The following is a 48,128-nucleotide window of genomic DNA, read 5'->3' as shown; positions in this document are numbered from 1 at the left end:
GCCGGCCGGGCGCGGGTGCACGCCGGAGATGCGTGCCTGGGTCGCTGATGAGGACGGGGTCTTCATGGCTTCTCGTCTCTGTTGTCGCGCTCATGCGAAGCGCTCGTCCGGTGATTCGGGGATGGGCGATCGGGATGGGCGATCGGGATGGGTATGGGCCATCGATCAGGTCGCGTACCAGGAGGCCCAGGTGCGTTTGCGGGCCTTGAGTCAAGCGGCGTCGAGGGCGACGATGATGGTGCTGCGGAAGTGGTCGGCCTCTGCCGGATCCTCCCGCTTGAGCAGGCTCATCGAGGCCGTCAAGGCCGGCAGCACTCTGGTCGGCGAAGTCGGCCACGGTCTTGCCCCACTTCACGCCCTTGGGCGCCTTGGCCAGCACGTGCCCGCCCAGGCCGGTGGCGGAGGTCAGGGCGATGGAGCCGTCGGTGCCGACCCGGTGGGCCGAGCCGGCGGCATGCGGTCCCTGCCGATGCCCGGAGGGCTGGACGGCTCAGGTCGGATCGCCCGAGCGGATCTCCCCGGGCCTCAGTCGCTGAACCGTTCATGACGTCCACCTTCGCCGACCGCACTGACACCGGGCCGTCGTCGTGCTGACATGGGCGCTGACACGAGCTGTGCGTCGCCGGGACTCGCCTGTGTTGTGCTGGATGCACGCCCTTGGAGGCCGCGCACCTGTCGTGCCGGAGTACACGGGAACGCGACTTGACCTTGACCCTAAGGTCAAGGGTGACGCTGGTGGCATGACGAACTCGAACGCTGCCCACCTGGGCTGGAAGGGCCTGTTGCCGGTGGAGGACACCGCACTGGCCGTGACCGCGGCGGAGTTCGGCGTTCTCTCGGCGCAGCCGCTTCAGTTCGGCCGCCTCATCGGTGGTGCGGCCGGGTCGGCCGCCCTCGTCGATCTGCGCCTGGCGGACCCAGGTACACAGTGTCTCCACTCGGTCGGGTAATCCGGTCGCACCTCGGCGACCATCCGCACCGCTCGGCGGGGTGGGGGGACTTACCTGGCATGGACTCCATCAAGCTCAGGGCACACCAAAGTCTTCACAGAATTCAGGGGATTCAAGCCGGTGGGTGACGAGGCCGCAGACTCCGCCATCACAGGAAGGAAGAAGGCCTGTCCGCGCAGGCACATGGCGGAGCATCCGGATGTTGGAACACGTGCTGAGCACAGCGACAGGCATCTGTTCCTAGTACCGGCGTGTTTCTGGGCACGGTATTCGCGGTGTGGTGCCCCGCCTGGCGTGCTCAATAGGGCGTCCGCTGTGCTCGGCGCGTGCTCATACGCCCCGTCACACGCTGTCAGCACCCGGCACTGCCTGACACGCGAAGTACGCTGAGGTGGGACGAAGCGTCATCTAACGTCAGTGTCCGACACTAAAAGATCTCGCTTCTAATCCGACGGTCGCAGGTTCGAATCCTGCAGGGCGCGCTTTGATCATGGCCTGACCTGCGATAACGCGGCGTCGGATGCGTTCTAGAATTTTCGTCTAGCGGTTGCGTGCTCCGTGCGTGCTCGGTCGCACCAACCCTGCACACCATGATCATCCGCCATCCCGGGCCGGCTCAGCAAGAACAGCGGCCCCGCCTCGCCGCGAGCAGGCGGCGCATGCGGGGCCGGATGCTTAATCCGACTGTCAGCTCCTCAGCGAGACGACTCTCCCGGTTTCGGCCTGGTCTTCCTTGCCGAACAGCAGGGCGGCGGTCTTCTCGGCCGCCGCGGTGGCCACCTGCGGGTAGACGGAAGTGTAGGTGTCAGCGGTGAACGCGCTGGATGTGTGGCCCAACGTTTCCTGCACCACTTTCATGTCCACTCCGGCGGCCAGCATGAGCGAGGCGGCGCCATGCCGGAGGTCGTGCAGCCGGATGGGTGGCAGGCCGGCCAGGTAGGCCAGCCACAGGAACTGATCGGAGACGTGCTGGGGGTGCAGGCGGTTGCCGTCAGGCTGGGTGAACACGAACCCGGTGTCGACCCATGCCTCGCCCATGACCAGGCGTTCCTGCAGTTGCTGCTGCCGGTGGGCACGCAGCACGTGGCACGTATCGGTGTCCAGAGCGATGGTGCGGACCGAGGCGTCGGTCTTCGGTGTGCCCTCATGGACCTGCCAGGCCAGCTGCACCAGCTGCCAGTTCACCGTCAGACTGTGGCCGTCGAGGTCGACTTCTTTCCACCGTAGTCCGCATGCCTCGCCTCGGCGTAGCCCGCGCAGCGCGATCAGTTGATACAGGGCGAACAGGCGGTGGCGGCGGGCATGGTCGAGGAACACGCGGGTCTGAGCGGGCGTCCAGACCATGACAGGGGAGGGGCGGGGAGCGCTGGTGTAGGCGTCGATCGGGTTGACTCGCTGCCCGCTCCGGCGCTGCTTTTCCGCCTCCCGGTGCTGGGCGAAGTCGGCTTGCCAGGCGTGGACCCGGTCCTCGGTCCACACCAGTGGCTTGGGCCGGACGTGGGCGGGCATCTCCAGGACGGCGGCGGGGTTGAAGTCGATCAGCCGGTCCTGGCGCATGGCCATGTTGAGCGCGTGGCGGAGGGTGGCGCGGATGCGGTGCATGGTGGCGATGCTGATCGGCCGCCGGAACTTGACGCTCTCGCGTACCTGCGGGTCGGGGTCGGTGCGGCGTTCGGCGATGGTGTCGTTGAACTCCTCGATCTGCTCGAACATCAACGCGATGTCGCTGACCTTGAGCTGATCCAACCGCAGCCGCCCCAGATACGGGGTGAGGTAGAGGCGGATGTGGCTCTCATAGGAGCGGCGGGTCGTCTCCTCGATCCTCCGCTTACGGTGGAGGAACTCGGTCAGCCACTGCTCGACGATGATCTCCTGGTTCAGATGCTGCCCAGTCTTGATCTTGCGGCGGACCGTCTCCAGAGTCGGAAGCGTGCCGGTCTCGGCCAGCGCCAGCAGGTCACGCACCTGACCAAGCTCGGCTTCGGCGGCGTCTTGGGAGGCGAAGCCGCCGCGGCGCAGCGGCCCGCGCCGCTTACCGTCCGCGGTGGGCGGGAGTTCGATCCGGTAGTTCCAGATGCCGTGCCGGTAGCTCCACCCACCGCCGGGGCCGCGCAGCTTGGGGCATTTCTGCCCGAACGCCTTGCCGTCATCGTCGCGGCACGAGCAGCGTTTGAACGTACGTCCCTCAGCCATCGTGTGTCCTGTCTCCTTCTCTTCGGGCGCTGTTCGATCGAGCCGACGCTGCGGCGAGCTGGGTGCGGTCGGGCGGCGTTCGGCACGGTGCCGCTACCTGACCGCACTGATCGCAGGGCGGATCCAGGTAGGTGTCCCGTATCGAGCGCTGACCCCGGGGCGGCCCTGTTGGTCACGGTCGGCGCTAGCCGGATGGGGTAGCGGCACACCCTCGGTCGCGGCCGTGTCGGGTAGCGCGGGGCGTGTCGCGGCCATCCGGTCCGGCACGATGCGGTGGGCATGATCACGCGAGCACGCCCGTGAGGATCGCCCCACCGCGTTCAGGACCGTGTCGGACAGGGCGAATCGACGCCCACCTGGGTGGCAAGGGTCAAGCCGAATCCGACGGCTACCGCCCGCCCGGGACGCTGCCGGTCTCCGCCTTGCCGCGCGGCCATCTGGCCGCATATCGCCTCTGGCGGGCGTCTGGGAGCAGACTGCTCTGATGTGCAGGCACGCCGTCATCCGCACGGGAGAGGGGCAGCCGTCTACCCGGAACCAGCTTCGAAAGGCCGTGCGGCCGACGGGCAGCACGCCTCAGTTCCCCCGAACTTCTCCCACATGTCGATCGAGACCACCGACGGAGTTCCTCGCATCCGTGTGCGCTTGACAGCCACGCTGGCTCAGGACGGCTTCGTCGACGAGAAGATCGCTTACGTGCTGGAGGCGGATGAGCAGGGCGAGCCGACCCGCCGCTCGGACATGTCGCGGTACGACCGCGGGAACATGGCGAGGTGTGCCGTCCTTGGCGACATTGGCCAGGCGGGTCAGGTCGCGAGCCAGCAGTTCCTGGCTGGTCGGCCGGTTCAGTCTCGTTCGGATGCACGGTTGCTCCTCCGTCGTCGGTCAGCGGATCGTTGTGACGAACCCAGGACGGACCCGCTGTCGCGTTCTCGACACCCGCGCGGCGGTCCGGCTTCCCGACGAACGGGCAGCTTAGGCTACGTACTGCCGCCGGACATCACAGACAGGCCATGACCGAAATGTCCAGCACAGCCATCCCATCGCCGGAGCCGGAGCCGGAGCCGGAGCCGACCCGGCGTGCCGTCATCAAGGCCGGCGCGGCCATCGCCGCCCTCCCCGCGGCCCCGTCGCGCACCCGCCCGGATCAGGCCGGGAAGCCGGTCAAGGGACCTGGCCGGGTCCCGCTCACGGTCAACGGCGTGACCTATGAACGGCTCCTCGAACCACGGGTGAGCCTGCTGGACGCGTTGCGCGAGAGCATCGGGCTCACCGGCACCAAGAAGGGCTGCGACCGCGGCGAGTGCGGGGCCTGCACGGTGCTGGTGGACGGGCGGCGGATCAAGTCCTGCCTGACGCTGGCCATCATGCAGCAGGGCCGGGACATCACCACGGTGGAGGGCCTGGCACGCGGTGAGGAGCTGCATCCGGTCCAGCGGGCCTTCATCGACCAGGACGGCCTGCAGTGCGGCTTCTGCACCCCCGGCCAGATCATGTCGGCCGTCGCCTGCATCGCCGAGGGGCATGCAGGCGACGATGCCGAGGTCCGGGAGTGGATGAGCGGCAACCTGTGCCGTTGCAGCTGTTACCCGAACATCGTGGCCGCGGTCCGGCAGGCCGCCGGAGAGCTGTCCTGATGGACGACTTCGCCTACAGCCGCCCCGGCCGCGCCGAGACCGCGCTCCGCCTGGCCGCGCGGCCGGGGACGCGGTTCATCGCCGGCGGCACCGACGTGCTCAACCTGATGCGGGACGGTGTCGAGCGTGCCGACCACTTGGTCGACATCAACGCGCTGCCCTTGGACGGCGTGCGGGAGACCCCGGCGGGGATCGAGCTGGGCGCGCTGAGCCGGATGAGCGACGTGGCCGCGCACCCGGCCGTCCGCCGACGGCTGCCGGTGCTGGCCCAGGCGCTGCTCGGCGGGGCCTCGCCGCAGGTGCGCAACATGGCCTCGCTCGGCGGGAACCTGCTGCAACGTACCCGGTGCTGGTACTTCCGCGACGCGTCCATGCCGTGCAACAAGCGATCCCCGGGCAGCGGCTGCCCGGCGATCGAGGGCCGCAACCGGTGGCACGCCATCCTCGGCGGCAGCGAACACTGCATCGCGGTGCACCCGTCGGATCTGGCCGTGGCGCTGACCGCGCTGGAGGCCACGGTGCACACGCTGCACGCCGAAGGCCCGCGCCGGGTCCCGATGGCGGGGTTCTACCTGCCGCCGGGCGACACCCCGGACCGGGAGACCGTCCTGCGTCCCGGCGAGCTGATCACCCGGATCGATGTGCCCGGCACGCCGCCGGCCGCCGGCTCGCGGTATCTGAAGGTACGGGACCGGGCCGCTTTCGGGTTCGCCGTCGTCTCGGTCGCGGCCCTGGTCCGGCTGGCCGCCGACGGCGAGGTGGCGCAGGCGAGTCTGGCCTTCGGCGGCGTCGCGCCCCTGCCCTGGCGTTCGCCCGCCGCCGAACAGGCGCTGATCGGGCGCCCGCTGGGCCCGGCCTCGATCCGCGCCGCCGGGCTGGCCCTGGTGCGCGAGGCGAGGCCGCGCGCGGACAACGCGTTCAAGGTCGAGCTGGTCCAGCGGGCCCTGGCGGAGGTGCTGGAGCAGTTCGCGCGGGGAGCGGGATGAACGCCGTCGGGCGCCCGGTCGCGCGGGGGGCGGGATGAACGCCGTCGGCCGGCCGGTCGCGAGAGTGGACGGTGTCGCCAAGGTCACCGGCGCGGCCCGGTACGCCGCAGACGTCCAGGTTCCCGGCGTGACGCACGCCGTCCTGGTCGGCTCGACGATCGCCCGCGGCCGCGTCACCGCGATCGAGGTCTCCGAGGCGGCCGCCGCCACCGGGGTGCTCGGCGTCTTCACCCACGAGAACCTGGGCCGGCTGCCCCGGCCTCGCCCGCAGGATTTCCTGCCGTTGCAGGACGACCTGATCCGGTACGCCGGCCAGCCCGTCGCGGCCGTGGTGGCGCGGACCCTGGAGCAGGCCCGGCACGCGGCCGGGCTGGTGGCGGTGAGCTACCGGGCCGACACCCCGCGGACGGTGCTCGCCGACGGTCTCGACGCCGCGTACCTGCCGCCCCAGGGACCTGACGGGGGCGACAACGTGTACGTGCGCGGGGACGTCGAGGCCGCGCTCACATCCGCGCCCGTCACGGTCGAGGCGACGTACACCACCCCGATGCAGCACCACAACCCGATGGAGCTGCCGGCGACCGTCGCCGCCTGGGACGGCGACCGGCTCACGGTTCACGAGTCCACCCAGAACATCGCCGGTACCCAGGAAGGGCTGATGACGGTGTTCCGGCTGCCCCGCGAGAAGGTACGCGTCATCTCCCCGTACGTGGGCGGCGGGTTCGGCGCCAAGGGCACGTCCGCGGTGCCGCGCATCGCCCTGGCCGCGGCGCTCGCCCGGCACGTCGGACACCCGGTCAGGCTGGTGCTGACCAGGGCCGAGTCCTACACCAGCAACGGCCACCGCGCCGCGTCCCACCAGGTGGTGCGCGTCGGCGCCACCCGCGACGGGCGGCTGACCGCGATCGACCACACCCTCACCCAGCAGGTGGCCGGCACCGAGGGCCGGTTCGTCACCAGCGCCCGGATCACCCGGATCCTGTACGCCTGCCCGAACGTGCGCACCACCCAGCGGGCCGTCGCCCTGGACCTGGCCAACGCCGTCTACATCCGGGCGCCGGACACCGTCACCAGCCACGCCCTGGAGTCGGCCCTGGACGAGCTGAGCTACGCGCTCGGCCTGGACCCGGTCACGCTCAGGATCCGCAACTGGTCGGCGACCAACCAGCAGAGCGGCGTCCGGCACGGCAGCAACCACCTGCGCACCTGCTACGAGCGGGGCGCCGAGCGCTTCGGCTGGTGGCGCCGCGCCGCGCGTCCCGGCTCCATGCGTGACGGCGACTGGCTGCTCGGCTGGGGCATGGCCACCGTGGCCCACACCGCGGGCGGCCGGGAGATGGCGGGAGCCGAAGTGATCATCGGCGTGGACGGCGCGGCACGGATCCGCTCCGGCACCCACGACATCGGCACCGGCACCTCCACGGTGATGCGGCAGCTCGGCGCCGACGTGCTGGGCCTGCCGATGGCCGAGGTCCGCTTCGACCTCGGCGACTCCGCCTACCCCCAGGCGCCGGCCTCGTCGGCGTCGGCGACCGTGCCCTGTACCGGCGCGGGCGTCGTCCGCGCCGCGACCGCCGCCCGCGACCAGGTGATCGCCCTGGCCGTGGCGGACGAGAGCAGCCCGCTGCACGGCCTGCCGCCCGCCCGCGTCCGCGCCGCCGACGGACATCTGTTCGATCTCGACCGCCCCGCGCGCCGCACCAGCTTCCGGGACGTGCTGCGCCGCCACGGCCGGCCTCTCCGCGTGACCAGCCCGGCGGGCGAGCGGATGGTCCAGGCGGTCTCGACCGGCGCGGTGTTCACCGAGGTCGCCGTCCACCGGCTGCTGGGCCAGGTCCGGGTGCGCCGCGTCGTCGGCGTCTATGACCCCGGCCGGGTACTCAACGAGCGCACCGCGCGCAGCCAGGCCGTCGGCGGCGTGATCTGGGGCATCGGCGTCGCCCTGTCCGAGCACACCCTGACCGACCCTCACCTGGGCCGTATCCTCACCCCGAACCTGTCCGGCTACCTGGTGCCCGTGGCCGCCGACGTGCCCGACCTGGACCTCACGTTCATCGACCGGCCCGACCCGGCCAGCCCGGCGCTCGGCGCCCGCGGCTTCGGCGAGGCTCCCACGACCGGCCTGAGCGCCGCGATCGGCAACGCCGTCCACCACGCCATCGGCCACCGCGTCCGCGACCTGCCGATCACCCAGGACAAGGTTCTCGCCGCCCTTGCCTGACTCCTCGGCGCGGGGTGCGTCACCAGGCCGAATGCCGCGGACCGGGCACGAACGGCCATGCCGGACTCCACCGGCCGCCCTTTGGCCAAAGTCAGCCCCACCCGCCGCGCTTGAGGAATAGCCTGGCGCCGGGATCCGCCGGTCGGGCCGTAGGGGGCGATCGCGCAGGCGCGTGATCCATGCGTGGCCCGGCCAGGTGTTCTCCCGACAGGGCGGCTGCCTGCCGCGGCACGGCAGCCCCGGCCCGGGTGATCGTGGCCGGCGAGCGTTGCAGGGGGCAACGATGGGGTTGTGGGGGAAGATCGCGAAGACGGGCCGGGTGGCCGAGCCCGCGCCCGCCCGTGAGGAGGGTGACCCGCCCGCGAAGGCGGCGGAACTCGCCGGATCGGTGCAGATCAGACATGTGGACGCGGGGTCGTGCAACGGCTGCGAGGTGGAGATCGCCTCGGCGTTCGGCCCGGTGTACGACGCCGAACGGTACGGCGCGCGGCTGGTGGCCTCGCCGCGGCACGCCGATGCGCTGCTGGTGACCGGACCGGTGACCCGCAACATGGAGGTGGCGCTGCGCCGCACCCATGACGCCGTCCCCGAGCCCCGCCTGGTGATCGCGCTGGGCGACTGCGCGCGCGACTGCGGGGTGTTCGCCGGAGCCTACGGGGTGGCCGGGGCGGTGGCCGACGTGCTGCCGGTGGACGTGGAGGTGCCGGGGTGCCCGCCGGAGCCCGCGGCGATCGTGGCGGCGTTGCGCGGGCTGACGGGCCGATGAACCCGGTCGGCACACTGTACGTGGCGGCGCTGTCCGGCTGCGCGCTGGCCGCGGTGACCGCCCTGCTGGCACCGCCCCGGGCGCGGCGGCACCTGGCGGGCTGGTGCACGGCGGCCGCGGGCGCCGCCGCCGCGGCGGCGGGCACGACGGCGATCACAACCGCGATCACAGAGGCAGGCACGACGGCGGTGGGCGGGGCCGGTCGGAGCTGGTCGGCCTGGCTGCCGGACCTGCTGCCGCTGGCCGGGGTACGGCTGGCGGTCGACCCCCTGAGCGGGGTGTTCATCGCGGTCACCGGGTTCGTGGCGGTGTGCGCGGCGATCTACGGGATCGCCTACTGCGCCCACGGCCTGGACGGACGCGTGTTCCAGTCGGTGCTGCCGCTGTTCGTGGCGGCCATGCTGCTGGTGCCCGCCGCGGCAAGTGTGAGCACGTTCCTGCTGGCCTGGGAGCTGATGGCGGTGTCGTCGCTGCCGCTGGTGCTGGCCGAGTACCGGCGGGGGGCGGCCGTGGGCCGGGCCGGGCTCTGGTACGCGGTCATGACCCACCTCGGCCTGGTGACGATCCTCGTCGGCCTGGTCGCGTTCGCCGCCGGGGCCGGCGGGGAGAGCTTCGAGCAGTTGCGCGAGGCCACGCTGTCGCCGGCCGCCAGGACGGTCGTGTTCCTGGCGACGCTGGCCGGGTTCGCCTCCAAGGCGGGCATCGTGCCGCTGCACGTGTGGCTGCCGCGGGCGCACCCGGAGGCGCCGAGTCACGTCTCGGCCCTGATGAGCGCGGCCATGGTGAACATGGGCGCGTACGGCGTCGTCCGGGTCGGGCTGGATCTGCTGCACGGCGGCCCCGCCTGGTGGTGGCTGCTGGTGCTGGGAGCGGGCGCGGCGTCGGCGCTGTTCGGGATCCTTCAGGCGGCGGTCGCCTCCGACCTGAAGCGGCTGCTGGGCTACTCCACGACGGAGAACCTGGGCCTGGTGCTGGTCGGGGTGGGCGCGGCGGGCTTCTTCGCGGCCTGCGACGCTCCCGTGCCGGCGGCGCTGGCGCTGGCCGCGGCTCTGCTCCACGTGGTCAACCACGCCGCGTTCAAGACGGTGTTGTTCCTGTCGGCGGGCTCGGTGCTGCACGCGACCGGCACCCGGGATCTGGACGCGCTCGGCGGGCTGCGCGCGCGGCTGCCGTACACCACCGTCGTGTTCGCGCTCGGCGCGTTGTGCGCTTCGGCGCTGCCGCCCGGCAACGCCTTCGTCAGCGAGTGGCTGCTGCTGCAGAGCCTCATCCACGCGCAGCCCGCCGCCGGGGTGGCGGGCGCGGTGACGATGCCGCTGGCCGTGGGGGCGATCGCGCTGTCGGCGGGTCTCGCCATCGCCACCTTCGTCAAGGCGTTCGGCGTGGGCTTCCTGGGCCGGCCGCGCAGCGCGGAGGCCGAACGTGCCGGAGAGAGCCCGCCGGCCATGCTGGCCGCGACGACGCTCGCGGCGGCGTGCTGCGTGGCCCTGGCGCTGGCTCCCACGCTGGTCCTGCCCGCGCTCGTCCGGGCGGTCGGAGTGGCGTTCCCTGGACGGGACGTGGCCGGCGGGCAGGTGACGCTGCGGCTGACCGGGGTCACGGGGATGATCTCGCCGCTGCTGATCGCCGTCGCCCTGGTGGCCGCCGTCGTGGCCGTCCTCTGCCTGGTACGGGTGGGCGCGACGCGGCGGGCACGGCGCGCCGCCCGGCTCTGGGACTGCGGCGCCGGGCCCATGTCGGCGCGGATGGAGTACACCGCCACGTCGTTCGCCGAGCCGCTGCAGCGGGTCTTCGGCGACGTCCTGGAGCCGGAGAGCGACGTGGACGTCACCCCGATGAAGGAGTCGGCCTACCTGGTGGAACGCGTGAGCTTCCACGCGCGGATCCCTGACCGGATCGAACACCGGCTGTACGAGCCGTTGATCTCCGCCGTGACGGCCGCCGGGCGTGGCGCCCGTGGCCTGGCCACCGGCAGCGTCCACCGCTATCTCGGCTACGGGTTCTGGGCGCTGACCGCGGCGCTGATCGTTCTGGTGGTGCTGCGATGACGGGCGTGATCGGAGCGGCGCTCCAGGTGATCCTGGTCGCGGTCGGCTCGCCGCTGCTGGTGGGGGTGATGCGGCAGGTCCACGCCCGGCTGGAGGGACGCGCCGGCGCCGGGATCGCCCAGCCGTGGCGGGACCTGCGCAAGCTGATGCGCAAGGAGCCCATCGCGCCACGCGGCACCGGCTGGGTGTTCCGCGCGGCGCCGCCGCTGCTGGCCGGCACGGCGCTGGTCGTGGCCGCGGTGGTGCCGCTGGTGACCACGGACTCACCGCTGGACGGCGTCGCGGACCTGTTCGCGGTGCCCGCGCTGCTGGCGCTGGGGTCGGTGGCGCTGGCCCTGGGCGCCCTGGACACCGGGACGGCGTTCGGCGGGATGGGCGCCAGCCGGGAGATGACCGTGCTGGCGCTGGTGGAGCCGACGATCCTGGTCTCGACCTTCGCCCTGTCGATCGGCGTCCGCTCCACGAGCCTGGGGGCGATCGTGACGGCGGCGGCCGGGCATCCGCTGTCGGTGCTCTCCCCGGTGAGCGTGCTCGCCTCGGTCGCGCTGGCGATCGTCACGCTCGCCGAGACCGGCCGGATCCCCGTGGACAATCCCTCCACGCACCTGGAGCTGACGATGATCCACGAGGCGACGGTGCTGGAGTACGCCGGGCCCGACCTGGCGCTGATCGAGTGGGCGTCGGCGATGCGGCTGTCGGTGCTGCTGGGACTGCTGGCCGGCCTGTTCGTCCCCCTGGGGATCGCGGGCGCGGGGGCGGGGGTGCTCGCGCTGCCGCTGGCGATGGTCGCGCTCGTCGTCAAGGTGGGGCTGCTGGGGGTGCTGCTCGCCGCCGGCGAGGTGTTCATGGCCAAGCTCCGGCTGTTCCGCGTTCCGGAACTGCTGGCCGGTTCGTTCCTGCTGGCGCTGCTGGCCGTCACCGCTACCTTCTTCCTGACCTGAGACATGGACGTGAACATGACCGATGCGACGTACGTCCAGCTCCTGGACCTGGCCTGCGGGGCGTTCCTGCTCACGGGCGTGCTGGTGCTGTGGCGGCACGAGCTGTCGCCGATCGTGCGGCTGTTCGCCCTGCAAGGCGTGGCGCTGACCGTGCTGATCGTCGTCCTCGGCGTCCGGCAGGGGAGCCTCGAACTGGTCCTGATCGGTCTCGGGGTGGGTGCGTTGCGCGCCGCGCTGCTGCCGTACCTGATGCGCCGCGCACTGGTGGCGAGCGGCGCGGGCCGCGAGACACAGCCGCTGGTCAACGTGGCGACCTCACTGCTGGTGGCGGCGGCGCTGGCGATGCTGGCCTACGCGGTCTCCCAGCCTCTGGTACGGCTGTCGCCCACCCCCGCCGCGCACGCGGTGCCGATCGCGCTGACCGTGCTGCTGATCGGGTTCTTCGTGCTGGTGACCCGGCGGCGGGCGCTGTCACAGCTGGTGGGCTTCCTGCTGATGGACAACGCCATCACCGCCGCCGCCTTCCTGACCACCAGCGGCGTCCCGCTCGTCGTCGAGCTCGGGATCTCGCTGGACGTCCTGCTGGCCGTGCTGGTGCTGCAGGTGCTGACCACCCGGATGCGGGCCGCCTTCGGCGGCACCGACCTGGACGAGCTACGGGAGTTGCACGACTGATGGACAGCCTGCTGGTGATCGCCCCGGTCGCGGTGCCCGCGGCCGCCGCGCTCGCGTACGCCCTGATCGGCTGGAACCGGGTCACCGCCTGGCTGGGCGCGTCGGCCGCGGCCGGGCTGCTGGCCTGCGCCGTCGCGCTGGCCGCGGCGGGGAGGCGGGAGGCGCTGGCGGGGCTGCTGCACAGCGACGCGCTGAGCGCCTTCATGCTGATCGTCATCGGCACGGTCGCGCTGCTGGCCATGCTGGCCGGCCCCGCCTACCTGGCGGCCGAGCTCGCCTCCGGGCAGACCGGCCCGCGCGAGATGCGCCGCTACGGCGTGCTGACCCAGTCGTTCGTCGCCGCGATGGCGCTGGCCGTCCTGGCCTCCAGCCTGGGCCTGCTCTGGGTGGCCATCGAGGCGACCACCATCCTGACCGCCTTCCTGGTCGGGCACCGGCGCACCCGTCAGGCCACCGAGGCCGCGTGGAAGTACATGGTCATCTGCTCGGTCGGCATCGCGCTGGCGCTGCTGGGCCTGGTCCTGACCCACGACGCCGGCGACCACGCCGGAGTGGCCTCCCTGGACTGGACGGCGCTGTCCGAACACGCGGGCCGGCTCGACCCCGGCGTGATGCGCATCGCGGTCATGCTGCTCGTGCTCGGCTTCGGCACCAAGGCCGGGCTGGCGCCCATGAACGCCTGGCTGCCCGACGCCTACAGCCAGGCCCCGGCCCCGGTGTGCGCGCTGATGTCCGGGGGGCTGCTGTCGGTGGCCTTCTACGCCGTCCTGCGCGTCAAGGTCATCGCCGACGCGGCGCTCGGCACCGGCTTCACCCGTACGCTGCTGGTCATCGTGGCGCTGGCCTCCCTGGCCGGGGCCGCGCTGCTGCTCATCGGTCAGCGCGACTACAAGCGGCTGCTGGCCTACTCCAGCATCGAGCACATGGGGCTGATCGCCCTCGGCGCCGCGATCGGCAACACCCTCGCCCTGGTCGCCGTCCTGCTGCACATCCTCGGGCACGGGCTGGGCAAGTCGGTGGTGTTCCTGTCCGCGGGACAGCTCCACCAGGCGCTCGGCAGCACCCGGATCCGTGCCGTACGCGGCCTCATCTCCAGGGCGCCGATGCCGGCCGGGGCGTTCTCCCTGGGGCTGCTGGCCCTGCTCGGCCTCCCGCCGTTCAGCCTGTTCGCCAGCGAGCTGGGCATTGCGCGGGCGGGCTTCGCCGCCGGCCTGGGCTGGCCCGTCGCGGCGGCCCTGGCGCTGATGCTCGTCATCGTCGCCGCCGTCGGACGCCAGGTCCGGCCGATGCTCGTGGGCGGCGGACCCGGCGAGGCCGTCGCGCTGCCGCCCACCCTGGCCGTCCCTCTGGTGGCGGGCCTGGCCGCCTGCGCCGTCCTGGGCATCACGCTCGGGCCGCTGCGCCCCCTGCTGCAAGCCGCCGCCACGATCGCCGGAGCAACACCATGAGCACACGAACCATCGCCGACGTCGGCACCGCCGAACTGCCCGGCCACGCCGCCCGCCTGCTGGCCGGCGGCCACCGGCTGGCGCTGGTCTCCGCGCGCCAGGAGGCGGACGGGTTCGGGGTGGCGTACCTGTTCGTCGCCGGCGACCCCGATCGCCGTACCGAGCTGCGGCTGCGGCTCCCCTCCGAGCAGCCGGCCGTGCCGAGCCTGGCCCACCTGTCCTTCCCCGCGGGCCGGTTCGAACGCGAGATCCGCGACCTGTACGGCATCACCCCGCTCGACCACCCGCTCCCTCGCCGCCTGGTGCGCCACCACCATTGGCCGCGCGGCTGGTACCCGATGCGCGACGACGCCGGGCCGCCGCCCGCCTTCGGCGACTCCGAGGGGCCGTACCCGTTCGTCACCGTCGAGGGCCAGGGCGTGTACGAGATCCCCGTCGGCCCCGTCCACGCCGGTCTCATCGAACCGGGGCACTTCCGCTTCTCCGTGGTCGGCGAGACGATCATCAAGCTCAAGGCCAGACTCTGGTTCGTCCACAAGGGCATCGAAAAGCTCTTCGAGGGCCGCCACCCCGCCGACGGGCTGCAACTGGCCGAACGCGTCAGCGGCGACACCTCCGTCGGCCACGCGCTCGCCTACTGCCTGGCCGTGGAAGAGGCCACCGGAGCTCCGGCCGACGCGCGGGCGCAGCAGGCCCGAGCCGTGCTGCTGGAGCTGGAACGCCTCTACAACCACGTCACCGACCTGGGCGCGCTCTGCAACGACGTCGCCTTCCCCATCCTGCACGCCCACGCCGGTCGCATCCGCGAACAACTCCTGCGCCTCAACGCCGAGGTCACCGGGCACCGGCTGCTGCGCGGCGCCGTCCGCCTCGGCGGCGCCCGCCTGCGGGGCTTCCCCGACCCCGACATGCTGCACGCCATCGGCGCCGACGTGGCCGAACTCACCGAGCTCGCCCTCGGCCACAGCGTCGTCGCCGACCGCTTCACCGGCACCGCCATCCTGTCGGCCGAGGCCGCCCGCGACCTCGGCACGCTGGGCTACGTGGCCCGCGCCAGCGGCCTGGACCTCGACGCCCGCCGCCGGCACCCCTTCACCGACCTCGGCGACTTCACCCCCGCCCACCGGACCGGCGGGGACGTGATGGCCCGCTTCCAGATCCGGGCCGAGGAGATCGCCACGTCCATCGCCCTGATCACGCATCTGGTCGAGACGCCCGCGGCCCCGGATGCGTCACCGTCCCTCGAAGGGTGCTCCTCGGGCGTGGGGCTCGTCGAAGGCTGGCGTGGCACGATCGCCCATCGCGTCGAGCTCGCGCCCGATCAGACGATCAGCCGCCTGAAGATCGTGGACCCGTCCTTCTTCAACTGGCCCGCGCTCCCGGTGGCGCTCGACAGCGCGATCGTCCCCGACTTCCCTCTGGTCAACAAGAGCTTCAACCTGTCGTACGCCGGCAACGACCTCTGACGTCAGGCGGCGCCCGCCGCGAACCCGGTGACCAGCTCCGGCCGCAGCCGTGCCACCACGTCGATCCGCTCGCCGGGCCACGCCTGGAGCCTGGCCAGGGCCTGCTCCAGCTCCTGCGGGTCCGCCACCAGCCCGGCCCGCCCGGTCAGCACGACGCTCCACCCCGTCCGGGCGGCGGCGTCCAGCTCGTCGGCCTCGTACACGACGCCGGAGACCCGCTGCAGCAGCGCGGCGATCTCCGCCTCGTACGGCAGCCCGATCAGCAGGCCGTCACCGTCCATGACATGAGCCACGAACCGGAGGGCCGGCATCGCCCGGCTGATGAACACGATCCTGCCGAAGGTGACGTTCCCCAAGAGCCGCAGCGCCTCATCTCGGGACAGTTCCCTGCTCGTCGGCGCGGACCGCGTGACCTGCTGTTGCACCGCTCCACGATCGCGCACCGGCACCGCCGCCGGTAGGGACGAAAGTCCCTAGCGGGGGCGCGCTCCGTCCGCGGGGTGGGCGAGCAGGCGCAGTCCGACGGCGGCCAGGTCGCGGCTGTCGATCGGGAGCTGTTCGATCTGCTGGATAGAGGTGAACAGCCGGGTGTCGGCGTCGTCGTTCAGCCGGTCGGTGAGGTACCGGTGCAGGTAGGGGGCGCGTACGAGCTCGCGGATCTCGAAGGCCGCGCGGATCGCCTCCAGCGTGGTGTCGCCCGAGTGCAGGTGGTGCTCGTCGCGGTGCCGGCCCACCCATTCCGCGTGGGGGTCTGCCACGGCGGCGCCCTGCTCCGAGAGCACGGCGCCGATGTCGTAGAACCACGACGCGGTGGCGCGATCTGCGCGTTCCCAGGCGAATTCGTCGACGATCAGGACTCCGCCCGGCGCCAGCAGCGCTCGTGCCCGTTCGACCGCTTCCGCCAGCTGGGCGGTGTGGTGCAGCGACAGGGAGAACGCAGTACTCCGGCACCCTGGGAAAGGTGGCGAACTGCCAGGTGGGGGTGAGTGTTCATGCAGTCACCGACACCGCGTCCAGTCCACTCGATTGGCGGCTGTTCGTGCCCACGTCATGGGATGACCAGGCCTGTGATGCCGCCACCGGTCCTGAGGTGGCCGCGCGACGGGACCGGTGCGGAATCCCCGGACAGGAGCGGCATCGTCCCAAGTGGATGATGGCGGTGGAGATGCTCGATGCGCTGATCGAGCAAGGGTGCAGGTCTAAGGCGACGCCCTCGCGCACGCTCCAGACGTGGTCGCAGTGCCCCGGGTCCGGTCCGGCCGAGGCCGGCCTCCCACTCGGACCGGCCTGCGTTACCCCGACACCGCCGTCAGCTTGGCCGAACACGTCCGGGCAGCCGGTCGCGACGTCGCGGTCACGCTCACCTGGCGCGAAGGCTCCAAAGGAGCCATGAGCTCGCAGTTCGTCCTCCTGCGGGTGCGGCCGGCCGGGCACCGCATCGCTCGCGCCGGCGACGGCACTCTGCCTGAGCGGTGGCTGATCGCGCAGTGGCCCGATGGCGAGGGCGAGCTGGTCAAGTACGGGTTGTCCAGCCTGCCTGCCGATACCGAACCGGCTGACTTGATCCGGTACGGCAAGATCCGCCGGCGGATCGAGCACGACTGCCGCGAGCTGAAGACCGGCCTGGGGCTGGACCATTTCGAAGGCCGGTCCTGGACCGGTCGGCATCGCCACGTCACTCTTGTCGCCGCCGCGCACGTGTTCATCACCATGCTGCGACTCGACCCGAAAGCGGCTGCGCCGGTCTGACCCTCTACAAGGTCATCCGCGAGTTACGACTGCTGCTCGCGACCTGGACCGGCGCATGCCCTACCTGCCATCGAAGGCTGAAACCGTCACGCCGCAGCACGCATAAGCAGACCTAACAAAGCACTACTAGCTTCATGACTGTGAAGGGGCTGGCGCGCGCACGCCTGGCAGGACGGCGCGCATCAGGCCCGGGCCAAGACCCTTCGTCAGCTGGTGGGCCGTGCCGGTAGCGCTCATAGAAGCCCTTGGCGGATTCGTACTGGCCGGTGGTGTACCAGGTCAGGGTCGGGTGGCGAGTCTCCAGCTCGCGCAGGGCACGAGTGCCAAGCCCGCAGAACCGCCAATCCGACGAGAAGTCGATCTTTCTCGGCAGGCCGATGCCGCAGGGCTCGCAGATCGCGCAGTGGACCTCCCCGAGCGTTGGGTGGTCGTCCCCCGCGGCGATCGCAAACCCGTACCAGGTTGGTGTGCAGCCGCAGGTAGCGGTCGTTGGCGTGGCCGAGACGGCGTTCGAGTTCGGCACGGTTGTGGCCGGAGGTCTGGGAGAGCTGGAAGGCGAAGGTCGGCTGGGTGCCTGCCCTGCGCGACCCAGCCGAGCCAACTTGGCCGAGGGGGCGCTCATTGCCGCAGGCGAGCCGCCTTGTCGTTGAGGTAGCGCTGCTGAGGCGGGTTGGGGGTGCGCCGCGCCGCCTCCCGGTACTGTTCGCACGCCGCTTCCGGCTCCCCGGCCAGTTCCAACAGATGAGCCCGTACGGCAGGCACCCGATGGTCCCTGCTCATCCGCGGGTCGCCCGCTACTGCTTCGACGAGCGGGAGCGCCACCTGCGGCCCGTGCACCATCGCCGCCGCTACCGCGTGGTTGAGCGCCATCACTGGGTTGTCGCCGTGGCGCAGCAGCAGCTCGTACAGCCTGAGGATCTGCGGCCAGTCGGTCTGCTCGGCGCTCGGCGCCTCGCCGTGGACGGCGGCGATGGCCGCCTGAAGCTGGTAGGGGCCGGGGACGCCGCGAGGCAGTGCCGCGGTGACGAGGGCGACGCCCTCGGCGATCGCCTCCGTGCGCCAGAGGCTGCGATCTTGCTCGGCCATGGGGATGAGTCGGCCGTCTGTGCCCGTGCGTGCCGGACGGCGGGCGTCGGTGAGCAGCATGAGCGCCAGCAGCCCGGTCACTTCGCCGTCGTCGGGGATCATGCGGTGCAGGAACCTGGTCAACCGGATGGCCTCGGACGCGAGCTCGACCCGTTGAAGATGCGGCCCTGCCGTACTGACGTATCCTTCGTTGAAGATCAGGTACAGCGCGTGCAGCACGGCCGCCAGCCGGTCAGCCCGTTCGGGGCCGGACGGCATCGCGAACGGCAGACCGCTGTCACGGATCCGGAGTTTGGCGCGGCTGATTCGGCGCGTCATGGTCTGCTCGGAGACCAGGAAGGCGCGGGCGATCTCCGCGGTGCTCAGCCCGCCGACCGCGCGCAGGGTGAGCGCGACCTGCGCCTCCCCGGACAAGGCAGGGTGGCAGCACAGGAAGAGCAGGATCAGGGTGTCGTCGGTTTCGGCGTGCGCTTGGTCGGCGGCAGGGGACCGCTGTTGCTCGGGCAGCACCCATCCGGCCACAGTGTCCTCGCGGCGTCGCCTGGCCTGCTCGTTGCGCAGCAGGTCCGTCATCCGCCGTGAGGCGACTCTGATCAGCCAGGCCGCCGGGTTGTCAGGGACGCCGTGGTCCGGCCATTGCGCGGCGGCGGCGATAAGGGCTTCCTGCACGGCGTCCTCGGCGGTGGCGAAGTTGCCGTACCGGCGGACCAGCGCACCGAGTACCCGCGGCACCAGCTCACGCAGTAGGTTCTCCACACCCTATCCCTCCAGGTCGTGGGGCGTCTCCACGAGGGGCCGCACATCGGCGTAGGCGTTGGCGGCAAGCCCCGGCGGGGCCGGGCACTCTCCCAGCCGCGCAGCGATCTCGGTCGCACGATCGAAGCTCGCGCACTCCACGACCCAGTAGCCCGCCAGCACCTCCTGCGTCTCCGCATAGGGGCCGTCGGTGACGTACGGCACGCCGTCACGGCCGCCGACCCGGCGGGTGTGGACCGGGGCCGCCAGCGCCCTGGTCTCCACCAGTTCGCCCGAGTCAGCCAAGGACTGGTTGAAGTCCGCCATCCAGGCGTACATGGCGGCGAAGTCGTCCGGCTTCAGGCCGAGTTCCGCGCTGTTGCCGCTCATGGCGTCGTAGTGCTGCTGGGAGGCGTAGCTGAGGATGATGTACTTCATCGTGATCTCCTTGTCGGTGGATGCCTTCATGGGAGACGTCGAAGCTGTAGTCGGCACGCGGACAGCACATCGGCCGTGATGAAGGCGAAAATCTCCCTGTCCAGTCAGACTCTTCCGCCGGCACAGGCATCGGTCTCTTGTCGCATGATGCCGTCTCTCCTGCGGATGAGCACTACAGCGATGGCAGCGAACTGGATGAACTGGACCGCCGAGCCGAGCACCAGGCGCCAGCTGCGGCTGTTCAGATCGGGCCAGGCCGAGAGCCGACGAACAAGACCGGAGCCGCGAGACACGCCCACCCGCGCTTCCGGAAGCTGGAAGAGCTTGCGAGCTCAGCACCGGGTGGGAACCTGCGCCGGGATCGGTAGTGAACCCCCCGGCCATGATCTGCCCGACGCTGATCCCGGTGATCAGCTGGTTCTACGAGCGTGAGTAGGCCCCGCTCACGCGTCGAATTCGCCCCCACCATCGGCGCATCGCGTATCCGGTTGGTGACGTTCCGGTGACTTTGGCCCCACCTCAGCCGTTGCAGTGAGAGGCGTCCGTGTTCAGCTCGCGCGCCCGCTGGGGAACGACGACCCGGGCAGTGCCGCAGGCTGACGCCGGGAATCTACGGGGGAAAGCGCTGACGCCCTGTCGGCGCCCCCGGAGTAGGTTGCCCTCGGTGGCCGACGCGCTGGCCCGCTTCCGAGCGCACGTTGTCGATCAAGACCGACAAATCCGGATTTCATCTCCAAGTGACCTGCAAGACGATGATCTTAACGTGCTGCGACATGGGAAGACGGCTGATGATCTGCGTCCTGCTGATGACCCTCACCGGATGCGGGACCACTAACGAAGGTCAGGTGACCATGGGTGACATTGAACCCGGCGTGCTGAAGGGGCGCGTGGTCGATGCGGCAGGCAGCCCCATCGAGGGTGCCGAGGTCGTCGCCGACAACCAGTTGCTCTACAACAGCAACGCGGTCATAAGAACGGACAGAGACGGCTTCTACCGGCTCGACACGGACGTCAGGGCGACGTCCCACGCGACGGCAAGCGTGACCAAGCAGTACAACGGCCAGGACTACACCCTCAGCCTGGCACCCGACGACGACGCCACCTTCGCCGGCCCGACCGGCGCGATCAGGAACTTCACCTGGAAACTCTCGGGCAAAGCCCGATGATCTCGGTTTCTACGGTGGCAAGGTGCTCTTCGACTTCGACATCACCGATTTCCTCGACACGTTCCCGGAGGAGGAGAAGGTACAACTCACTCTCACTCCGGAGGGCCCCTTGATCGACGGTTCCGAAGGCTCTCCGATCGTCGGGATGGCGACGCGAAACGGAGACGGCTCAGGCCTTGGGGACGTCCCCATCGGCCGTTATCGAATCACGGCCGAGTACGAGGGCCGCCCACTCGCCGTGAAGCTCCGCAAGGGCGGTGACTACGCGAAGGGCGTCGTCGCCGACTTCGCCCCCATCATGACCGGCATCTACTTCATCGAGCTGAAACTCGCGCCCCCGCGCGCGTGACAGCCGACCCGTGCGTCGACCAGCTCATGGACGAGCTCGCCACCACCGCCGACATCATCGACGAAGCGGGCAGCCTCGCCCTCTCCACCCACATCTGCGGCCACGCCATCACCGCGGCGTAGTGCTCGGGGGTCAGGGCGGCGACGGGATGTGCCGGGCCTGCCACGGCGGTCAGCCGGGCGAGTGTCTCGGCGTGGCCGACGCGGGTGGTGACCGTGGTGAGGGAGTCGAGGAAGCGCTCGACCGCGACCATCGTCGTCATGACGGTCGTCGAGCCGATGGCCGAGTCGGGGACGGAGTCGGGCTGGCCGGGGAAGGTCACGACGGACACGGGCGGCCTCCTGACAGGCGATGTGACACGTGATGGTGCCGAGTCACCCTCACGGCGAAGCCGCCGCCGAGGACGGGTCCTGCGGTGAGCGACAGCGACCAGGAGCAGGACGAGGCCGAGCGTGCGCAGCAGTCGTCTGCGCCGTGGCGAAGCCACGGAGGCGTCCGGTAGGAGGGCTGGGGGAGGGGGTGCACGGGTTCCGGAACGGGTGCCGCCGGAACGCCGGGCGTCGTGGTCCGGGTGGAGGCAAGGGCCGCGCCCACCGCGGCAACGGCGTCTTCCACGCCAAGTCGGTGTTCACGAAGGACGGCCCATTCGAATCGATGGTGGCGGACCCGGACGGGGAGTGGCACAAGGACGAACGCCGGGCCTGGTTCAGGCCGCCGCCATGGGCCGAGTCGCAGTTCCCCGACGCGGCGACCGAAGCGACGGCCGCGGGCTCCGCCACACCCGCCGGGGAGGAGCCGGCGTTCTGATCGGCGATTGGATGTGTCCTACACGTCCGGCTGGCGCGAAGAGGCGCGGTGGGAGAACCGGTCCGAGTACGAAGACTGATGGACGCCGAAGGGCAGAAGCTGCAACAGATCGTTCGCCAGGGCAACACCAGTTCGATCCGGTACCGGCGGGCAATGATCGTGCTGGCTTCGGCCGGGGGAACACCGTCGCGGTGATCGCGCGCGTGGTGGCCGCCGATGAGGACACCGTCCGCGCGCAGGCTCTGCCCCTGGCCGCGCAGGAGCAGAGCCATGTCGCAGCGTGGCCTCGGGTCAGTCCGTGAAGACCAGCTTGGAGTACTGGTATTGGGTCTTGCCATTCTCGTCGCCGTTATGGACCCGGCCCGTCATGACCTGGTCGGAGGGCGCCATCGAGGTGTGGCTGCTCTCCTTGTACTGGTCGCTCCAGATCGGGCCGGTCACCTTCACCTGGCGGTTCTGCCAGTACAGCGCGGCGGTGCGGTACCTCGTGGGGCCGTTCTCGTCCTTCTCGTGCCATCTGCCGACCAGCACATGGTCGGCCGGGGCGACGATAAAGCCCTCGCTCTCCTTGCGAGGCTGCGTCCAGTCACCGGAGTGCACGTAGACCTTCTGCCCGTTGATGTAGATCGTTCCGCAGTAGTACGTGGTCGGGGCGTTCTCATCGCCGTAGTGCCTGCGGCCGGTGAGCACCTGGTTCACCGGGCAGATGAACTGGGAGTTCGTCTCGGACGGCATCGTCTTGGTGTAACCGGCCCGGACCTCGATCGTGTAATCGGCGGCCGCTGCGGGAGAACTCATGGTCACGACCGCCAGCGCGGCGACGGCCAGCGCGGCGGACACGGTCGTGCGGTGATTCGTCATCGTCTTTCCTGCTTTCTTGTGCCAGTACGTCTGTGGGTTCAGCCCACGAAGGTCACCGTCGAGTACTGGTACTGGGTCTTGCCGTTCTCGTCCCCGAGGTGCAGGCGGCCGGTCATGACCTGGTTGTGTCCAGCGGTCCAGGAGTGGTTGCTCTCCTTGTAGATGCCGCTCCAGGTCTTGCTGATCAACTGCACCTGCCGGCCCTGCCAGAACAGCGTCGCGGGGCGGTACCGCGTCATGCCGTTCTCGTCACCGGTGTGCATCCGCCCGGCGATCGCGGTGCTCCCCAGCGCGGGTTCGTAGAAGGAGTCCTTCTCCTTCTTCTCCGTACTCCAGTCGAGCAGCGACACCATGACCTGCTCACCGTTGATGAAGATGAAGCTGCAGTAATACGTGGTGTCGGCGTTCTCATCGCCGTAGTGGCTGCGACCGGTGAGCACCTGGTTCGTCGGGCAGGTGAAATTCGACCGCCACTCCTTCACCGTCTCGACGTGAGCGCGCTGAACGCTGATCGTCACCGCCGAGGCCGACGCCGCCGAGACGGGCGCCATCGCCACGATCGCCAGCGCGGCTACCGCCGTCGCGACGGGCATGGCCTTACGAAGCATTCCCATTACTTGCTGGATCCCCCTGTGTTGCCGCGAATGGATCTCATCCGCCCCACAGTTCTAGAAGATCACGCTTGATAACGCCTTGGACTTAACTTGGACGGGTGAGGGTCAGCCCCTCTTACCAGAGCGCTCCTGTTCGATCCACTCCCGCAGAGCGGCAATGCGTTGGTCGTCCATCAGTCTTCGTACTCGGACCGGTTCTCCCACCGCGCCAGCCGGACGTGTAGGACACATCCAACCGACGCCACCGTTCATCGTGTCTTGGGACGCACCCGAGCATCACGCGAGACGCGGTCCCGCGTGGTGAGAAGCGAACGGTGGTCTCACTCACCGGCTGCGGCGGTGCTTCACGTGATCCGAACTTCCTGGCCAATGCGGACCGCCCGCGGGACGGGGGGAGAGCAGCGGTCGGGCCAGGGCGATCAGGGATGTTCGGAGGACAGGGCCAGGAGCGCGGCAGCCAGGGCTCGCCCGCGAGCTGAAGCGTGCCGCGGGTCGCCGAGCCGGATGCGGGTGTCGTGGTGGTGCAGCACGATGGCGCCGTCCGGCTCCCGGGTGACGGTCTCGATGGCACCTACGGGTGGCATCGGAGCGCGGCAGAGGTGCCGGTGCCTGGCCAGGCTGTGGCGCAGGCGGCAAATCCTCCCTGCGCTGTCGGCCAGCAGGCAGGACGTCGCAGGGGGCGGCCTACCGTGTGTACGTCTTCGCCTCGTTCAGGGGATGAGGTCGAGTTCCTGTACCGCTTCATAATCATCGCATCGGGCTTGAGGTGGGGGTTCTCCGAAGCGGCTAGGTGGCTCGGCTGTAATCGTTGATCAGCCCGTCGAGCACCTTCCGGCGTTCGATCCGGCCTTCCAGCGGCATCACGGTCCGCTCGTCGTGATCAGGTGGCCGCTGCCGACGGGACTGGTGTGGTCGATGGCCGTTGTAGTGATCGGTGTACTCGGTGAGCACCGACCGCAGGTGCCGTTTGTTGTAGGTCAGCATGCGGTCGGTGCACTCGGCCCGTACGGTGCGGCCCCATCGTTCGGCGTAGCGGTTGGCCCGCGGTGTGCGCGGCGGAATCTTCACTACCGTCACGCCCGCGCCGGCGAAGACCGCGTCGAAGACACCGGTGAACTTGGTGTCTCGGTCGCGGATGAGCAAGCGAAACGAGCCGATCCGTGTCCCCAGGTCCATCAACAGGTTGCGGGCCTGCTGGGCCGTCCAGGCGCCGGTCGGGTTGGCGGTCACGCCGAGGATGTGCACACGCCGGGTGGTGACTTCTATGACAAACAGCACGTACAGGCGCTTCAAGGAAATCGTGTCGATAGGGAAGAAGTCGACGGCCGGCAGGCCTTGCGCCTGGGCGCGTAGGAAGGTCCTCCACGAGGTGTCGGTGCTTCGTGGAGGCGGGCCGCCCCTCCGGCTCTGCAGGATCCGGCGTACGGTTGCCTCACTGACCTGGTAGCCGAGCAGGACCAGTTCACCGTGCACCTGGCGGTATCCCCAGGACCCGTTCTCCTGCGCCAGGCGCACCACCAGCTCCTGGATCTCCTTGCTCGTCCGGGGCGGCCGGACCGGTGCGGATACGTCCATCGGCGCTGGACCAGGCGACGGTGCCAGGCCGGCAGGGTGCCCGGTGTCACCAGTTCCGGCTGCCCCGCGCTGCTGGCGCTCCTGGTCGGCCTCGAAGCCGACGTCGGCGTAGGGGTCGGGTCTGTCGGCCCTACCGCAGCGGGACGATCGCACCCAGCGCCTTGACCAGGGCGGGAGGCAGCGGAATGGCGGCTGAGCCGCCGGCTCCCACCGTGACGTAGACGACGCAGCCGGTACACGTCGGTCTCCCGTCCCGCCGGAAGGCGAAGTCCAAGGTGAAGCTCTTGCCTCCGATGCGTGAGGTGCTGATCAGCACCTCAGGTCGTTCAGCATCGCCGATGCCCTCCTTCCAGTCGAGTTCGGCGTGCACGACACGTACGTCGAATCCCATGTCGGGCCACTGGCCGTACGGCAGGCCACGATGGACGAAGAAGCCGGTCACCGCCTCGTCGACATAGGCCAGGTACCACATGTTGAACATGACGCCCTGACCGTCGATCTCGTAGAAGCGGGGCGTGAACGCCTGGGCGAAGACGCCGTCGAAGTCGGCCGAGAACTCTGTCTCGTCCATGGCAGAGCCTTTCTCAGGGGCGGTGAGCGGCCTGGCGCCAGGCCGGCGGAAAACAACCGGCAAATGGGAGGCCGGCCACCGTTGACGCTCTGATGTACTTCATACAATATATTGTCTATGCATCTGGAGCACTCAGTCACGTCAGCGCGGGACGCGGCGTATGCGTACCTCCGCAGCGGGCTCGTGGAGGGGCGCCTCCGCCCCGGGGAAATCCTTGACGACGCCACGATCGCCCAGGAGATCTCCATCAGCAGGACTCCGGTCCGAGAGGCGCTCATCCAGCTGGAGCGCGAAGGCATGGTGACCGCCGCGCCGCGTCGCAGGCCCAAGGTCGCCGAGGCCCAGCCGGACGACCTGGTGTCGATCATCGCGCCGCTCGGCACGCTGCAGGCGCTGGCCGCTCAGCTCGCCGCGCCGCACGCGACCGACGATGACGTGGCCGCCATGCGCGGCCACAACGACGAGCTGCTGCAGGCGATCGAGGACGGGGACATCGTCCGGGCGCGCCTGGCGGACATGGCCTTTCATCGGGTGCTGGTGAGCAGGGCGGACAACCGGTTCCTCACCTCCTGCATCGACTCGCTGGAGATGCACACCAGCCGCGTCATGTCGCTGTATTTCCGCAACCGCGGACCTGATGGACAGTCCGCCCACGAGCATGCCGAGATCATCCAGGCCGTTCTCGACCGTGACTCGACCGCAGCGGCCAGCGCTACGAGCAGCAACTATCTGCGGGGGCTTCGCCTCGGCGGACAGGAGGCATGATGGTTCGCTCGGTGAACAGGATCGTGGAGGACCTGCGGGCCGATCGCCGCACCGACCCCGATGCCGTCAATCTCTCCTCCGACACCCAGACCAGGCCGACCGGCGGCATGCGGCAGGCCATCGCGCAGGCGGTCGTCGGAGACGAGCAGACACGCTCCGACCCGACGACTCTGGCCCTGGAGGAACGGGTCGCCGACCTGCTCGGCCATGAGGCGGCCGTCTTCCTGCCCTCGGGCACCATGTGCAATGAGATCGCGGTGCGGCTGCACGTGGGTCATGCGGGTGACGAGGTCCTGGCCGAGGCGTCGTCCCACCTGATCAACGCTGAGGCCGGCGGTCCCGCCGTGCTCTCGGGCGCGGTGCTCACTCCCATCCAGGGCGAACGTGGTGTCTTCACCGGTGACCGGCTGGCGAGCATGATCCGGCCGCCGGGCAACCGGTATACGCCGGTCACCCGGCTGGTGTCCGTCGAGCAGACCGCCAACGCCGGTGGCGGGCGCGTTTGGCCGCTGGACGCCATCCGGGAGGTCGTCGAGATCGCGAGGGAACGCGAGATCGCCACCCACCTGGACGGTGCGCGCCTGCTGAACGCCTCGGTCGCCGGCGGGGTCGAGCCGCGGACCTACGCGAGCCTCTTCGACACCGCCTGGATCGACTTCTCCAAAGGTCTGGGCGCGCCGGTGGGGGCAGTGCTCGTGGGCAGCGCGAGCCTGATCGAGCAGGCATGGCGCTACAAGCAGATGTGGGGCGGCGCGTTTCGCCAGTCGGGCATGCTCGCCGCGGCGGCCCTGTACGCGCTCGACCACCATGTCGAGCGGCTGGCCGTGGATCACGCCAATGCCAAGGCGCTGGCCGAGGGGCTGGCCGGCATCGACGGCATCGACATCGACCCGGCACATGCGGAGACGAACATCGTCTACTTCGAGGTCGACGACGCCCCCGCCTTCGAGGCCGGGCTCGCCGCTCATGGCGTGCTCGTCGGAGCCAAGGGACGCCGCCGTGTCAGGGCCGTCACCCACCTCGACATCACGGCGGACGACATCGCCACCGCGATCGCGGCGGCCAGGAAAGTCATGGGAGAACGACGATGAGGCACACGGTCCCGAGGCCGGATCCGGTGGCGAACCTGCCTCGCCTGTCCGCGCTGTTCGCGCAGGCGGGAGTGGACGCGCTGGTGGCCTCCAGTGTGGAGAACGTCATCTACCTCACCGGCTATGAACACTGGCCGCTGCACGTCTTCCGGGAGCACGACGTCTTCGCCGTGGTGCGGGCCGATGGGCGCCGCGCCCTGATCGCCCCCCGCAACGCGGGCGAATACCTCGCCATGTGCCCGCCCGACGACTGCGACCTGTACACCTACGGCGACTTCTTCGTGGCATCCGCCCCCTTCGAGGAGCTCTCGACGGTGGACCGGGCGCTGATGGCCGTCAGGCAGGAGCCACCGCACGACGACACGGCCGCCCTCGCACTCGCCCGAGCCCTGCGCGACCTGGGCGTGGCCGGCCAGCGAGTGAGCATCGACGGCCAGGCCATGAGCGCGGGAGCGCGGGCCCGGCTGGCCGAAAGCCTCTCAGCGGTCTCCGAGGTCGACGGCAACACGCTGATGCGCGCCGTACGGCGGGTCAAGACCGCGACCGAGATCGAGCGCCTGCGCGAGGTGGCGCGCGCCACCGAGGGGGCGATGCGCTCCATGTTGGAGAGTGCGCGCGTCGGCGACTCCGAGCCGGAACTGGTCCGCCGCTTCCGGCACGCGGCGCTGGAACGCGGCATCGAGCCGGGACACTGCGAGACCAACATCGGCGAGCGCGCGGGCGGCTGTTTCCCACCCGACCCCGACGTCAGGGTGCGTGAGGGGGTGGCGATCAGGTCCGACTGCGGCGGACGGTTGCGCGGCTACTGGGCCGACACCGGACGCAACTCCTTCGTCGGCGACGTGCCGAGCGCACTGGTCAAGGCGCTGGACGCGACGCGAGCCGGCATGGAGACCCTGGCCGAACTGGTCAGGCCGGGCGTGGTCGTCCCGGAACTGGCGGCGGCGGGCATCGAGGCCGTCCGACGGGCGGGGCTCCCCGAATTCCGGCGTCACCACGTCGGGCACGGAATCGGCCTGGAGATGTACGAGCACCCCATCCTGAGCCCCCGGCCGGGCGGCGAACGTCACACCCTGATCGAGGGCGAGGTCATCAACCTCGAAGTGCCCTTCTACGCCGTCGGCATCGGCGGACTCCAGCTGGAGGACACGGTGGTCGTCACCGCGAACGGCCCCGAGTTCCTCACCTCCGGCCCGAGCACGTGGACGCCGTGAGCGCCCTGCCATCCAGGGTCCTGCTCACCGGAGCGGCGGGCACCATCGGCACCTCATTGCGCGAAACCGCGCTCCGCCGGATCGCTCACCTCCGCCTCTCGGACCTCCGTCCCCTCGGCGCGACAGCGGCCCACGAGGAGTTCCTCCAGGCCGACCTCACCGACCTCGACCAGGTCAGGGTGGCCGTCCGCGGCATGGACGCGGTCATCCACCTCGGCGGCGTCGCCGACGAGACCGGTTTCGCCGCACTCAAGGGCCCTAACCTCGAAGGCGTCCGCAACGTGTTCGAGGCCTGCCGGCTGGAGCGGGTGCCACGGGTGATCAACGCCAGCTCCAACCGGGTCACCGGCTTCCACCCCGTGGACCGGACACTCGACGGGACGGAAGCCGTCCGCCCCGACGGCCTGTACGGCGCGACCAAGGCGTTCGGGGAGGCGCTGGCGAGCCTGTACGCCGACCGGTTCGGCCTCGACGTCGTCTCGGTCCGCATCGGTTCCTTCGAGGAGCGGCCGTCCGAACCGCGCCACCTGCACACCTGGTTCAGCTCCGCCGACGCGGCCAGGCTCTACGAGGCGTGCCTGGCGGCGCCGGCCGGGTTCGGCCACATCGTGATCTACGGGGTCTCACGCAACACGCGCTCATGGTGGTCGCAGAACGCGGCCGCGAGAGCGCTCGGCTACGAGCCGCAGGACGACGCGGAGCGCTTCGCGCACCTCCTGCAGCCGTATGCCGAGCGTTACCAGGGGGGTCAGTACACGCACTACGAGTACGGAGGCTGGGCCGCCAGACCGGGCGCCGACTCCACTCTCTGATCGAAGGATCGCACCATGCTCACACCCCCCGCCCAACCCACTGCCACGCGTAAATCGCGGGTGATCGCCGCGGCTGCGGTCGGCACCATGCTGGAGTGGTACGACTTCTCCGTCTACGCGGCGCTGGCGACCTGGATCGCGGCCGCCTTCTTCCCCGCCGACACTCCTGGCGTCTCGCTGTTGAGCGCCCTGGCGGTGTTCGGCGTCGGCTTCCTGTTCCGCCCACTCGGCGCCGTGGCCTTCGGCCACATCGGCGACCGGATCGGGCGCAAGGAGGCGCTCGCGCTGACCATCATCGTGATGGGCGTCTCCACCGCCCTGCTGGCCGTCGCCCCCACCCACGCGACCGCCGGCATCCTCGGCCCCGTGGTGCTGGTCGTGGCCCGCTGCGGGCAAGGCTTCTCCGGCGGCGGCGAGTTCGCGGGCGGCGCCTCCTTCCTCATCGAGCACGCGCCGGAGGGCCGCCGGGGCTTCTACGGCGCCATCCACTACATGGCGCTCATCGGCGGCAACCTGGTCGGCGCCGGCATCGTGGCGGGGCTGAGTTTCTCCCTCACCCAAGCGCAGATGGAGACCTGGGGATGGCGGGTGCCGTTCGTGATCGGGGCCGTCGCGGCCTTCGCCGGTCTCTACATCCGCCGCCGCCTGGGTGACACCCCGGTCATGGAGGGGGCCAAGAAGCAGGACGACCTCCCCCGCTCACCCTTCATCGAGGCGCTGCGGAGCGACGGCCGCGCCGTCCTGCGCGGGATGGGCCTGGTCGTCGGGTTCACCATCATGAGCTACACCTACGTCAACATGCAGTCCTACATCGTCACCGTCTCCGACCTGTCACAGGGCACGGCGGTGGCGCTCTACAGCCTCTCGCTGCTCGTCCAGCTCGGGATGATCGGCCTGTTCGGCCGCCTGTCCGACCGCGTCGGCCGCAAGCCCGTCCTCGTCGCGGGCGCGGCGCTGATGGTCGTGGTCACCTACCCGAGCTTCCTGCTCATCTCCTCCGGCTCCACCGGCCTGATCCTCGCCGGGCTGATGCTCATGGCGGTGGCGATCGCCGTCTACGCCGGCGCCTTCACCACCGTCATCACCGAGCTGATGTCCAGGCGCACCCGCTACACGGCTCTGGCGGTCAGCTACGGCTTCGCGGTGGCCATCTTCGGCGGCACCGCCGGCTTCGTGGTCGCCTGGCTGCGACAGGCGATGGGCTCCGGCATCGCGCCCGCCCTGTTCGGCGTCGTGGCGGCGGTCATCACCCTCGTCACCGCGCTCACCACCCGTGAGACCCGGTTCGCCCGGCTCGAAGACTAGGAAAGGCCTGCCATGACACCCGGATCGCCGGCCGGTGAGACGGTCATGACGATCGGTGGCCCCGTTCCCGCCGCCGACCTCGGCGTCACCCTCATGCACGAGCACCTGTTCATCAACCAGATGCGAGAACAGCGGCGAGCAGGGCTCGTCAACGACCTGGACATGATCGTAGGTGAGGTCGGCAGGTTCGCCGGTGCGGGCGGCGGCACCATCGTCGAGCTGACCGTGGCGGAGCTGGCCGACGGCGCCGCCCCCGACCCGGCGGGTTGCCACACGCGTGAGGAGGCGGGCACCGGCTGCTCGTCCGGCAGCGCCCGCCCCCTCGCGAACGTGACCGCGCTGGCCGAGGTCGCGGCCAGGACCGGCGTCCGCCTGGTGCTGGGAACGGGCCATTATCGCGACCCCTACCTGGACCGCGACTGGTTCGACCGGCACTGCGCCGACAGCATCGCCGACGAGCTCGTCCGGGACATCCAGGAGGGCATCCCTGGGACCGGGGGGGTACGCGCCGGCATCATCGGCGAGATCGGCGCCGACAAGTGGTATCTGTCGGCCGCCGAGGAACGTTCCTTCCGCGCCGCGGCCCGGGCGCACCGCCGTACCGGTGTCCCGGTGACCACGCACGCCGCGCGGTGGCCGGTGGGCCTGGTCCAGCTCGACCTGCTGTGCGGGGAAGAGGGGGTGCCGCCGGAGCGGGTGATCATCGGTCACGTCGACACGGTGAAGGCGCCTCTGGAGTACGCGCTCGATCTGGCCGCCAGGGGAGCCTGGGTGCAGTTCGACAACCTGCGCTCACGCCGCCCGCAGGACCTCGACCACCTGGCCTCCCGCGTCCTGGGCTTCGCCAGGGCAGGACGGCTGGATCGGCTGCTGCTCTCGCACGACCTGTGCACCACCGCCGACTGGCCGGACGAGGGCGGGGTCGGGCTCACCCACCTGCTCACCACTGTCAGAGGGCACCTGGTCGCCGCAGGCCTGGAGGAAGAGGAGTTCGACCAGCTCATGATCGACAACCCGCGCCGCGCGCTGGCGGGCACATGATGGACGCCGTCACAACCGCCGTCTCCGCGCTGCGGGAGAACGGGGTCCAGGTCGAGACGGACAAGCGGCGGATCGCGGAGTACTCCTACGACGCGTCCAACTACCGCGTGCGGCCCGCCGCGGTCGCCTTCCCCCGCGACGCCGGCGAGGTGACCCTGATCGCACAGCGGTGCCACGCGGCGAACCTGCCCCTGACCGGCCGCGGCGGCGGCACGTCCATGGCGGGCAACGCGATCGGCCCTGGGCTCGTCATCGACTTCTCCCGGTACCTGAACAGAATCCTGGAGATCGACGAACAGCAGGCGACCGCACGCGTGGAGGCCGGTGTCGTACTCAGCGACCTGGCGCGCGAAGCGGAGGCCGCCACCTGCGGGAGGCTCACGTTCGCGCCCGATCCCTCCTCCAGGACCAGGGCGACCATCGGTGGCGCCGTCGGCAACGACGCCTGCGGCAACCGCTCCGTGCGGCACGGCAGGACGTCCGACCACGTGCTCTCGCTGGACGTGGTGACCGCCGACGGCCTGCGCCTGACCGCGCACCGCGGCGGCCTGACCGCGACCGACCCCGGCGACACGGCGTCCGCCCGCAGGGCCGCAGAGCTGTCGGCCGGGCTCGGCGATCTGACCCGCCACCACCTGGCCGCCCTACGCACCGAGCTGGGCAGGATCCCGCGCCAGGTGTCCGGCTTCCACCTGGGGCACCTGCTGCCGGAGAACGGCTTCGACGTGGCGCGCTCCCTGGTCGGCAGCGAGGGAGCGTGCGCGCTGGTGGTCGCCGCCACGGTCCGGCTGGTCCCGGTGGCGCCCGCGACACGACTGCTGTGCCTGGGCTACCGGGACGTGGTCGAGGCGGCCATGGACGTCAAGACGATCTTGCAGTTCCGGCCCACCGCCGTGGAGGGCATGGACCGGGTGATCGTCGACACGATGCGGCGGCGGCGCGGGCACGAGTCGGTCAGCGGGCTGCCGGAGGGCGAGGCGTGGTTGTATGTCGAACTCGACGGCGATCACCTCGCCGCCGTCGACGACTCCGCCGCCGACCTGATGCGCCGCCTGGTCGCGGCGGGACGGCTGGTCGACGGGCGGGTGGTCGACAGCGCCGACGATCGCGCCTCGCTGTGGCGGGTGCGCGAGGACGGCGCCGGGCTGTCCAGCCGACTGCCACCGCCATCGCAAGACGAGCCGTCGCGGGATGAGTCGTGGCCCGGTGAGGAGTCATGGCCGGGCTGGGAGGATTCGGCCGTCGCACCCGAACGCCTGGCGGCCTACCTCGCCGACCTGCGCGAGTTGCTGTCCGCACACGGGCTGCGAGGGGTGATGTACGGGCACTTCGGGGCCGGCTGCGTCCACATGCGGGTCACTTTTGACCAGCGCACGAGCCAGGGCAGGCGCGTGATGCGCGACTTCCTGCGCGCCGCGGCCGAGCTCGTCGTCTCCCACGGCGGCTCCCTGTCCGGCGAGCACGGCGACGGACGGGCCCGATCCGAGCTGCTGCCGCTCATGTACTCGGCCGAGATGATCACCGCCTTCGAGGAGTTCAAGGACCTCTGGGACCCCGACGGGCTGCTCAACCCCGGCACCATCGTGCGCGCGGGCAGCCCGACCGGCGAGCTCGCACTCGCCGAGGTGCCGGACCGGGGCTGGGAGACGGCCTTCGACTTCGCTCCCGCCCACAGCGTCGCCCCCTTCGCCCATGCGGTCCAGAGTTGCGTGGGGGTGGGCCGCTGCCGTACCACCGGCGGGGGTTTCATGTGCCCGAGCTACCGCGCCACCCGCGACGAGAAGGATTCCACCCGCGGCAGGGCACGGGTCCTGCAGGAGATGCTCAGGGGAGACACCGGCTGGCGCTCGGAAGACGCGCGCGAGGCACTGGACCTGTGCCTGTCCTGCAAGGCCTGCTCCAGCGACTGCCCCACCGGGGTCGACATGGCGACCTACAAGGCCGAGTTCCTCCACCACTACCACCGGGGCCGGCCACGCCCGGTCTCCCACTACAGCCTCGGCTGGCTCCCGCGGTGGCTGCGTGTCACCGGACGGCTCGCACCTGCGGTGAACGCGCTGCTGGCCACCCGGCTCGGACCGCACCTGGCCCGGCTCGGCGGCGTGGCGCCCGGCAGGGCACTGCCCCGCTTCGCCGGAAAGCGAGAGCTGAGCCGGGCCCTCGGCCCGCCGGACCCGTCCGGCGGGCGCGATGGGCTCGTGCTGGTCGTGGACAGCTTCACCAAGGGCTTCCGCCCGCACGTGGCCGGTGCGGCGGCGCGGGTGCTGCGCACCGCCGCGGACTTCGTCGAATGCCGGAGCGACGTATGCTGCGGCCTCACGTGGATCTCCACCGGGCAGTTGCGCGCCGCCACCGAACGGCTCAGCCGGACGGTCGCGCTCCTCGACGACGGCACCGACCGGCCCATCGTCGTGCTCGAACCGAGCTGCGCGGCGGCTCTGACCAAGGACCTGCCCGAGCTCGTCGGCACCCCGGCCGCCCGCAGGGTGGCCGCCCGGGTGCGCGGCTTCTCGGCGATCGTGACCGAGTTGGCCGCGGCAGGCTGGCGGCCCCGGCCCGCCGCCGACCGGGCGCCGGACGGCGTCGCGGTCCAGACCCACTGCCACGAGTACGCGGTCCTCGGCGCGGCCCACCAGCGCCAGGCGCTCCAGGCGGCCGGCGTCACAGTCGCGCGAGAGTCGGCCGGCTGCTGCGGCGTGGCCGGTAACTTCGGCTTCGAGGCCCAGCACTTCCAGATGAGCATGCGGGTCGCCGAGCAGTCCCTGGCCCCCGCCCTGCGCGACACGCCCGGCCTGCCGGTGCTGACCGACGGGTTCAGCTGCCACATGCAGGTTCGCCAGCTCGACCCCGGCAGGACGGCCATGCACCTGGCCGAGCTGCTCGACCCCGCTCCAGAAGAAAGGCACCACCCATGACCACGCACGGCCTGTTCATCGACGGCACGTGGGGCCCGGCCGCATCCGGGCGGACCTTCGCCGTAGAGAACCCGGCGACCGGCGAGACCATCGCCATGGTCGCCGACGGCGACGGCGACGACGCCCGCCGCGCCATCGAGGTCGCGGGCGCACGGCAATCCGACTGGTCGCGGAGCGCGCCGCGCGAGCGCGGAGAGATCCTGCGCCGCACTTACGAGATCATCGTGAACCGCGCGGACGAGCTGGCAGCCCTCATCACCGCCGAGATGGGCAAGCCGCTGGCCGAAGCGCGCGGCGAGGTGATGTACGGCGCCGAGTTCTTCCGATGGTTCGCCGAGGAAGCGGTCAGGATCGGGGGCGACCACACTCTCAGCGGAGACGGACGCACCCGCATCCTGGTGACCAAGGGCCCGGTCGGGCCGTGCGTGCTGGTGACCCCGTGGAACTTCCCGCTCGCCATGGGCGCGCGCAAGATCGGCCCGGCCGTCGCCGCCGGCTGCACCATGGTGTTCAAGCCGGCCGAGCAGACGCCGCTCACCTCACTCGCCCTGACCCGCATCCTCACCGAGGCGGGACTGCCGGCGGGAGTGCTGAACGTCGTCACCACCTCCGACCCCGGCGGCGTGGTCGGCCCGTGGATGAGCAGCGGCATCGCCCGGAAGATCAGCTTCACCGGGTCCACCGACGTCGGCAGGCTGCTGCTCGCCCAGGCCGCCGAGAACGTCATGCGTTCGTCCATGGAGCTGGGCGGCAACGCGCCCTTCCTCGTCTGCGAGGACGCTGCCCTCGACCGCGCCGTCGAGGGCGCCGTGACCGCGAAGATGCGCAACATGGGCGAGGCGTGCACGGCCGCCAACCGGTTCTTCGTCCACCGGTCCGTGGCCGGCGAGTTCAGCGCCAAGCTGGGCGAGCGCCTGTCGGCGCTCAAGGTCGCCGACGGCGCGGCCCGAGGAGCCGAGGTCGGGCCGCTCATCGACCGGGCCGGGCTGGAAAAGGTCGAACAGTTGGTGGACGACGCGGTAGGCAGAGGCGCGTCGGTCGTCGTGGGCGGATCGCGGCTCAGCGGCAGCGGCTACTTCTACGCCCCCACGGTGCTTGCCGACGTGCCCCCGGACGCCGCGCTGATGTCCACCGAGATCTTCGGCCCTGTGGCGCCGATCATCCCGTTCGACGACGAGGAGGAGGCCGTGCGGCTGGCCAACGACACCGAGTGGGGACTGGTCGGCTACGTGTTCACCACGGACCTCGACCGCGCCTTCCGGCTCGGCGAGGCGCTGGACGTCGGCATGGTGGGCGTCAACACCGGCCTGGTCTCCAACCCTGGGGCTCCCTTCGGCGGCGTCAAGCATTCCGGCCTGGGCAGAGAAGGCGGACGAGCCGGGATCGAGGAGTATCTGGAGAGCAAGTATCTGGCCATTCCCCGTTCCTGATGGCACCGTCAGACCGCTGCGAAGGAACCTCCTCGAACAGCTGACAAGGCGAGCCGGGCTGGAACCGGGAAGCTGATTTCCCAGTTCAGGGCCTATATGGCGGCTGGTGCCACGTTGGTTGACGACACTCCAAGTTCTGCCAGGTGTTCAGGGTGTCGGGGTGCTCGACGCCCAGGACACGTTCGCGGATGGGGAGAACGGCGGCGAACTGGTCACGGGCGACAGCCGCATCCTCCGCCTCGCCGCTGGGTGATGAGGACGCCCTTGCAGGTAGGGCAGCAGATGGGCTGGTCGGCGGTCATCAGGGCCTTCTCGAGTGGTGGAGGTCGTGATCCTCGGAAGGGGGCGCCGCGGCGTACCGTCGAAGTCCAACCCTGGCCTCCTGCGGGGTCGCGACATGAGCCCCACGCACTGCCGCCACCAGTGGACGAAAATCTTCCCGGTCACTCCAGCGACGATCCTGCGTTGGCGTCCCCCAAAATCCCGGCACTCGTACCGATCTTGCGCAGACCCCACCCTTCACCCCGCGCATCCGCCATCGCGACCATCAGCGCCGCATCGGTCACCTCGTCCAGCATCGCGCGCAGCTCCGCCAACCGGCGCAGCCGTACCGCAGGCGCCAGATCGGCGACCTCCCGGCAAAAACGATCAACAGCAGCACGCAGGAACGCCACACCCTCAGAATCCGCCACCGGGCAAGACTGACCTGGTCAGACCTACAGTGTCAACAGATGTGACACCAAACCCGGTTCACCGTTCCACTCCTACTGGCAGGCCGCGTTGGTGGCGTTCTCGGCCTCATATCGTACGGTCGCCGCGCGGGCGGGCAGCGCCACCAGGGCGGACAGGATGACACAGGTGGCGGCGATCGGGACAAGGGTGCGTAATCGGGATGAGAGCACGTTCTTTCCTCCGGGGGTCAGGTGAGGGTGATGCGATCGAGGTTGGGGCCGCCGTTCGCGGTGACACCGGTCAGGCGGATCGTGTTCGGACCGGCGTTCAGTGTGACGGTGAGGGCGCTGTCGGCCCAGGCGTCCCAGTTCGCCGTCGGGCCGAACGAGCGCCCGGCTGACACGACTGTGCCGTTGACGGCGATGTCCATCGGGCGGTCGGCGGTGGTGCCGTTGGCGTAGCGGACGGTCAGGGTGGCCGGGCCGCCGGTTCCCTGGACGGTGAACTCGACGTAGGAGCCGGTCACGTTGTCGTTGTTGACGAAGCCCGTGCCGGTGTAGCCGATGTGGTTGGATTCGACCGCGCCCTGGAAGATCGTGGCGTCCTCGGCCTGGTAGTCCGCCGAGCTCGGTGCGATGTCGAGGTAGTCCACGTTGGGGCCGCCGTTCGAGGTGGTCGCCGTGGCCCGGACGATGTTCGCTCCTGTGGCGAGCGGCAGCGTGAACGTGGCGTTCGCCCAGGTGTCCCAGGAGCCCGTGCCGGGGAAGTCGCGGGTGAGGGTCACGCCGTTCAGGGTGACGGTCATCGGGCGATCGGCCGTCGTGCCGTTGGCGTAGCGGATGGTCAGGGTGGCCGGGCCGCCGGTTCCCTGGACGGTGAACTCGACGTAGGAGCCGGTCACGTTGTCGTAGTTGACGAAACCCGTGCCCGAGTACCCGGCATGGTTGGATTCGACCGCGCCCTGCGAGATCGAGGCGTCCTCGGCCTCGTACCGGGGCGCGGCGGAGGTGGGACGTGCGCGGATGAGGCGGGTCTCGCCCGGGCGCAGCGTGGCCGCGTACGAGGTGGCGACCGTGCCCTCCGATGCCCCCGACCACAGGTTCGTGACGTCGGCGGAGCCCGTGAAACCGACCTGCGACCAGGTGACGCTCACCGTGGAACTGCCCGACGTGCCCGTGTTGTACAGAGCCACGATGTAGTCGCCGTTCGCCTCCCGCTTGCGCCAGACCTGGTTGACGCCGCTGTTGACGACACGCTGCGCGGCCACCCCGTCCTGGTCCACGGCGATGAGCCGGTCGTTGGTCAGCATGGCCAGGTCGGTGGCGGTGAGCGCCGTCAGGTCGGTGCCCAGCAGCAGCGGGCCGGCGATCATCGCCCAGTGCGTCATGTGCGAACGGCGCTGGTCGGCGGTCAGCCCAACCTGGTCACCGTTGCCGACCTGCAGCGAGTCGTAGTCGTTCCACCCGCCGGGGCCGGCGTAGGGCTGCCAGGAGGCGGCGGAGTTGAACCGGCTCACGACGTGGGCCCAGTCGGTCAGGGGGAAGCCGCTGCCGTTCGGGCCGGGGCCGCAGTAGCACTCGACGTCGCCTTGGGTGCGCCAGCTGTTGGCCAGCCGTTTCCATGTGGTGGCCTGTGCGATGGGGAGGTTGTTGGACAGCGCGAAGGTGATGGGACGGCCGGTCTGGCGCAGGGCCCTGTCCCATGCTTCGACGTCGGCGACGGTGGTCGCGTCCACGCCGTCGATCTTGAGGTAGTCGACGCCCCAGGAGGCCATCTGGTTCGCCCAGGAGTCGATGAACGCCTGCGCGCCCGGATGGGAGTACTTCAGCCGGTACATGTTCTTGCAGTTGTAGTTCTTGTGCGTCTGGGTGGTGTCGGCGATGTCCTGTGCGTGGTAGGAGGTGCCCTCGATCGGCTTGTTGGCGGTGACGGCGTTCTTTGCGATGCCGGGCGTGACGTAGAAGCCGAACTTCAGCCCCTTCGCGTGCACGTAGTCCGCCAGGGCCTTGATGCCGCTGGGGAATTTGGCGGCGTCCACCGCCCACCGGCCGAAGGAGTCGACGACGAAGCCGTTGGCGTCGCACTTCTGGTAGAAGTCGTCGAGGTTGACGTACACGTAGCCCTTGGCGGCCAGGCCGCTGCTGACCAGCGCGTCGGCCTGGGCCTTCATCTTGGTCTCGTCCGGCCAGCGGCGGACGAAGCTCCAGCTGCTCCAGCCCATCGGGGGCCTGATCGACAATCCGTTGTCCGAGGCCGCGGCGGGCGCGGCGGGACCGGCGAGTCCCGCCGCGCCGAGCACCAGGACCGCGACGGCCGCGCGCCACCTGTTCATGGGGCTCCTCCCCTAGCTGATCGTGATGCGGTCGAGGTTGGGGCCGCCGCCCGCCGTGGTGGCCGTGGCCCTGATGACGTTGGCGCCCGCCGTCAGCGGGACGGTGAGGGATGCGGTCGCCCAGGTGTCCCAGTTCGCCGTCGGCGGGAACGAGGCGGATCCGGCCGGGACGCCGTTGACCGTGATGTCCATGGGCCGGTCGGCGGTGGTGCCGTTGGCGTAGCGCAGCGTGAGGGTGGCCGGGCCCGTTCCCTGGACGGAGAACTCGACGTAGGAGCCGATCAGGTTGTCGTAGTTGACGAAGCCAGTGCCGGTGTAGCCGGTGTGGTTGGACTCGGCGGCTCCCTGGGAGATCGTCGCGTCCTCCGCCTGGTATGTCGCGCTGCCGCCCGCGGTGAGGTCGAGATAGTCCAGGTTGGGGTTGCCGCCCGCGCTCGTGGCGGTGACCCGGATCGTGTTCGCGCCCGCGCCGAGCTGCACGGTGAAGGCGTGGGTGGCCCAGGTGTCCCAGTTCGCCGTCGGCGGGAACGAGGCGGATCCGGCCGGGACGCCGTTCACGGTGATCGCCGAGGGCCGGTCGGCGGTGGTGCCGTTGGCGTAGCGCACCGCCACGGTCGCCGGTCCCGCCGCGCTCGCCTGGACCGGCCACTCCACATACGAGCCGGTCGCGTTGTCGCCGTTGACGTAGCCGGTGCCGCTGTAGCCGGTGTGGGTGTTCTCGAAGGCGCCCTGGGAGATGGTGGCGTCCTCGGCCTCGTGACGGCCCGGAGGGGGAGTGGCGCCGCCGGGGTACTGTTCGCCGATCCAGGCCTCGTCCACCCGCCAGCGGGCTATGCCGTGGTGGCCGGTCTTGGTGAGCCTGACGTAGCGGGCGGTCCTCGCGGGCAGGTCGATGATCTGCACGCCTCTGGCGTTCGGCACGGTGCCCGTCTTGATCGCGCTGCCCCAGGTGGAGCCGTCGTCGCTGACGTGCACCTGGTAACCAGAGAGGCGCGCCGACCCCGAGGACGGGTAGACCGTGGAGTCCTCGCGCTGGTTGAGCGCCACGTACTGGACGCGCTTGGCCGAGCCGAGGTCGAAGGTCAGCGTCGCGGGCTCGGCGGCGTCGCTGTCCCAGTAGGTGAGGAAGTCGCCGTCGCCCGCCGCCGCGGCCGGATGCCCGCCGGCGGCCGAGCCCGCCGACATTGTCACGCCGGTGTGGATGCCCTGCCGTCCCCTGGAGACGACCTTGAAGACCGTGTCGTAGGAGTCCCAGCCCGAGATCCCGCTCAGCGTGAGCGTGCCGCCGGCCTGCGTGAACGTGACCGGGGCGCCGGTGCGCAGATTGGTCACCGAGGCGATGGCGTAACCGTTGTCCCGCAGCGACAGCGTGCTGCCGGCCGGCGGGGCGAGCACGTGGACGTAGTGCCGGTTCGGGTCGTTCTTCGCGATCGTCGTCACGCCGTGCGCGCCGTCGTTCCAGAACCCGGGTTTGAGGCCGCCGTACATGTAGCCGCCGCCCTCGGTGCCGTCCAGCGACTCCCAGATCTGGTCGAGGTAGCCGGCGGCGAAGGTGTTGAAGGCGGCCTGCTGCGCCGGGAACCTGCCGTTGACCATGGCGGTCTCGGCCATGAGCGCCTTGACCGACGATCCGGCGTTGGTGACGAGCCGGCCGAGCGTGAGCTTGCGGTCCACGGCCTGGTCGGTGCCGCCGTACCACCAGGGGCCGCCGGTGGGGAGCTTGAAGTCGGCCTCGATCAGGCGCGGCAGCGCCGTGTAGAGCGCCTGCGGGTAGTCGTAGGACGGCGTCATGCCGGTCTTCTGCTCGTTGCTGATCATGTCCATGATCGGCGTGTCTTCGTTGTTGTTCGACAGCGTCATGTCGGGGCGCTGCTGGTAGATCTTGGCGTAGAGGTTGTTGCGCTCCCAGTAGGCGTTGTCGTTGTCGATCCAGAACCCGGCGAGTTTCGGATAACGCTGCATCTGCTCGAAGAACTGCAGGTAGCTGAACTCGCCGAAGCCGTCGCGGGTGGTCAGGTCCACGGGGTGTCCCACGTAGGCGGAGAAGGCGGCGGAGTTGAGCCACGAGCCCGACGACAACCCCTCGCTGTGCCACTGCGGGTCGTCGGTCATGTAGTTGATGACCTTGAGGCCCCGCGCGTCCGCGGCGTCGATCAGCTCGCCGAGGAAGTCGCGCGTGGTGCGGCAGGAGCCGGGGATCTGCGACGGGTACGGCCTGGCGTAGCCGAGCCTGCTGTGGAACGTGGCCAGCACCAGGTACTGGGCGTGCAGCTTCAGCGCCTCGTTCACCCAGTAGTCCGGCGTCCAGCCGCCGCTCGTGACGTCGGATTCCCAGGCGCTGCAACTGGTGTGCTGGGGCGAGGTGCGTTCGCCCCAGTGCAGGAACAGCCCGGCGGTCGAGCCCCGCAGGAACGCCTGGCGTGGATGCTGCAGGTCGGCCCGCGCGGCAGGCGCGATGAGCAGGAGGGCGAGCACGGCGATCATCGCCGTCCGCGACGACGCACGGAACATGACGGGGGCTCCTCGGGCTTCTAGGCGGGGGTGGCGACGTCGAGATGGTCGAGGTTGGGGCCGCCGGTCGCGGTGGTCGCGGTGGCCCTGACCGTGTTGGCGCCGGCGACGAGCGGGACGCTGATCGAGGCGGTTGCCCAGGCGTCCCAGGAACCGGTGCCGGGGAAGCCGAGGACGGCGGCCACCGTGCCGTTGACCACGATGGCCATCGGACGGTCGAGGGTTGTCCCGTTCGCGTGGCGCAGGGTGAGGGTGGCCTGTCCGGCGGTGGCCGAGGTGACGGTGAACTCCACGAAGGAGCCGGTGAGGTTGTCGTAGTTGACGAAGCCCGTGCCGGTGAAGCCCGGGTGGTTGGACTCGACGCCGCCCTGGGAGACCGTCGCGTCCTCGGCCTCGTACCTGGTCGGGGGCGGGCCGTCCGCGGGCTCGAAGGCGGGGTCGCTGGACAGGACGACCCGGTCGAGGCGGGCGCCGTCCTCGCGGTAGGCGAAGGTGATGCTCTGCCGGCCCGGCGCCAGGTCGTAGGTGACCGGGAGTCGCACCCAGTGCCATGCCGTGCCAGGCGGGATGTTGTTCCAGCTGGTCCAGGCCCCGGTGCCGGAACGCACCCAGAACGAGTCGTCGGAGGTGGTCGCCGCGATCACGCGAGCCCACACACCGAACGTGCCGGCATCGGGCACGTCGAACGGCAGCGTCGTCCAGCCGGTGGACGGCGGGCTGGTCTGGCTGTTGTTGCCTGCGGCGACGCTCACGTACGAGCCGCCCGAGGCCGCGGGGTCGGCCGAGATCCGCATCGGCTCGGTGACCGTGCCGGACTCGGCCTCGGAGTACCGGGTGACGGGGTTGCCCGGTATGGGGGTGGAGTTCGTGGGACGCACACGCAACGCCCCGCCGCCGGTGTTCGCGCTGTCGCGCACGGCATACCCGGTGACGCCGCTGAAGCCCACGTCATAGGCGCTGCCGGTGCCGCGTTGTGCCACCACGCCGGTCAGCACCACGTTCGAGGCGTCGTCGACGATGACGGCGGGCCGGTCGTCGTTCTCGTCGAACCGGGTCTCGCCGTTGAGGGTGATGCCGGTGGCGTGCCTGATCCAGTACCCGTACGAGGGCCGTGCGCCGTAATCACGCGGGGGATAGGTGGTCAGGAACTCCCCGGGGACCCGGGTGGCCTCCGAGGCGGGGTGCCCGCCGGGAACCTGGAGATCCACGTCGGTGAGTGTGATGCCCGGACCGATGTCCACCGAGGGTGTGCCCGTCATGGTGCTGGTGTAGTCGGAGGCGCCGACCGTGCCGGTCACGACGGGGGCGCTCAGGTCGGTGCCGGTGACGCGGGTCAGGGTGATGTTCCTGATGCGCCCGGCGGGCGGGGAGCCAGGACAACGTCTCCGTTCGCCGATCTTGAAGAAGAGGGGCGAGGTCGTCTTGGTGAGCGTCACGTCCTCGTAGGCGACGTCCTCGATGATCGCGCCGTCCATGGAGACGATGCCGATGCCGGCCTTGCCCGCGCCGAGCACGCTGATCCGCTCGAACCTGAAGTCGCGGAAGTTCCCGCAGGTCTCCGAGCCGAACTGCAGCGCGTTGTTCTCGTGGGAGTAGACCGTGGTGTCGCGAACGCGGACGTTCTGGCTGGTGTAGGTGTGCCCGAGGGCGTAGTCGCTCTTGAACACCAAGGCGTCGTCGCTCGCCTCGATGCGGCTGCCCGCGACGGTGACGTTCCAGCTGTTGATCAGATTGACGCCGTCGCGCACGCCGCTGCTGGAGTAGACCGTCGTGAGGTTGTCGATCGCGATGTCGTGACAGCCGTTGATCAGCGCGGCGAAATGCCCGCCACGCCGGAAGGTGACCCCGGACAGGCTGACGTCCGAGCACTCGGTGAGCGTCAGCGCTTTGTCGGCCTGGCCCGAGGAGGGGGTGCCGGTGACGAGCTTGCCGTCCCCGTCGATCGTGCCGGCGCCGGTGAGGTGCACGTCGGTGACGCCGCTGCCCCACATGAGTGAGTTGTGGAAGTGGCTGTGGCCGTAGTCCTGGTAGGCGTCGTTGGCGTTGGCCTCGGGAACGTCCATGCCGCTTCCCGCAGCCAGGATGGTGGCGCCGCCGTCGAGCCTGAGCGTGATGTGGGACTTGAGGTGGATCGTTCGAGCCCGGTACCGGCCTGGAGGAAACACGACGATGCCTCCAGGGGCGGCGCTCGCGGCGTTGATCGCCCGGTCGACGGCGTCGTCGTCGTTCGTCGAGCCGTCCCCGGTCGCGCCGTAGGCACGCACGTCGAACTCCGCGGCGGCGAACGCCGTGGCGGACAGGGCGGGGATTCCAGGCCAGACGAGAGCACATACCAGGAGAATCCTTCGCAGGACGGTCATGGCCGGAGCTCCACGTAGTCGAGATTGGGCAGGCCGCCCGAGGTCGTGGCGGTGAGCCGTACGGTGTTGACGCCCGCCACCGTGGGAATGACGGCCGAGGTCGAAACCCAGGTCGTCCAAGCGCCGGTGCCAGGAGCGTTCACCGACGGATTGACCAGCATGCCGTTCACTGTGAGCGAGAAGGGCCGGTCGGTCGTGGTCCCGTTGGCGTAGCGGATGGTGAGCGGGCGCTGGCCGGGCTCGGGCAGCGTGACGGAGAACTTCACGTAGGCTCCCGTGACGTTGTCGCTGTTGACGAACCCGGTCCCGGAATAGCCGGCGTGGTTGGACTCGACGACGCCCTGCGAGATCGTGGCGTTCTCGGCCTCGTAGCGGTCCGCGGGCGGCGGCTGGGTGTTCGAGATGTCCCTGCCGTTGACGAAGACGCCGGTCAGCACGAGGTCATCGACGTAGGTGGCGGTGGGAGCGGCCGTGGTGACGCGGGTGAACACGCTGTTGCTGATCGTCACGTTCTTGATGTGGTCGCTTGAGCGTCCCTGCAGGTCGTATGCCTGCGCGGCGCCGTCGATCGTCACGCCGTCGGCGGTGACGTTCTGCACGACCGGCGGCAGCGATCCGGACGTCTCGTAGTTCAGCGTGATGAAGAGGGCGCTGCGCTCCAGGTTCCTGCCGGAGATCCGGCGCAGATGGACTCCGTCCACGAAGCCGCCGCGGTTGAAGCTGGTCTTGACGTAGAGGGCGTACTTGAGGGGGTAACGGCCGGGGAAGTCGGCGGGGTTGCACACGCAGTCCTCGGCGAAGACGTCGCGGACGCCGCCGGACATCTCGCTGCCGATCGTGACGCCGCCCCAGCGACCGCTGAACCGGCAGTTCTGGATCACGATGTTCTGCGACGGCCTGCCGACGCGGCGTCCGTCCCGGTCACGGCCTGACTTGACCGGGACGCAGTCGTCGTTGGTGTTGAACCGGCAGCCGGTGATCAGGACATCGGTGCACGAGTCGGGGTCACAGCCGTCGCCCTGGGAGTTCGTCGAGTAGAAGGTGACGTCGCGCACGGTGACGTTCGAGCAGTACACCGGATGCAGGGTCCACATCGCCGGGTTGCGCAGGCTGACGTCCTGCACGAGCACCCCCGTGCAGCGGTAGAGCCCGATCATGTTCGGGCGCAGTTTGTGGCCCGCGCCGAACTGCCGTTGTGCCACCGGGTGGTCGCCGGCGCCCCAGGCGCGGAGCTGGTCCCGGTCCGCGCCGCCGTTCCCCCACGAGGCCCACTCTCCCGCGGGCGCGTTGCCGTCGATGGTGCCCGTGCCCGTGATCGCGATGTTGGTCTGGCCGTCGGCGTGGATGAAGGGCGAGTAGTTGTAGCACTCGATGCCCTCCCACCGGGTGAACACGTTCGGCAGGTAGGAGCCGGTGTCGGTGCGGAACCTGATCGTGCCGTTCACCTGGAGGTTGACGTTCGACAGCAGGTGGATCGCGCCGGTGCGGTAGACGCCCGCCGGGACGACGACCCGTCCGCCGCCCGCGGCGTTGCAGGCGGCGATGGCCTGGCGGAAGGCGGAGGTGCAGTCGGTGGTGTCGTCGCCGACGGCCCCGTGGTCGGTGATGGAGAACGTGCGGTCGGGGAAGGCCGGGGGCACGATCCGGGCCAGGATCTCGGGCACCCGGTCCCATGGGCTCGCCGCGGTGCTCCCCGCGGCTGCGCTCGCCGCCCCTCCTCGCGCCTTGCTCGACATGATGATGATCGTGCCGCCTGCGAGGATCCCCGTGCGCAGGACGTCACGCCGCGACGGTCTCATTGGAGCACCTCCAGGTAGTCCAGGTTCGGGCAGCCGCCGGCCGCGGTCGCGGTGAGGCGGATCGTGTTCGCACCGGCGACGAGGTCGGCGGCGATGCTCTTGGACGCCCACGCGGTCCAAGAACCGGTGCCGGGGAAGGAGACGGCGGAGGCGACCAGCGGATTCAGGGGCGCCCGGCCGACCAGCACGTCACCCTCGATGATCTTGTGTTCGATGGTCTGCACGCCGTCCACACGGCGTAACGACGTGACGGTGATCGGAAGGCTGCCCGTTCCCGGTCGCTTGGTCTGGCTGATGTGGGTGAAGGTGGTGGAGGCCTTGAGCGAGCTCGGGATGTACATCGAGCACGTCACGCGCCAGGTCTCGCCGAGCAGCCACCGGAGGTATCCGGTCGGTGTCCGGGTGCCGGTGACCTCCTGGCGCTGGCGGTCCGTCATCGTGTCCCGGTCCACCGTGTGCATGGTGAAGCGGAAGTTGTTCCCCTCGGGGAAGATGTGCGGCTGACCGGCCGGATGCGAGCCGGCCCGATCGTCCTCGATCGTCTCGAACGCGTCGAGGCCGCCGATGGACGCCTCGGGCGCCCACATCAGCTTCCACGCCACGCCTGACGTCGTCGTGGCGGGGCGGGCTGCGGCCGGGGCGAGCAGTGCCGCGCCGACGAGCGTGCCGAGCTGCCGGCGTGACAGGTTGCCGCCCGTCATGAGCCGACCTCCAGATAGTCGAGGTTGGGGCCGCCGGCGGCCGTGACGGCCGTCGCCCTGACACTGTTGCCCCCCGCCCGCAGCGGGGCTGCGATGGCGGTGGTCCGCCACGTCGACCAGGCCCCGGTGCCGGGGAAGGACTTGCCGGGCGCGACCACGATGCCGTTGACGGCGATGTCCATCGGCCGGTCGGACGTCGTGCCGTTCGCATACCGCAGGGTCAGGGTGGCGTGTCCCGCCGCGGCCGCATTCACGGTGAACTCGACGTAGGAGCCGATGAGATTGTCGTAGTTGACGAAGCCGGTGCCGGAGTAGCCCGCGTGGTCGGATTCGGCCGCGCCCTGGGAGATCGTGGCGTCCTCGGCCTCGTAGCGGACCCCTGTGGGCGGTGGCTGTCCGTACAGGGTGCCGTTGATGCGGACGTTCTGGAGCAGCACGTTGTCGGCGTTGGTGATCTGCGGGGCAGGTGCGTCGATCTGGGTGAACACGCTGTTGGTGATCGTCACGTTCCTGATGTGGCTCGCGGCCGAGCCCGACAGCTTGACGGCGAACGGGGAGCCGGCGATGGTCAGCCCGTCCACGGTGAGGTTCTGGATCACCGGGTTGACGATGGGGCCGTTGCCCGGGCCGGTGAGGCTGTAGTTCATGTCGACGAAGAAGCCGCCGCGGTCGCACGGGCCGCCGGTCAGATTCCGGACGTGGACGCCGTCCACCACACCCCCGCGCCGGTTGTTGGTCTTCAAGTAGACGGCGTAGAAGCTGTGGTAATCGGAACCGGCGTGGATGCGGTTGTTCTCGGCGAAGACGTCGTGGACGCCGCCGGACATCTCGCTGCCCACCGTGATCGCGCCCCACCGGCCGTAGTAGTCGTTGTCGCGGATGACGATGCCGGTCGACGGTACGCCGACGCGGCGGCCATCGGTGTCACGGCCCGACTTGATGACGGTCCCGTCGTCGCCGGTGTCGAACGAGCAGCCCTCGATCAGCACGTCGGAGCAGCATTCGGGGTCGACGCCGTCCACCATGGCGCCGCGGCTGTAGATTTTGATCCGCCGTAGGGTGATATTTCGGGACAGCACTGGATGGACCGTCCACATGGCCGGGTTCCGCAGGTCGAGATCCTCGATGAGGATGTTCGTGCAGTCGTAAAGCTGGATCATGTTCGGCTTGAGGTAGTGCCCCTCGCCGAACTGCCGCTCTTCCACCGGCACGCCGTCCACTGCCTGTTGCTGCAGCAGGTCCCAGTCGGGGCCGCGCTGGGAGTCGAAGCCGAACCAGGGGCCGGCCGCCGCGTTGCCGTCGATCGTGCCGGTCCCCGTCAGCGCGAGGTTCGTCTGGCCGCGGGCGTAGATGAAGGGCGAGTAGTTGTGGCACTCGATGCCCTGCCAGCGGGTGAAGACGTTCGGCAGATAGGAGCCCGCGTCGGACCTGAACCTGATCGTCGCGCCGGACTCTACGTGCAGGCGCACGTTCGACAGCAGGTGGATCCTGCCCGTCCGGAACCTACCGGTCCCGGGCACGAGTACGGTCCCGCCGCCGGCGGCGTTGCAGGCGGCGATGGCCTGGCGGAAGGCGGAGGTGCAGTCGGTGGTGTTGTCGCCGACGGCCCCGTGGTCGGTGATGGAGAACGTGCGGTCGGGGAAGACCGGGGGCACGATCCTGGCCAGGATCTCGGGCACCCGGTCCCACGGGCTCGCCGCGCCGGTGGAGGAGGCCGGGAAGGAGGCGGACGCGGTGGGGGCGAGGAGCGCGGCCTTGAGTACGGCCCTTCTGGACGGAGGCATCAAGGGCTCCTGGGATCGGTCCGGCGGCCGCGCACCGGCGCGGCCGCCGGTGGTTTCACTGGATGGCGGAGCGGCGGATCGTGTCGGCGGTGCCGTCGCCGTTGTTGTCGGAGT

The 48,128-nt window shown here is 70.3% G+C and carries 43 protein-coding genes and 1 pseudogene; 25 read left to right on the top strand and 19 right to left on the bottom strand.

The genetic code is table 11. The features are described from left to right. Positions 1-740 precede the first annotated feature (740 nt). Complete coding sequence (locus tag ABZ815_RS49190) at positions 741-950, top strand: hypothetical protein (RefSeq protein WP_357709403.1); 210 nt, start codon at positions 741-743, stop codon at positions 948-950. Between the two features lie 687 nt (positions 951-1,637). Here ABZ815_RS49190 and ABZ815_RS49185 read toward each other — a convergent pair. Beyond that, the gene (locus tag ABZ815_RS49185; RefSeq protein WP_357709397.1) at positions 1,638-3,143 is read right to left on the bottom strand and encodes a tyrosine-type recombinase/integrase; all 1,506 of its coding nucleotides are present in this window, start codon (positions 3,141-3,143) and stop codon (positions 1,638-1,640) included. Positions 3,144-3,743: 600 nt separating this feature from the next. Here ABZ815_RS49185 and ABZ815_RS49180 point away from each other — a divergent pair. The 10 genes from ABZ815_RS49180 (at position 3,744) to ABZ815_RS49135 (ending at position 15,331) form a co-directional block, all read left to right on the top strand. Then, positions 3,744-4,160 carry a hypothetical protein gene (locus tag ABZ815_RS49180; protein ID WP_357709394.1) on the top strand — a complete coding sequence of 139 codons (417 nt, stop codon included), beginning with the start codon at positions 3,744-3,746 and terminating at the stop codon, positions 4,158-4,160. 5 nt (positions 4,161-4,165) lie between these two features. Continuing rightward, positions 4,166-4,780 (top strand): (2Fe-2S)-binding protein, encoded by a 615-nt coding sequence (locus ABZ815_RS49175; RefSeq protein ID WP_357709391.1) that lies wholly within the window; start codon positions 4,166-4,168, stop codon positions 4,778-4,780. Beyond that, the gene (locus ABZ815_RS49170) at positions 4,780-5,766 is read left to right on the top strand and encodes a xanthine dehydrogenase family protein subunit M (RefSeq protein ID WP_352351861.1); all 987 of its coding nucleotides are present in this window, start codon (positions 4,780-4,782) and stop codon (positions 5,764-5,766) included. Before ABZ815_RS49175 ends, ABZ815_RS49170 begins: the two co-directional genes overlap by 1 nt. Before the next feature lie 34 nt (positions 5,767-5,800). Continuing rightward, positions 5,801-7,987, top strand: coding sequence for a xanthine dehydrogenase family protein molybdopterin-binding subunit (locus ABZ815_RS49165; RefSeq protein WP_357709388.1), 2,187 nt, complete (start codon positions 5,801-5,803; stop codon positions 7,985-7,987). 283 nt (positions 7,988-8,270) lie between these two features. Continuing rightward, positions 8,271-8,753, top strand: a complete 483-nt coding sequence (gene nuoB, locus ABZ815_RS49160) for an NADH-quinone oxidoreductase subunit NuoB (protein ID WP_189646919.1) — start codon at positions 8,271-8,273, stop codon at positions 8,751-8,753. Continuing rightward, entirely contained in the window at positions 8,750-10,801 is a 2,052-nt protein-coding gene (locus ABZ815_RS49155; RefSeq protein WP_357709385.1) for a proton-conducting transporter membrane subunit, read from the top strand. Before nuoB ends, ABZ815_RS49155 begins: the two co-directional genes overlap by 4 nt. Beyond that, entirely contained in the window at positions 10,798-11,742 is a 945-nt protein-coding gene (locus ABZ815_RS49150) for an NADH-quinone oxidoreductase subunit H (protein ID WP_357709382.1), read from the top strand. The genes ABZ815_RS49155 and ABZ815_RS49150 overlap by 4 nt, the downstream gene beginning before the upstream one ends. Before the next feature lie 15 nt (positions 11,743-11,757). Continuing rightward, entirely contained in the window at positions 11,758-12,417 is a 660-nt protein-coding gene (locus ABZ815_RS49145; protein ID WP_357709379.1) for a hypothetical protein, read from the top strand. Then, positions 12,417-13,865 (top strand): proton-conducting transporter membrane subunit, encoded by a 1,449-nt coding sequence (locus ABZ815_RS49140; protein WP_357709376.1) that lies wholly within the window; start codon positions 12,417-12,419, stop codon positions 13,863-13,865. The genes ABZ815_RS49145 and ABZ815_RS49140 overlap by 1 nt, the downstream gene beginning before the upstream one ends. Continuing rightward, on the top strand, positions 13,862-15,331 hold the full coding sequence (locus ABZ815_RS49135; RefSeq protein ID WP_357709374.1) for an NADH-quinone oxidoreductase subunit C: 1,470 nt from the start codon (positions 13,862-13,864) through the stop codon (positions 15,329-15,331). Before ABZ815_RS49140 ends, ABZ815_RS49135 begins: the two co-directional genes overlap by 4 nt. A 2-nt stretch (positions 15,332-15,333) precedes the next feature. On the opposite strand, the gene ABZ815_RS49130 is transcribed toward ABZ815_RS49135, so the two are convergent. Further along, on the bottom strand, positions 15,334-15,756 hold the full coding sequence (locus ABZ815_RS49130; protein ID WP_357709371.1) for a pyridoxamine 5'-phosphate oxidase family protein: 423 nt from the start codon (positions 15,754-15,756) through the stop codon (positions 15,334-15,336). 48 nt (positions 15,757-15,804) lie between these two features. Further along, positions 15,805-16,089: a hypothetical protein gene (locus ABZ815_RS49125; RefSeq protein ID WP_357709368.1), complete on the bottom strand. Its 285-nt coding sequence runs from the start codon at positions 16,087-16,089 to the stop codon at positions 15,805-15,807. On the opposite strand from ABZ815_RS49125, the gene ABZ815_RS49120 reads away from it, so the two are divergent. Beyond that, a complete protein-coding gene (locus tag ABZ815_RS49120) occupies positions 16,068-16,724 on the top strand; it encodes a transposase (RefSeq protein WP_357709400.1) in 657 nt (218 codons plus the stop codon). The two genes, ABZ815_RS49125 and ABZ815_RS49120, sit on opposite strands and share 22 nt — an antisense overlap. Beyond that, positions 16,721-17,080: a transposase gene (locus ABZ815_RS49115; protein WP_357709365.1), complete on the top strand. Its 360-nt coding sequence runs from the start codon at positions 16,721-16,723 to the stop codon at positions 17,078-17,080. The genes ABZ815_RS49120 and ABZ815_RS49115 overlap by 4 nt, the downstream gene beginning before the upstream one ends. Positions 17,081-17,698: 618 nt before the next feature. Here ABZ815_RS49115 and ABZ815_RS49110 read toward each other — a convergent pair. Both ABZ815_RS49110 and ABZ815_RS49105 read right to left on the bottom strand, forming a co-directional pair. Continuing rightward, the gene (locus ABZ815_RS49110; protein WP_357709362.1) at positions 17,699-18,922 is read right to left on the bottom strand and encodes a sigma-70 family RNA polymerase sigma factor; all 1,224 of its coding nucleotides are present in this window, start codon (positions 18,920-18,922) and stop codon (positions 17,699-17,701) included. 3 nt (positions 18,923-18,925) lie between these two features. Beyond that, on the bottom strand, positions 18,926-19,339 hold the full coding sequence (locus ABZ815_RS49105; protein WP_357709359.1) for a YciI family protein: 414 nt from the start codon (positions 19,337-19,339) through the stop codon (positions 18,926-18,928). Positions 19,340-20,037: 698 nt separating this feature from the next. Here ABZ815_RS49105 and ABZ815_RS49100 point away from each other — a divergent pair. Both ABZ815_RS49100 and ABZ815_RS49095 read left to right on the top strand, forming a co-directional pair. Beyond that, on the top strand, positions 20,038-20,505 hold the full coding sequence (locus ABZ815_RS49100; RefSeq protein ID WP_357709356.1) for a carboxypeptidase-like regulatory domain-containing protein: 468 nt from the start codon (positions 20,038-20,040) through the stop codon (positions 20,503-20,505). Between the two features lie 22 nt (positions 20,506-20,527). Beyond that, positions 20,528-20,854 (top strand): hypothetical protein, encoded by a 327-nt coding sequence (locus tag ABZ815_RS49095; protein WP_357709353.1) that lies wholly within the window; start codon positions 20,528-20,530, stop codon positions 20,852-20,854. Here the strand turns inward: ABZ815_RS49095 and ABZ815_RS49090 are convergent. Then, positions 20,820-21,185 carry a hypothetical protein gene (locus ABZ815_RS49090; RefSeq protein ID WP_357709350.1) on the bottom strand — a complete coding sequence of 122 codons (366 nt, stop codon included), beginning with the start codon at positions 21,183-21,185 and terminating at the stop codon, positions 20,820-20,822. The two genes, ABZ815_RS49095 and ABZ815_RS49090, sit on opposite strands and share 35 nt — an antisense overlap. Before the next feature lie 323 nt (positions 21,186-21,508). On the opposite strand from ABZ815_RS49090, the gene ABZ815_RS49085 reads away from it, so the two are divergent. Next, a complete protein-coding gene (locus ABZ815_RS49085) occupies positions 21,509-21,661 on the top strand; it encodes a hypothetical protein (RefSeq protein WP_357709347.1) in 153 nt (50 codons plus the stop codon). A 48-nt stretch (positions 21,662-21,709) separates the two neighbouring features. Further along, positions 21,710-21,894, top strand: a pseudogene (locus ABZ815_RS49080) (IS630 family transposase); the annotation flags it as partial. Positions 21,895-21,952: 58 nt separating this feature from the next. Here the strand turns inward: ABZ815_RS49080 and ABZ815_RS49075 are convergent. From ABZ815_RS49075 to ABZ815_RS49055, 5 genes are all read right to left on the bottom strand, one after another. Further along, on the bottom strand, positions 21,953-22,522 hold the full coding sequence (locus tag ABZ815_RS49075; protein ID WP_357709344.1) for a hypothetical protein: 570 nt from the start codon (positions 22,520-22,522) through the stop codon (positions 21,953-21,955). Positions 22,523-22,560: 38 nt separating this feature from the next. Further along, on the bottom strand, positions 22,561-23,115 hold the full coding sequence (locus ABZ815_RS49070; RefSeq protein ID WP_357709341.1) for a hypothetical protein: 555 nt from the start codon (positions 23,113-23,115) through the stop codon (positions 22,561-22,563). 440 nt (positions 23,116-23,555) lie between these two features. Then, positions 23,556-23,720: a hypothetical protein gene (locus ABZ815_RS49065; RefSeq protein ID WP_357709338.1), complete on the bottom strand. Its 165-nt coding sequence runs from the start codon at positions 23,718-23,720 to the stop codon at positions 23,556-23,558. Positions 23,721-23,922: 202 nt separating this feature from the next. Beyond that, positions 23,923-24,864 carry an integrase core domain-containing protein gene (locus tag ABZ815_RS49060; protein ID WP_357709335.1) on the bottom strand — a complete coding sequence of 314 codons (942 nt, stop codon included), beginning with the start codon at positions 24,862-24,864 and terminating at the stop codon, positions 23,923-23,925. Beyond that, the gene (locus tag ABZ815_RS49055) at positions 24,842-25,282 is read right to left on the bottom strand and encodes a thioesterase family protein (protein WP_357709332.1); all 441 of its coding nucleotides are present in this window, start codon (positions 25,280-25,282) and stop codon (positions 24,842-24,844) included. The genes ABZ815_RS49060 and ABZ815_RS49055 overlap by 23 nt, the downstream gene beginning before the upstream one ends. Before the next feature lie 117 nt (positions 25,283-25,399). Here ABZ815_RS49055 and ABZ815_RS49050 point away from each other — a divergent pair, with 117 nt between their 5' ends. The 8 genes from ABZ815_RS49050 to ABZ815_RS49015 are packed head-to-tail and all read left to right on the top strand — an operon-like array spanning position 25,400 to position 35,855. Then, positions 25,400-26,047: a GntR family transcriptional regulator gene (locus ABZ815_RS49050; RefSeq protein WP_357709329.1), complete on the top strand. Its 648-nt coding sequence runs from the start codon at positions 25,400-25,402 to the stop codon at positions 26,045-26,047. 11 nt (positions 26,048-26,058) lie between these two features. After that, a complete protein-coding gene (locus tag ABZ815_RS49045; RefSeq protein WP_357709326.1) occupies positions 26,059-27,138 on the top strand; it encodes a threonine aldolase family protein in 1,080 nt (359 codons plus the stop codon). Beyond that, positions 27,135-28,352 (top strand): Xaa-Pro peptidase family protein, encoded by a 1,218-nt coding sequence (locus ABZ815_RS49040; RefSeq protein WP_357709323.1) that lies wholly within the window; start codon positions 27,135-27,137, stop codon positions 28,350-28,352. Before ABZ815_RS49045 ends, ABZ815_RS49040 begins: the two co-directional genes overlap by 4 nt. Continuing rightward, a complete protein-coding gene (locus ABZ815_RS49035; RefSeq protein ID WP_357709320.1) occupies positions 28,349-29,164 on the top strand; it encodes an NAD(P)-dependent oxidoreductase in 816 nt (271 codons plus the stop codon). The genes ABZ815_RS49040 and ABZ815_RS49035 overlap by 4 nt, the downstream gene beginning before the upstream one ends. 15 nt (positions 29,165-29,179) lie before the next feature. Then, entirely contained in the window at positions 29,180-30,469 is a 1,290-nt protein-coding gene (locus ABZ815_RS49030) for an MFS transporter (protein ID WP_357709317.1), read from the top strand. Positions 30,470-30,514: 45 nt separating this feature from the next. Then, positions 30,515-31,510 carry a hypothetical protein gene (locus ABZ815_RS49025; RefSeq protein ID WP_357709314.1) on the top strand — a complete coding sequence of 332 codons (996 nt, stop codon included), beginning with the start codon at positions 30,515-30,517 and terminating at the stop codon, positions 31,508-31,510. Continuing rightward, positions 31,507-34,425: an FAD-binding and (Fe-S)-binding domain-containing protein gene (locus tag ABZ815_RS49020; RefSeq protein WP_357709311.1), complete on the top strand. Its 2,919-nt coding sequence runs from the start codon at positions 31,507-31,509 to the stop codon at positions 34,423-34,425. Before ABZ815_RS49025 ends, ABZ815_RS49020 begins: the two co-directional genes overlap by 4 nt. Next, positions 34,422-35,855, top strand: coding sequence for an NAD-dependent succinate-semialdehyde dehydrogenase (locus tag ABZ815_RS49015; protein ID WP_357709308.1), 1,434 nt, complete (start codon positions 34,422-34,424; stop codon positions 35,853-35,855). The genes ABZ815_RS49020 and ABZ815_RS49015 overlap by 4 nt, the downstream gene beginning before the upstream one ends. A 443-nt stretch (positions 35,856-36,298) precedes the next feature. On the opposite strand, the gene ABZ815_RS49010 is transcribed toward ABZ815_RS49015, so the two are convergent. From ABZ815_RS49010 to ABZ815_RS48975, 8 genes are all read right to left on the bottom strand, one after another. After that, positions 36,299-36,529: a hypothetical protein gene (locus tag ABZ815_RS49010; protein ID WP_357709305.1), complete on the bottom strand. Its 231-nt coding sequence runs from the start codon at positions 36,527-36,529 to the stop codon at positions 36,299-36,301. Positions 36,530-36,619: 90 nt separating this feature from the next. Then, complete coding sequence (locus ABZ815_RS49005; RefSeq protein ID WP_357709302.1) at positions 36,620-36,757, bottom strand: hypothetical protein; 138 nt, start codon at positions 36,755-36,757, stop codon at positions 36,620-36,622. Between the two features lie 17 nt (positions 36,758-36,774). Continuing rightward, on the bottom strand, positions 36,775-38,859 hold the full coding sequence (locus tag ABZ815_RS49000; protein WP_357709299.1) for a carbohydrate-binding protein: 2,085 nt from the start codon (positions 38,857-38,859) through the stop codon (positions 36,775-36,777). Between the two features lie 12 nt (positions 38,860-38,871). Continuing rightward, entirely contained in the window at positions 38,872-41,370 is a 2,499-nt protein-coding gene (locus ABZ815_RS48995; RefSeq protein WP_357709296.1) for a carbohydrate-binding protein, read from the bottom strand. Positions 41,371-41,390: 20 nt separating this feature from the next. Continuing rightward, positions 41,391-43,730, bottom strand: coding sequence for a glycosyl hydrolase family 28 protein (locus ABZ815_RS48990; protein ID WP_357709293.1), 2,340 nt, complete (start codon positions 43,728-43,730; stop codon positions 41,391-41,393). After that, positions 43,727-45,529, bottom strand: coding sequence for a glycosyl hydrolase family 28 protein (locus ABZ815_RS48985; protein ID WP_357709290.1), 1,803 nt, complete (start codon positions 45,527-45,529; stop codon positions 43,727-43,729). Before ABZ815_RS48985 ends, ABZ815_RS48990 begins: the two co-directional genes overlap by 4 nt. Then, the gene (locus ABZ815_RS48980; RefSeq protein ID WP_357709288.1) at positions 45,526-46,230 is read right to left on the bottom strand and encodes a hypothetical protein; all 705 of its coding nucleotides are present in this window, start codon (positions 46,228-46,230) and stop codon (positions 45,526-45,528) included. The genes ABZ815_RS48985 and ABZ815_RS48980 overlap by 4 nt, the downstream gene beginning before the upstream one ends. After that, entirely contained in the window at positions 46,227-48,014 is a 1,788-nt protein-coding gene (locus ABZ815_RS48975) for a glycosyl hydrolase family 28 protein (RefSeq protein WP_357709285.1), read from the bottom strand. Before ABZ815_RS48975 ends, ABZ815_RS48980 begins: the two co-directional genes overlap by 4 nt. Positions 48,015-48,128 lie beyond the last annotated feature (114 nt).

The organism is Nonomuraea sp. NPDC047529 (assembly GCF_040642995.1).
Classification (GTDB): domain Bacteria; phylum Actinomycetota; class Actinomycetes; order Streptosporangiales; family Streptosporangiaceae; genus Nonomuraea.
Note: the sequence above shows the minus strand (reverse complement) of the source record. Positions and strands in the feature narration are given on the sequence as shown.

What these genes read in the sequence shown, in the direction of transcription:
- ABZ815_RS49185 (WP_357709397.1), bottom strand. Translation starts at nt 3,143, where the DNA reads ATGGCTGAGGGACGTACGTTCAAACGCTGCTCGTGCCGCGACGATGAC.
- ABZ815_RS49105 (WP_357709359.1), bottom strand. Translation starts at nt 19,339, where the DNA reads ATGAAGTACATCATCCTCAGCTACGCCTCCCAGCAGCACTACGACGCC.
- ABZ815_RS49055 (WP_357709332.1), bottom strand. Translation starts at nt 25,282, where the DNA reads ATGGACGAGACAGAGTTCTCGGCCGACTTCGACGGCGTCTTCGCCCAG.
- ABZ815_RS49020 (WP_357709311.1), top strand. Translation starts at nt 31,507, where the DNA reads ATGATGGACGCCGTCACAACCGCCGTCTCCGCGCTGCGGGAGAACGGG.
- ABZ815_RS49065 (WP_357709338.1), bottom strand. Translation starts at nt 23,720, where the DNA reads ATGCCACCCGTAGGTGCCATCGAGACCGTCACCCGGGAGCCGGACGGC.
- ABZ815_RS49025 (WP_357709314.1), top strand. Translation starts at nt 30,515, where the DNA reads ATGACGATCGGTGGCCCCGTTCCCGCCGCCGACCTCGGCGTCACCCTC.
- ABZ815_RS49070 (WP_357709341.1), bottom strand. Translation starts at nt 23,115, where the DNA reads ATGCCCGTCGCGACGGCGGTAGCCGCGCTGGCGATCGTGGCGATGGCG.
- ABZ815_RS49050 (WP_357709329.1), top strand. Translation starts at nt 25,400, where the DNA reads ATGCATCTGGAGCACTCAGTCACGTCAGCGCGGGACGCGGCGTATGCG.
- ABZ815_RS49155 (WP_357709385.1), top strand. Translation starts at nt 8,750, where the DNA reads ATGAACCCGGTCGGCACACTGTACGTGGCGGCGCTGTCCGGCTGCGCG.
- nuoB (WP_189646919.1), top strand. Translation starts at nt 8,271, where the DNA reads ATGGGGTTGTGGGGGAAGATCGCGAAGACGGGCCGGGTGGCCGAGCCC.
- ABZ815_RS49190 (WP_357709403.1), top strand. Translation starts at nt 741, where the DNA reads ATGACGAACTCGAACGCTGCCCACCTGGGCTGGAAGGGCCTGTTGCCG.
- ABZ815_RS49000 (WP_357709299.1), bottom strand. Translation starts at nt 38,859, where the DNA reads ATGAACAGGTGGCGCGCGGCCGTCGCGGTCCTGGTGCTCGGCGCGGCG.
- ABZ815_RS49170 (WP_352351861.1), top strand. Translation starts at nt 4,780, where the DNA reads ATGGACGACTTCGCCTACAGCCGCCCCGGCCGCGCCGAGACCGCGCTC.
- ABZ815_RS48995 (WP_357709296.1), bottom strand. Translation starts at nt 41,370, where the DNA reads ATGTTCCGTGCGTCGTCGCGGACGGCGATGATCGCCGTGCTCGCCCTC.
- ABZ815_RS49030 (WP_357709317.1), top strand. Translation starts at nt 29,180, where the DNA reads ATGCTCACACCCCCCGCCCAACCCACTGCCACGCGTAAATCGCGGGTG.
- ABZ815_RS49015 (WP_357709308.1), top strand. Translation starts at nt 34,422, where the DNA reads ATGACCACGCACGGCCTGTTCATCGACGGCACGTGGGGCCCGGCCGCA.
- ABZ815_RS48985 (WP_357709290.1), bottom strand. Translation starts at nt 45,529, where the DNA reads ATGAGACCGTCGCGGCGTGACGTCCTGCGCACGGGGATCCTCGCAGGC.
- ABZ815_RS48975 (WP_357709285.1), bottom strand. Translation starts at nt 48,014, where the DNA reads ATGCCTCCGTCCAGAAGGGCCGTACTCAAGGCCGCGCTCCTCGCCCCC.
- ABZ815_RS49175 (WP_357709391.1), top strand. Translation starts at nt 4,166, where the DNA reads ATGTCCAGCACAGCCATCCCATCGCCGGAGCCGGAGCCGGAGCCGGAG.
- ABZ815_RS49115 (WP_357709365.1), top strand. Translation starts at nt 16,721, where the DNA reads ATGAGCTCGCAGTTCGTCCTCCTGCGGGTGCGGCCGGCCGGGCACCGC.
- ABZ815_RS49085 (WP_357709347.1), top strand. Translation starts at nt 21,509, where the DNA reads ATGGTGGCGGACCCGGACGGGGAGTGGCACAAGGACGAACGCCGGGCC.
- ABZ815_RS48980 (WP_357709288.1), bottom strand. Translation starts at nt 46,230, where the DNA reads ATGACGGGCGGCAACCTGTCACGCCGGCAGCTCGGCACGCTCGTCGGC.
- ABZ815_RS49140 (WP_357709376.1), top strand. Translation starts at nt 12,417, where the DNA reads ATGGACAGCCTGCTGGTGATCGCCCCGGTCGCGGTGCCCGCGGCCGCC.
- ABZ815_RS49165 (WP_357709388.1), top strand. Translation starts at nt 5,801, where the DNA reads ATGAACGCCGTCGGCCGGCCGGTCGCGAGAGTGGACGGTGTCGCCAAG.
- ABZ815_RS48990 (WP_357709293.1), bottom strand. Translation starts at nt 43,730, where the DNA reads ATGACCGTCCTGCGAAGGATTCTCCTGGTATGTGCTCTCGTCTGGCCT.
- ABZ815_RS49150 (WP_357709382.1), top strand. Translation starts at nt 10,798, where the DNA reads ATGACGGGCGTGATCGGAGCGGCGCTCCAGGTGATCCTGGTCGCGGTC.
- ABZ815_RS49040 (WP_357709323.1), top strand. Translation starts at nt 27,135, where the DNA reads ATGAGGCACACGGTCCCGAGGCCGGATCCGGTGGCGAACCTGCCTCGC.
- ABZ815_RS49145 (WP_357709379.1), top strand. Translation starts at nt 11,758, where the DNA reads ATGACCGATGCGACGTACGTCCAGCTCCTGGACCTGGCCTGCGGGGCG.
- ABZ815_RS49180 (WP_357709394.1), top strand. Translation starts at nt 3,744, where the DNA reads ATGTCGATCGAGACCACCGACGGAGTTCCTCGCATCCGTGTGCGCTTG.
- ABZ815_RS49135 (WP_357709374.1), top strand. Translation starts at nt 13,862, where the DNA reads ATGAGCACACGAACCATCGCCGACGTCGGCACCGCCGAACTGCCCGGC.
- ABZ815_RS49075 (WP_357709344.1), bottom strand. Translation starts at nt 22,522, where the DNA reads ATGACGAATCACCGCACGACCGTGTCCGCCGCGCTGGCCGTCGCCGCG.